This is a genomic window from Paenibacillus sp. GCM10023252, from assembly GCF_042653305.1.
Taxonomy (GTDB): Bacteria; Bacillota; Bacilli; order Paenibacillales; family Paenibacillaceae; genus Pristimantibacillus.
Window position 1 is genome coordinate 57,672 of the sequence record NZ_JBHSHW010000003.1, and the last position, 57,671, is coordinate 115,342.

The following is a 57,671-nucleotide window of genomic DNA, read 5'->3' on the forward strand; positions in this document are numbered from 1 at the left end:
GAAGTGCTGGCTGCGCTTGGCGAGCTAGGCATTCCATCACAGCTGAAGGACTACCATATCAAGATTAGGGTGGATCAGACAGATATCCCTGCTTCGAGAGCGGGAGAGGGCTACAGCTTGGAGCTCGTGCTAGTCGACAAGCAAGGTAGTGAGCAGTCGCTCTCAGAGTTCCCCGCAGCGGTTGTTGTGTCACTCCCTTATGGAGCGGCCGGGGTCAATGAGAATCTGCTGGGCGTGTACGTACTGAATGAAAAAACAAAAGGTTGGGAGTATGTTGGCGGGAAAGTCCATGCAAGTCGTAACCTCGTTGAGGTGGAATTAACTCATTTCAGTACCTACGCAGTCATGGAGTGGAACAAGACCTTCGTTGATGTGAGAGCTGACCACTGGGTTACTCCAGCGTTGAAGATACTTGCAGCTAGACATATCGTGACCGGCAAGACGGATACGCAATATGATCCTGACGGGAAAACCACTCGAGCTGAATTCGTCATGTTAATCAGCCGTCTGCTTGGCTTAAAGGCTTCGGGCGAAGATACCTTGTTCGCAGACGTAAAGACTGGTAATGTCTATGCATCCGCTATTCAAGCGGCTTACGAGGCAGGCATTGTTGCCGGACGCAGCACAAGTGCATTTGCTCCGAACGAGACCATTACCCGAGAGGAAATGGCTGTCATGATGATACGGGCTTATGCATACGCAACTGGCGAGATGGTCCAAGACAGCCCGGCATTCGTAGATAACGATAACGTCTCTGATTGGGCGAAGTCGGGCGTTGGAGCGGCTTCCTTGCTTGGCATTATGAAGGGTAAGGGCGATAACACGTTCGATCCACAAGCCGATACGAGCAGAGCGGAAACCGCGATGGCCATCTACAACCTGATAACGGTATTGGATAGCAAATCGTAATATCAGGATCATAGATAGAGTCGTCTACTAAAAAGTGGTACAGTCCTTCAAAAACTGTGAAGAGGCTGTACCTTTTTTATTTTTTCAATAGAGTAATCACGTCACAGGAATAGATTATCATTGCTATGGAACATAGATATTGATGCAAGTGTCTTATAGAATTACAATATAGTACATAAGTGAAAGCGCATACACTTGAGAGTGGGTGAGGCTGGCTCAAATTAAAAAGCCAAGACAGCTGTAAGACATTATTCGACGAGTAATTCAAAACAACATTCTGAAAGGGTAGTGATCGTGTAATGGTAAAAGGGATGAAAGGGATAGCAATGCTCTGCTTAAGCATAATGATCATGAGCATTCTGTCTATGTATGTTCCGCAAGGCAAGACGTATGCGGCAGGCAATACTTATTATGTAGATAATATCGGAGGAGTGGATACTCTCGCTGGTACGAGCGAGCAGACCGCTTGGAAAACATTGACGAAGGTCAATGCGACGACGTTCCAGCCAGGGGATACCATCTTATTCAAGTCTGGCGGCTCGTGGTCGGGCAAGCTTCATCCCAAAGGCTCTGGAGCTGCAGGAAGCCCGATCGTAATCGATAAGTATGGCACAGGCAATAAGCCCATTATTAATGGGGGAGGGCTTATAGGTACAGGTGCCGTCTACCTATACAACCAACAATACTGGGAGATTAACAATCTCGAGATCACGAACACTGGAGCTACACAAGGGCAGAAGATGGGCGTATCCATTGAAGCACAGGATGCCGGTAATCTCAGCCATATCTACTTGAGAAATCTGACGATTCATGACGTTAACGGCCTGAATACGGATAAGCAGAACGGCGGTATCTGGGTCCATGTGTTCGGAACAGCCGTTCAGACGAAGATCGATGATGTACGGATTGAGAATAATACCGTCTACAACACGGATCGTGCGGGTATTGTAGTCACTTCAGATTGGTGGTGCAATCCAAGCTTAGTAACTTGTAATGCACCAAGACCTGCTTATTACCCATCAAGCGGAGTGGTGGTAAGGAATAACCTGGTCTATGATGTCGGCGGAGACGGGATCAGTATTCGTGATACGACAGCCCCTCTAATCGAACATAATGTCGTGTACAATGCGAATGCTCGTTCCAATGACTTCAACAACGGAATCTGGAGCTACAATGCAACGAATGCCTTGATTCAATATAATGAAGCTTACCTGACTAGAACGACTAAGGATGGCTACGGATTAGGTGTAGATTATCTGCAGGATGGCGCCATTCTACAGTATAACTATACGCATGATAATGAAGGCGGTGCGGTCGGCATCTACGCAGATGGGACGTGGGCTCCTCAGTCCAACCGCAACTTCAAGATACGGAACAACATTAGCCAGAATGATGGAACGGCGACGTTCGGCTTCTATGGTCCTTCGACCAATGGTGAGATCTACAACAACACCGTCTATATCAAGGGCGATTCCAATCCATCGCTATACAAGTTCAACAACTGGGGCGGCTATGCGGCGAACATGTCGTCCAAGAACAATATCTTCTACAATCTAGGCAATGGCAGCTACTCATGGGGCCAGAGCAGTAATATTACGTTCGATCATAATGTATTCTATGGCAATCATCCAGCTAACGAGCCTGCGGATTCGAATAAGATAACGAGTGATCCACTGCTTGTGAACCCTGGAAGCGGCGGGACAGGCATGAATACGGTCGATGGATACAAGCTGCTGACCGGCTCGCCGGCATTAGCTGCTGGAGCCGTCATTCCGAATAATGGGGGCAAGGACTACTGGGGCAATGCCGTATCAGCTACAGCTGCGCCTAACATCGGAGCTTATAACGGAGCAGCCACTTCACTGTCAGGTGTAGATCTGCAGGTTACGGCACTTAAGGTGCAGGAAGCAAGCTTCGTTGTAGGAGATCCGATTCACTTCCAGCTGACGGTTCGTAATAACGGGACAACCGCAACGGGCAGCCAGACGATTACGAATGAGTTCAAGGTGGATGGACAAGTGGTGAAGAGCGAGTCCTCCCCGATTAACTTAGCTCCAGGGGAGTCTGTCACGTTCACATCGACAGCTTGGAATGCAACGAAGGCAGGCTTCTTATTGAAGGGCACAACAGATCTAACCAATTCAATCACTGAAGCTTATGAGAACAACAATGGGATATCCCAATATGTTAATCTCATCGTGGGTAAGGACCTAGTACCGACATCCATTACCGTACAAGAGTCCAGCTGGGGCATCGGCTCCACGATACACTTCGTTATGAATGTGAAGAACCAGGGGAATGTTGCTGTCACGAATGAATGGTTCGGTGCCAGATTCTATGTAGACGGTGCTACCGTTGATGCCGATTGGGCTGGCACACCGGATACCTTCACCCTTAATCCTGGTGAGACGATTACGTTAATCTCTCGCAAAGGCTGGGTCGTTGACCGCAATAACTTCTCTCTTCGTGGTGTTGCAGATACGTGGGGCGCAGTTACAGAAGTGAATGAATCCAATAATGAGAGCACAGTGTCCCTGACGGCTCCAGGCGGATTCACCCCTTCGCATGACCTGGTCATCACCAAGCTGGAAGTAGCAGAGAGAGACTTCAAGGAAGGCGAAGAGATTCACTTCGTAGCTACGGTCAAAAACGAGGGTACCACTCAAACACCTACACAATGGCTGGGTACGAACTTCAAAATTAATGGTACACGAGTAGATTGGGCAGGCAGCACAACACAGATGGCCGCCGGTGAGACGAGAACCTTCACCTCACAGGGCTGGGTTGCGAATTCTCAGCAGCTGACGGTAACGGCGTTCGTGGATAATCAGAACTTAATTAGCGAGACCAACGAGACGAACAATGAGCGCACGGAGACTCTGAACTCTGTCTCGAACCTGATTGTTAATCCTGGCTTCGAAGATACGGCAAGCACGGCTTGGACAGTCTGGGGAGGAGGAAGCCTCTCTGCTACAGGCGGGTACTCAGGACCGCGTGCAGGCAAGACAGGATGGCTCGGTGGAGTGAGCCAATATGTAACGGGATTAATTGCCGGCGAGGAATACGAATTAACGGTTCGAGCCAAAACATCGGCTGGCCATAGTGTGACCGTAGGCGCTAAGGACTTCGGCGGAACGACAGTTAAGCAAGTCGTCACGGATACGAATTATACACTCGTAACCCTCCGCTTCACCCCTGTTAATGGATGGACTGGTGCGAATATCTACATGTACGCCGACACAACCGCAGTAAGCTATATTGATGACGTACAATTAGTGCGTATACCGAGCAATCCGAACCTGGTTGTCAATGCTAACTTCGAGAATGGAAGTACAGGCTGGACAGGCTATGGCAGCTATCAGGTTGTCGCATCGAACGCACTTGGCGGTACGAATTCCTGCAAGGTGTCTTGGACCGGCGCATGCGAGCAGACCGTAACCGGACTGAAGCCTAATACGACTTATACGCTCACTGCATGGGGTAAGGTTACATCAGGCGGTGCCGGAACGATTGGTGTGAATAACTATGGCGGCACGTTGGTCAAGTCGACCTTCTCGACCAATGAATACACCAAGCAGACGCTCAACTTCACAACTGGAGCAAGCAACACAACGGCTCTAATCTATCTGTACAACAATGCAGGTACCACATACGGAGATGATTTCTACGTTCTAGAGGCCGATGTGAATTAGTAAGGACAAGGAATGAGTTAGAGATTGAGCAGACAAGTGCTGCTCAATCTCTTTTTTTTCCAAAATTGTGCTTCGCGTATATGAAATCGTTGCTTAGGAATATATTAAAAATGTAAGCGCTATCTGTAATATAGTGGCAATCCGAGCGCATTCGGTTCGGATATACTCATATCGAGGAGGAATGAATGTTGAGAAAAATGTTTGGGCTTGTTGTATTGGCGGCAGTGATGATCTTGGTCTTAAGCTTCCCCTACTCCCATGCACCTGCTGCTTACGCTGCAGGAACGATCTACTACGTGGATTCGGTTAACGGCAATGACGGCTTCAGCGGGACCTCACAGACTGCGGCATGGAAGACGCTGAGCAAGGTGAACGCAACGACGTTCCAGCCAGGAGATCAGATTCTATTCAAGGCTGGCGGCATGTGGACAGGGAAGCTAAGTCCCAAGGGCTCTGGCGTCAGTGGAAGTCCGATCGTGATTAACCAATACGGAAGCGGGAACAAACCCATTATTAACGGAGGAGGATTAATTAATACAGGGGCAGTACACTTGTACAATCAACAATACTGGGAGATCTACAATCTGGAGATAACGAATAAGGGTACGCTAGCCGGCCAGAAGATGGGCGTATCTATCGAAGCGAAGGATATAGGCACACTGAATCATATCTACCTGAAGAATCTGGTTATTCACGATGTGAATGGACTCCAAACCGATAAGCAAAACGGCGGAATATGGGTGCATACCTTCGGCAATCAGGTTCAGAGCAAATTCAATGATATTCAAATTATGAATAATACCGTCTACAATACGGATCGCGCAGGAATCGTAGTGACCTCTGATTGGTGGTGTAATCCCGATGTTGTCACTTGCGGTGCTACGCGTCCGGCGTATTACCCTTCAACCAATGTAGTGGTCAGCCACAACTACGTATACAGCCTGGGCGGTGATGGAATAAGCATTCGGGATACCACTTCCCCGCTTGTCGAGTACAATGTAGTTCATGACGCTAATGCTCGCTCCGGAACCCACAACAACGCCATCTGGACGTACAATGCAACGAATGCCATCGTTCAATACAACGAAGCTTATCTGACTAGAACAACCAAGGACGGTCATGGATTCGGTCTGGATTATCTACAGACTGGTGCCGTCTTCCAGTACAATTACAGCCACGATAATGAAGGAGGATTCGCCGCAGTCTATTCGGACGGAAGCTGGGCGCCTCAATCGAACAAGAACTCTGTCATACGATACAATATTAGTCAGAATGATAAGACACGAATCTTCTCCTGGTACGGCCCGACGACAGATACGCTGGTATACAATAATACTGTCTATAACTCTAATAAGCGGGTTAAGGTGCTGGATCTTATTAATTGGTCGGGTTATGCCAAGAATATTACGCTCAGTAATAACATTATCTATAACACCGGGAGCATGTCCTACGCCATATCGAATGGTACGAATCTGAACTTCAAGAACAATAACTTCTTCGGTGTGACGCCTCCAAGTGGAAGCAACGTTACCATTACAGGAACCACTACGGTAGATCCTAAGCTGGTGAGCCCTGGAACCGGTGCGATTGGCAGAACGACCGTAGACGGCTATAAGCTCCAGCCGACTTCACCGCTTATTCATGCAGGTGTGGTCATTGCGAATAATGGCGGGCAGGATTATTGGGGAACGCCAGTATCCTCTACGAACAATCCGAATATAGGTGCATTTAACGGGTATAATCCATAGGACGGATAAGACTTCTTTTCTCTAATAAGGAGCTGTAGCTGCGGAAGCCTCGCAGCTGCAGTTTCTTTTTTATATCCATCGCCGATTTTTCGAATATGTTTTCGTTGGCAGGGGACATATATCAGCAGCTGGGATACAGATATAATGATAACAAAAAGAGAGATTAGGAGAGAATACCATGCAAACGGAGTTGACAGCAGAGAAATATAAAAAAACGCGCAGTCCTTCCAAGAAAGGATTCCTTAAATCCTTCATCGCACAATGGGATTTGCAGCTTATGGTCATACCGGGCGTTTTGATGGTTGTACTTTTCAGCTACGTTCCGATGTGGGGAGTCCTGATGTCCTTCCAGAACTACAATCTGTTCAACGGCTTCCTAGACAGCGAATGGGTAGGGATGAAGCACTTCGATATGTTCATTAATTCCCCGGACTTCTATCGTGTGATGAAGAATACGCTCTCGATCAGCCTGCTGAAGCTATTCTTCGGCTTCCCGGCACCGATCATTCTTGCCCTCATCCTGAATGAACTGAAGGGCTTCCGGTTCAAGAGATTCGTTCAGACCGTCTCTTACTTGCCCTACTTCATGTCGTGGGTTGTTGTATCCAGCTTCGTCATTTCCATGCTGTCCGTAGACAACGGAAGTATCAATATTTTCTTACTGAAGCTTGGAGTTATTAATGAGCCAATTAACTGGCTCTCCTCGTCCGAATACTTCTGGGGCATATTGGTCACCACCGGAGTGTGGAAGGAAGTAGGGTTCGGAGCCATTGTGTATCTCGCAGCTATAGCGGGAATTGATCCTCATCTGTATGAGGCATCCTCGATGGATGGAGCAGGCCGAATTAGACAGATATTCAGCATTACGATCCCTTCCATCATACCGATCATTGTCATATTCTTAATCTTGAATATCGGCGGAATATTGAACGCGGGCTTCGATGATATATTGAACCTGACGAATAATGGAGCCAATACCTTGCTAAGACCTGTATCGGATGTTATCGATACTTATGTGTATCGAACCGGGATACTCGGACAGCGTTACTCGTATGCAACAGCTGTTGGATTATTCAAGGCAGTAATCAGTGTTGTGCTGCTAGTGCTTGCAAATTTCTTAGCTCGCCGTATGGGTCGAGCAAGCTTATGGTAGGAGGTGCCTTAACTTGAGAATAGCTGACAGAGTTTCTGATACAATCATTGTTGTCCTCCTGCTGGGCCTATCCTTCGTCACCCTGTATCCGTTCTGGAACAGTCTCGTTATCTCGTTCAATGTAGGTGACGATACAGCGCTTGGAGGCATTACCTTCTGGCCAAGAGCCTTCACCTTAGAGAATTATCAAGTGGTATTCAAGGATGAGCGACTAGTACAGGCATTCATGATCTCTGTCCTGCGAACCGTTGTAGGGACCTTATTGTCAATCTTGTTCACAGCCATGTTCGCTTACGGCTTGACCAAGAGAACCTTAATTGGCCGTAAGTTCTTCATGATCATGTGTATCGTCACGATGTTCTTCAGCGGCGGCTTGATTCCAACCTTTATCCTGATTAAGAGCTTGAACCTCATTGACTCGTTCTGGGTGCTCGTTGTTCCTGGCATCATCGTAGTCTGGAACCTGATTATATTCCGTACCTTCTTCCAGGAGCTCCCTGACGGACTGGAGGAATCGGCTAAGATTGACGGCTGCAACTATATTCGGACCTTCTTCTCTATTATTGTGCCGATCTCAGGTCCTGTCATTGCAACCTTATCACTCTTCACTGCAGTCGGCTTGTGGAATGATTGGTTCACGGCTTCCATCTATATTAACAATCCCCAGCTGATGCCGATTCAGACCCTACTGAATCAGATTATCAACTCCAATGCGATGTCTGAGCAATTGTCATCTGCAGGGGGAGATGCCAGTGAATTCGTCCGCCAGCTGAAGGGGGTCTCTACCAAGTCGCTTGTCATGGCGACGATGATGGTAACAACCTTGCCAATCATTATGGTCTATCCATTCCTGCAGCGCTTCTTCGTCAAGGGTGTGTTGATTGGTTCTCTGAAGGAGTAGTCTTGGTGTCAACGAGGGCCATGCCCTTGTTCCACATATATATTGAAACATTGAGAGGGGTAAAAAAAAGATGAAAAGGTCTATTCAATGGTCTAAATTCCTATCCGTCGCGCTTCTATCTGTAACTCTTGTAGCGGCAGGCTGCAGCAGCAACTCCGGAAACAATGAGAATACGGGCACCAAGGCAACCAATGACCCAGGTAAAAACGAGGGTAACGCTGAATCAACTGCACTTGCAGATATTAAAGGCTTGAACTTCTCCTGGTACATTCACTACGATTGGGCAGTTCCAGAGCCGTGGGGGCAGGATCCAACGTCCAAGTGGATTCAGGAGCAGAAGGGCGTGAATGTAGAGTACATTCAATCCGGCGGAGCTGCAGGGCAGAAGTTCAACACAATGATCGTATCGAACGAACTTCCAGATGTACTCACGCTTGATCGCAGTGCAGACTTGGAGAAGCTGGTTCAGGCTGGACAATTGGTGCCAATCAGCAAGTATGTGGATAAATATCCGAACCTGAAGAAGTGGGCTGGAGAAAAAACACTGGGCATGCTGAAATCCTCTGACGGCGAGCTCTATGGCTTCCCGAACTGGTATGGCGGACAGAATGGCAATACGGCTTGGGCTGTGAACAAGGAAATCTACAAAGCTCTAGGCTCACCTAAGCTGGAGACGTATGAGGATCTGGAAGCTTACCTTCAAAAAGTAAAAGAAGCTTATCCGAACGTTGTTCCACTAGAGACTGGTGAACTGACAGGCGGAGGAATCCTACAGGCAGGTAACCTGATCTATTCCGGATACGGCGAAGGTAAAACGACGCTGTTCCTTGAAAACTTGAAAGCATTCCCTGAAAACAATCAGCTTCAATCGGTCTTCAAGGATCCTGCTCTGCTCGATTCCGTCAAAGAACTGAACAAGCTGTTCAATGCCAAATTGATTACACAGGATGCGTTCACTCAAAAGAGCGATCAGGTTCAAGAAAAGCTTAAAACAGGCCGTGTAGCTGTCATTGGTCTCAATAACATCTATCAGGTTGAGGAAGGTCATGCCTTATTAAGCCAAGCTAACATTGAGCATGGTTATGAAGTGATTCCTCCTCTTCATGCTGCGGGTCTGGATGGTTCCAAGATTACACCAGCAAACTTCTCCACAATTGGCTGGAATGTAAGTGTTATCACGAAGAAGGCAGCCGATCCTGAGAAAATCTTCGCTTACATGGATTGGGCAACCTCTGAGGAAGGTCAGCAGCTGTTCCAATACGGACCTAAGGGCTTGCTATGGGACGAAGCAGATGCGGACGGAGTACCGGTACCTAATGAGAAGTCCAAGACAATGGAACAAGCTGAAAAAGATAAGCTGAAGATCGGTACCGGCAACTACTTTGCCAACTCGGTCCTTCGTCAGAACATGATTAATCTGTATCAAGAGCGTTATGTTGGCAAAAAACCAGGTCAATTCGACGGTGTCCTAGCGAACAAAATCCTGAAGCCAAGCTCTTACGATACGACTGAGTTCGAAGGTATTCAGCCTATGCCGGATACGGACCTCGGTATTATCTATGGTCAAGTGAAAGATATTATGAAAGAAGCTTATGCCCGTGCAGTATTTGCTAAAAACGCTGACGAAGCAACTAAAATTATTAACAAAGCACAAAGTGATGCTGAAGCAGCAGGCTATGATCAAGTACTGAAGTACATGACAGACAAATGGCAAGCAAACATCAAAAAAATTAACGGTTAATTCGCTGTATTAATGGTAAAATGGGAGGGTATACATTGTATATCCTCCATTTTATTATTGAACTACGATAGGGTGATGAATCATGCATAATGTGTTAATCGTAGACGATCAGCAGCTTGAACTAACAGGATTACGCACCTTCATCCCTTGGGATAAGCTTAACTTGCAGCTAGTGGCTGAAGCCAATGACGGGTTCACGGCGCTCGATTATATTCAGGAGCTCCCTCTCGATATTGTCATAACCGATATTAAGATGCCGATTATGACAGGCTTAGAGCTGGCTAGAAGAACGAAGCTGATTAAGCCGTCTATTATATTCATATTTATTAGCGGTTACGAGGACTTCGAATATGCCAAGAAGGCGATTCAATTCAGCGTGGAAGGCTATATTCTGAAGCCAATTGATTATAGTGAACTGATCGAAGCACTTGGTAACGCTGTCAAACGTATTGAGCGGGAGAGAGACTTCACTCAGTTGAAGGACCAATGGGGCGCCTCTCAGCACATTGTCAAGAACAATGCCGTGAAGCAGCTGCTGGAGGGCGATTCCGATTCGGAGTATCTCTATGAAGTGAAGCGTCGCTTCCAGACCCATGAGGCCGTAAGCTTCCGAGCGGCTGTACTCGAATTAGATGATGTCGATCGCAGATCGAATTCACTTGAACCGGATAAGCATCAGGAGTTAATGAAGAGCACTATGTCCTATCTGACATCGTATGTTCAGAATAAGCATTATTTGTATGCAGCTCTGGAGAACAAGCGCCTCGGCCTATTGATTCCGGAAGCATCTAGTCAGAAGACTATGCTGTGGCTGGAGCAGCTCATTCAAGATGCCCGTCAGCACTCCGATTTTACCATCACCATCGGACTTGGCAACCCTGTTATGGAATTGGAAACGGTTAAAAAGTCATATGAGGAAGCGTGTCAGGCGTTAGGACAGAAAATGTTCAATGGAAAAGGAAGAGTACTGCCTTTTGCATCCTCTCAATACAATATGGAATCCTCTGGACAAATATTGAGCTCAGCAGACGAGCTGCTGTCTAAGCTATTTTACGCGATACAGAACTATCAGCTGGTGGACATTTATGATCTTCTGGAGCAGCTGGGTACTCTTATCCTGAAGCTGGAGAGCCGCAATTCCGTCTATCATTTTACAATATATGTATTTGGTAAGGTGAACGACTTCCTTAACGAGAAGAATGAGAACATCTATGATCTGCTGCAGTGGGACTTCCATCACCTGAATGTCATCTATCAATTCGAGACGGTGCAGGACCTTCGCGACTGGCTCCGCAAGAAGATGTTCCAGATATCGGAGCTGCTTCATAACAAGCTGGAGAAGCGGAACAAGAAGCTCATCGAGAAGGTAGAGCAGTACATCCTCGATCACTTGGAGGATGGGATTACCCTGAAGGATTTAGCGAAGCAATTCTTGTATTCGCCCAATCACTTGGGACAGATGTTCAAGGAAGAGACCTCGATGCATTTCTCAGATTATATATTGAATCTGAGGCTGGATCGAGTGAAGCAGCTATTGGATGACCCTACGATGAAGATCTATGAAGCAGCGGATAGATTGGGCTTTAAGAATATGACTCATTTCTATCGATTATTCAAGAAGAGATTTGGTATATCGCCTGGGGACTATCGGAAGAAGGGGTAGCTATGAGCTTTCGCAACAAATTATTAATCGCCTTCTCTTCGCTTGTATTCATTACGATTATCGCAGTTGGCAACTTCTCCTATCGCGTATCTATGGATAGCTTGACTAAGCAAACCGAAGAAAACACGAGACTTGTCATCCAGCAGCTTCGGAGCAATCTTGAATTCAGGATTGCCGACATCCAGCGGGTGTCTGACTTCCTGTTCTGGGATGCCCGAACACAGAAGCTGCTGAATAGGCAGCAGACTCCGCTTACAGCTTGGGAAGAGTATACGAATTACTTGCAGCCTAAGCTTGAATCGGCTCTTCAGCTGTCGACGCATACGGTGCATGTTACCTTATATATTAATAATGAGACCTTGCCCGAGATCTATACCAGAGAGAGGCAGTCGGATCGAAGCCGTAAGGAATACAGCATCTATCATAGCTCAAGATTGAAGGATCGGCCATGGGACCAAGATAGGCTGCTGGCACAAGATCAGTCAGAATGGGGACAGTTCTTCCAAGATGAGGACAACGGTATGATCTCCGTGGTGCGCCGGCTCGAGGATATCTCTAGATTCCCCTTGCAGAACCTCGGTATCCTGCGTATTCAAGTGCCCATTCAACAATTATTCGATACGGATAATATAGAGAAGCCGGGCAATGACACGGTGCTCCTCATTCAGGACCAGTTCGGTCATGCGGTCTTCAAGAGCGAACCCTCTGGTAAGGAGCCGATCTCTCTAGCAGCACTTAAGAATAACCGTAATTACTTGAAGGTTGAAGAAGAGATTCCGGTTATGCAAGGGAAGATGGTGCTGTATGTTCCGATGCATGAGATGCAGGCAGAAGCGGAGAAGCTCAAGGTCGCTACGCTAGTTGCTTGCCTCATTAGCATGGTTATACTCGTCCTTATAGGAGCATTCATCTCGCAATACTTCTCCCGAAGGGTAACCAAGATCGTGAGTGCGATGGAGAGCTTCCACCAAGGCAACTACCTCAAGCGCATTCAGGTGAAGGATCGAGATGAATTCGCCCAGATCTCTAATTCCTTCAATCAGATGGCCTCTACGATTAATCATCTGATTGAAGAGGTGTATGAGACCAAGCTTAGAAGCACTTCGGCAGAATTGTCAGCGCTACAGGCCCAGATTAATCCGCACTTCCTCTATAACACACTGTCTGCCATCAGTACATTAGGCAAGCTGGGGCAAGCGGAGCGGATGCATCAGATGATCATTAAGCTCAGCCAATTCTACCGATTGACGCTGAACAATGGCAAGTCACTGATCACCATCGAGAAGGAACTAGAGCAGGTTCAGCTCTATATTGATATTCAGAGGATCAAGTATGAAGACAAGTTCACGGTCAGCTATGATGTAGATTCGATCCTGCTGCCCATGCAGTCTGTTAAGTTAATTCTTCAGCCATTCATTGAGAATGCATTAGAGCATGCCTGGTACAAGAACAATCGCTTGAATATGCGAATTACAGGCAGGCTGGAGAATGGAATCATTGAGCTGAAGGTCATCGACGATGGAATAGGAATGGATAAGATGACCACAGCGCAATTATCTAGACTGGGAGAAGAGGCACTAGGCTATGGCATCCGTAACGTTGATGAACGAATTAAGCTTCAATATGGTTCCAAGTACGGGGTGCATGTCCATAGTTACTTAGGCATGGGGACGACCATTCTAATTCAGTTCCCTGCCGAAGCAGAACAATGAGAGGCCAAGCTGCTGCGAGCATCTTAATCTGGCTAGGCCGTACCTCTGGGCAATAAGTGGCCTTCGACGGTATAGGAATTCACCGGTAACTTAAGCAGCAGCTGCTTCATCATATCCATGGCCAAGGTGCCTAGCCTCTCGCGAGGATAGTGGATGACCGTTAGCTTGGGTTCGGTATGCTCTGTCATGAGAATATCTTCCGAGCCCATGATGGCTAGCTGCCCAGGGACGGTAACGTTATTCGTCTTGCACACTTCTAGAACAGCTGCCGCCATGAGATCATTCGAGCAGATGATCGCACTCATGGGCAGATTGGAACCGCTTCTCTGAACATAATCCTGGAAGACGACGGTTGCGGATTCCACTCGGCCTCCTCCATCAAGGATGAGCTGCTCAGGCAAGACGAGGCCCTCTAATTGGGCGGCCTCCTGGAAGGCTTGCAGACGATGAAGATGATAACCTCCGGATGCGGTATCTGTCATATAAGCGATACGAGTATGGCCTTGGTTCTTCAGGTGGATGATGGCTTCTCGGTACTGCTTCACCCAATCGAGATCAATGTACGGTATGCCCCATTCCTGCAGCTTCAGAGATTGAGTGACAGACATGACTGGTACCTCGAGCGCCTCAAGACGCTTGTACGTCTCGTACTCCAGCTGTTGACCTAATAGAATGATGCCATCGACTCTGCCTCGCAGGGCGGAGATTAATGGCTGTTCAATGTCTTGTGTATACGTCTGAAAAAAAACAAGATACCCTTCCTGACGGGCAGCCGTCTCCAGGCGGAGCAATATGCCTGCTTCGAAGGGGTTGCCAAGGTAATTCACGAACACCGCCAATTGCTGCGTCCTTCGGGTCTTCAAGCTGCGTGCCAGCAAGTTGGGCTCGTACTTCAGCTCCTGCATCGCTGCAAGAACACGCTCTCGTGTCTCTTCCTTGACGTTGGTCTTGCCGTTCAGCACATAGGATACGACTGCTACGGACACACCAGCAAGCTGTGCTACGTCCTTGCGACTTGCCATAATATTGTATGCCTCCCTCTTACATTCTACTCGTGTAAATCATACAGAAAATGCGCTTGGCAAGCAATGCCTCACATGCTACAATGAGTTCAAATCAAATAATTTACTCGAGTAAATATTCATACACCTATTCAGGAGGCCTAATTACATGAAATCCATTCAACAATCCTACGATGTCGTCGTCTGCGGCGGCGGACTTGCCGGGTTCTGTGCTGCGGTTGCATCTGCTCGGAGCGGAGCAAGCACATGTCTCATTCAGGACAGACCGGTATTCGGAGGCAACAGCTCCTCGGAAGTCCGCGTAACCCCGCATGGAGCGGCTAACTTCCATGCATACGGGAGAGAGACGGGCATTATCTCAGAGCTGCTCATTGAAGAGCGTGCAGTCAATCACGAGAAGATTCGTGAGAACGGCTGGACCAACAGCGTATGGGATATGGTCATGTATGATATGGCGGTCAGAACGGATAACCTGACGTTCCACCTGAATACTTCCGTCACCAGCGTGCAGATGGACGGAGATCAGATTCGTTCTGTGCGGGCGGTCGTTGCGAACGCAGAGACGGAGCTTGAGATTCAAGGTAACATCTTCATAGACAGCACAGGGGATGGATTGGTTGCCGATATGGCTGGCTGTGAATGGCGCTGGGGCTCCGAGGGTCAGGAAGAGTTCGGAGAGCCTCATGCTCCGCTTCAAGCGAGCTCGAATACGATGGGCAACTCGATCCACTTCCGAGCTAAGGATATGGGACGTCCGGTTCCCTTCAAGGCACCTTCCTGGGCAGTTAAGCATGAGGATCCGGATTACTTCTACAAGCAAGGACGTACCTTCTACGACACAGAATCAGGCTTCTGGTGGATCGAGATTGGAATTCCTTGGAACACGATCTATGACAATGAGACGATTCGGCATGAGCTGACTAGACATACCCTTGGCATATGGGACTGGATGAAGAACCACGACCCTGAGCTGCGGGAGCAGACGGCGAACTTAGCTCTGGATTGGATTGGTCAAGTTCCAGGGAAGCGGGAGAGCAGACGAATTATAGGCCGCTACTTCATGACAGAGCATGATATTCAGAATAAGACCGTATTCCCAGATGAGATTGCCTATGGCGGCTGGTTCGTCGATCTTCACACGCCAGGAGGCCTGCTTGCCGAGACGGCAGAGCCTGCAAGTGCGGAAGGCTACAGCGAGACTAGCGCTTATGCGCAGAAGAGCTATTGCGGTCCATATGGCATTCCATTCCGCATCATGCTCGCCAAGGACGTCAGCAATCTGATGATGGCTGGCCGTAACGTCAGTGTGACCCATGCTGCGCTGGGAACCGTTCGAGTCATGTCCACGACAGCTCTGATGGGGCAAGCGGCGGGGACAGGCGCAGCTTATGCCGTCAAGCGGCAGCTTGAGCTGGAAGAGCTGGCAGGTCCTGAGCTGGTTGATATTCAGCAGCAGCTGCTTAGGGACGGGTGCTTCCTGCCTAACTACAAGAATGAAGATCAGGGTGACCTGGCTAGATCAGCATCGGTTGAGGTAAGCTCATCCGCTCTGGCCTATGGTGCTTCGCCGGAGAGCCGCGATCATACGAACGGCTTCCGCAGCGAGGAGGCTCAGCTCCAGAGAAGACAGCAGGCAGAGCCGCTCACTCATATGCGCGGACAATACCTTGCAATAGAGCATGGCCGAATCGATACAATCTCTGTCTGCCTGACCAACATATCTGGAGCTCCTCAGACTATCCAGGCAAGTATTGTTCCTGTTGATCATATCTGGGATTACCGGGTGGAGACGGGTGATGTCTATGCAGCAGCAGAGCTCATCGTACCTGCTGGAACCAGGCAGTGGGTAGAGTGGCAAGTGAATTGGCATCAGGAATCAGCTAAGCCTAGGTATGTCAGGCTTCAGCTGGCGGCTAATCCATCCGTAGAGTGGCACTCTGCTGGAACCGTCATTCCAGGTCATGTGTCAGCCTTCGACATGGGCGGCGGCAAGATGCGCCGGTACCTATCCGATGGCGGTACGCTTAGCTATCGAATTACACCTGCTCAGCCATGCTTCGGAGGAGAGAACGTCATCAGCGGCGTTGCCCGCCCGCATCAATACACGAATCAATGGCTGTCGGATCCGACCGATCCCGTTTCGCCATTCATTCAACTGCGCTGGGAGACTCAGCAGACCATTCAGGAAGTGCAGGTTGTTTTCCCAGGCCACTTATTCCAGGAGTATCACAAGTACGCACCGTTCTACCGTGATCCGCAGTGCCCGAAGGACTATATCATTGAAGCCCGCATAGAGGATGAATGGACGACACTCGTTCGTGTGGAAGACAATTATCAACGGCTAGTTAGACATACCCTGGAGCAGCCGGTTCAGACGGATCGCATACGGATCGTGATCCTGGCTACGAACGGGGATGCTTCTGCAGGGGTGTATGAGATACGATGTTATTAGAAGCTGGATATTGGAGGATATATAGATGCTAGAGGTAGACAAGAGCTTTAGAACAGATGAATTTCTCCTTGGCGTATGCTACTATCCCGAGCATTGGGAACGGTCGATGTGGGATGAAGATTTTCGCAGAATGAAGGAGATGGGCTTCAATGTGGTCCGTATGGCGGAGACAGCCTGGAATATCATAGAGCCTGAAGAGGGCGTGTATTCGTTCGAATTATTCGATGAAGCGATAGCGCTCTGTGAGAAGTACGGCCTGAAGGTCATCATGAGCACGCCGACCTATGCGCCTCCTGCGTGGTTAACGACGAAGTATCCCGAGGTGCTGCGCCGCACCTTCGACGGGGTGGTCATGCAGCATGGTTCAAGAAGGCATTATAACTACACTTCAGAGATCTACCATACGCTGTCTCGCAGAATCGTGCTGGAGCTGGCTCAGCATTATAAGAATCACTCCAGTGTCATCGGGTGGCAGATTGACAATGAGTTCAATTGCCATATGGATGTAAGCTTCGCTGATTCCGATCATGATGCCTTCCGGAGCTGGTGCAAGACCAAGTACGAGACGTTAGATGCGCTTAATCAGGCTTGGGGTACGGCATTCTGGGCACAGACCTATACCGACTGGGAGCAGGTATTCCTCCCGCGGCCGACACCGACCTTCCATAATCCGGGACACTTGCTGGACTTCTATCTCTTCACGTCCGATGTGACCGTCGCCTATGGCAAGATGCAATATGATATTCTCAAGGAGCATGTACCGCATCACTTCATTACTCACAATGGCTTGTTCCAGAATATAGACAATTACGATCTAACGGAGCAGGCAGTTGACTTCATGTCTTATGATTCCTATCCTGCCTTCCAGCTGAATCGTAAGGATCTGCCCCTGCACTTCCGTGATCGGATGCATGGCCGGAATCTAAGCAGAGTGCGGGGGCTGTCCTCCAAGTTCATGATCCTGGAGCAGCAGGCTGGGCCAGGCGGACAGTCGGGTAATGCTCTGAATCAATTCGGCTTCGGGGATTACTTGCAGCCAACGCCTAGACCGGGTCAGATGCGTCTATGGGCTTGGCAATCCATCGCACATGGTGCCGACAGCGTGCTGTTCTTCCGATGGAGAACCTGTACGGTTGGTGCAGAGTCGCTATGGCATGGTCTCAATCATTATGGGAACCAGCCGCATAGAAGGCTTGAAGAAGCGGCGAAGCTTGCGGATGAGATTGCGGTGGCTGGCAAGCTGCTGCTCCAGAGCACATGTGCTCCGACTGCGGCGATCCTGTATGACTATGTGAATGATAGCAATAGCAAGATCGAAGGTTATATTGGCTCAGAGGAATGGAAGAGCGAAGAGGGCATCTATCATTCCTTGAATGAACGGCATATCGTGACGGACATGGTGTCCATGCAGCGCAGCCGCAAGGTGGAAGAGCTGCTGAAGTATAAGGTGTTGTTCTATCCGAACGCACAGCTGCTGGAACCAGAAGATGTTGATTATCTAACCTCGTACGTAGAGCAAGGAGGAATCTTGGTTCTGGGTCCGAGGAGCGGTTATAAGGATCGTTCGAACCGCTGCTATATGCTGCCCTTTCCCGGCGTAGTGAAGGACTTGTGCGGGGTAGAAGTCATTGACTTCACCATGGTTAAGGGACGCGAAGATGCGTATATGCAGTTCATTGGATCAGGAGAGGTCGTGCTGGCCCCTGTCTTCAATGAGATTCTGAAGGTGGACTCACAGCAAGCGGAGGTGCTTGCACGCTACACGACAGATTATTACAAGGACAGTCCAGCTGTTGTTAGCCACAAGGTGGGGAAGGGTCAGGTCATCTATTGCGGAGCGTTCTTCAACAAGGAGAATACCGATCAGCTGTTAGATCATCTGCAGCTCACAGATCCAACAGAGGCCTGGGTTCAAGCTCCGGCTGTAGTAGAAGTGATGACCAGAAGTCATCCTGATGGGGAGCTTGTCATCTTCCTGAATTATACGTCCAGCTCGCAAGACATCGTATTCAAGGAGCCTGTACAAGACAGGCTGACTTCAGAGACGCTGGAAGGCAAGATTGAGCTGGAGCCTTACGGAGTAATGGTTGTTCAGCGAGTTTAATCCCATACATGAATCTCACGCAAGGATGGCTTCTGATTGAATCAGGAGTCATCCTTTTGCATTTGTTTTCAGAGACGTACATGGGTATGCTAGAGGCTATACCGCTCGAGGAGTTGACACCAGATTGAAGAAGCTGAACCGCGTATACGTCATGCAGCTGGCGACCATTTTTATCGGATTTATTATTTTTGGTTTCTCTGAAAATATCAAAGGACCCGCCATTCCGCGAATCCAGTTTGATTTTCAACTAAATGAATCTCAACTAGGTACCTTGCTGGCGCTGAATGCGCTGGGCTACTTGCTAGCCTGTTCGTTCACCGCTTGGCTAACGAGGATATGGGGAATTAAGATAGTCAGCATTGCCGCCTTCGGCACGATGGTTGTCTCAGGTGTACTCATCTATGTATCCCGAAGCTATCCCGTCTTCTCCTCCTCTTACTTCCTCATGTACATTGGGAACGGGATGCTGGAGATTGCGCTCGCCATTCTTGGTGCAAGGATCTTCGTCAAGAATACGGGCATGATGATGAACCTGACTCACGGCTTCTACGGGCTCAGTTCAACCGTTGCCCCGCTTATCTCAACCGGGCTGATGTCGGTCACCTTGTATGGTCATACGCTCGATTGGCGCGGCATGTATCTCATTATGCTATCGCTGGCTGTCGTGCCCATTTTGTTTGCTCTGCGCAGTTCTTTTCCAGGAGACAGCCTTGCGCACGAAGATCGTATCCCCTTGACAAGGCTCATGCGCGACCCTGCCTTATGGTATCTGGTCCTTATTCTCACCTTCGGTGTCGTGTCAGAGCTTGCAGTGGGCGGCTGGCTGGTCAACTTCCTGGAGAAGGCCTACGAGTGGGACACCGTGACGGCATCAGGCATGCTGTCTGCCTTCTTCCTCTGCTTCGCCCTGGCTAGGCTGATCCTAGGACCGCTCACCGATCGAATGGGATTCACCCTGTCGCTGCTCATCTTCTCCGCCTTCTCCGCCATGTGCACATTCGCGGCGATTGCTCTGGGAGAGGACTATGCGTATCTATTCGCTGGAGCGGGTATTGGGATCGCCATGATCTATCCGACCGTCATGGCCTTACTTGCGAAGAAGTATCCGAACGGAGCAGATACAGCCATCACCTTCACCGTTACGCTCATGGGGGTGGGCAGTGTGATTGGCAACTATCTAATCGGCGGAGTCATTGAGGTGACGAAGAATCTGTATGGGGAGGGCACCCAGCTCGGGCTCACTCGCGGGCTTCAGGCCGGGTATGGGTTCATCGGACTATGCGCGGCGCTCAGCGCCATCTTCAGCTGGATCTTGCTGCGATACTTGAGGAAGCGCGGGGAGGTTCTGTGAGTTCTCAATTACCGTTCATGCATTCGGAATATCCAGTATCTGCAGAGCTAACTTAACGTTAGGCTGGTCTTGGTTCTCCGTTAGATAGAGGGCATAAGCGGTCATTACCGGGAAGGGGACTTCACAACGAAGCACATAGAGTCGATGTGTATCTAAGTGTTCTTGTACAATCGACCTCGGAAGGAAGCCGAATCCTGTCCCTTGCAATAGAATAGTGAGCAGAATGGAGGAATGATCCGTCTCCAGTGCAGGAACATAGGCTGCTCCGACAATCGTGCTGAACCATTCGGAGAACGGCCCTCCCCACTGCAAGTGATAATAGTCACCGGAGATGAAGTCGGCCTTCTTCATAATCTCTGCTCTTCTCTGCGTAGATACGAGAATAATCTCGTCCTGGAACAGGAGCTTCCTCGATAGATTAGGGCGATCTAGAGCATCGTAGCGAATGGCAACCTGAACCACTCCATCAAGCAGCAGATCTCTAATCATGTAGCTTGAGTCGATATAGCTGAGGAACTTAATAGCTGTCTTCGGGTGGGTCTGCCGGAACGCAACCATTCGTTGCAAGTAACGATAATGCCAGACGGAGCCAGGACCGCTCATGACAATGTAATGCTCGATTCCCTCTGATAGGGTGACCTTGCTCTCTTCATACAAGAGCAGCATCCTCTCCGCATAGGGCAGGAACTGGTTACCCTCTGGCGTAAGGCTCACCCTCTTGTTATCACGGAGGAAGAGAGTCTTGCCGAGGGACTGCTCAAGCGCTCTGATTCGTGCAGTAACAGCGGATTGAGAGATGTGCAAGTGCTCTGCGGCCCTTGTGAAGTTGCGGATTCTACATATGGACAAGAAGGCTTCTAACTGTGATAGATCCATTAGGACAACTCCTATCATTCGATATATGAATCATAGCCATTCCTTATATTCGTTATACAGATTATACTTCTAACCTTATGATGAATACAGATCTGAGATTAGGAGGGTATGAGATGTTGAATGAATGGCCTATTGAACAAGTACTATCAATTAACGCATATGAAGAAGAGTTGTCCGAGCTACTCGTCCAGGTTGTAGAGGGCGGAGCTTCAATCGGGTTCTTACCCCCTATGAAGCGCTCGGAAGCTGCCTTGTATTGGGATACCGTCATCAGCCCGGATGTCCTCTTATTCGTTGCACTTGACCAGGATCGTATCGTTGGAAGTGTTCAGCTGCAGCTTAGTAACAAGCAGAATGGCAGTCACCGTGCAGAGATCGCGAAGCTCATGACTCTTCCAAGCTGGAGACGGAGAGGGATTGGACGGGCGCTTATGCAGAAGGCTGAGGAACGAGCGCTCAGCGAGGGAAGATCCCTGTTAGTTCTGGACACAAGAGAAGGGGACCCTTCCAATGACTTGTATGCTTCCCTTGGTTATATCGAGGCGGGGCGAATTCCAGGCTACGCGGAGTCGGCTGACGGCAGGTTAGATGCAACGGTATTCTACTATAAGCAATTGTAGGAATGGACAACCCCCGGCCATCGTATGGTCGGGGGTTGTATTAAGCTCTGCTATGTTCACGTATAATGGCAGCAAGCTGCTCCAAGGTATAATGATGATTAACCATATCGACGGTGAGGTTCTCGGCTGCCTTTTGATTCATTGTGAACGAGCACTTATTATAGTGCAGGAAGATAACGAGCGCTGTGAAGGCGGTTTGTATGCTAGCATTGTGCAAAGGGTGATTCTGCCCGAGTGATTCAAAGAGAGCGGCAGCCTTGTCATACAAGGTAGGGTAGGCATCCTCGCCAAAAACAGAAGATTGAGGACGCCAGAGAGGGTAGTTATAGACGAACTTGGCAACATGTGGTCAGCTTTTCCTGAATGAAAGATGGGTGGGGAAAATGTTTGATATTAAATTGTTTAAAGAGAAGAATGGTCATTTGTCTGTTGGGGTGCTTCTATCATTTCTAGAAGTGGAGATAAAAGAATATTACGTTAAGGAAATTGAAGTATTTTTATTAACTTGTGAAATTGGTAAGGAGATAGAATTAACAGATCATATAATGAAGAAAATAGCCATAAAAGATATTTTGGTTTACAACGAAACATTAGAGCAATTTGCACGCAATCCAGGTGACTACAGGTTCGAGATCACAATTAATCAATTGCATTTCTTAATTAGGCAAAAGATGTTACATGGCATGAATCGAGTAAGGTCAATACTAAGTTGTTAATCTAAACCATGGGAGTTCTCGAGCAATTGGAAGGCATTTTTGTCTTACGGGCTACCCGAGTAGCCCGTGGGACACTTTAAGATTAATCGGTAAGCGGGAAGTGCTTCGTGCAAACAGTAGATGGTGCTACGCATGGTAAGGATACCCTATTCAAAGGGCTCGGATACAGCAAGAAAGACTCATCAAAAATGACGAAAATTCAAAGGATTGAAATAGTAGTTGAATTAAAGGGGCAAGGCTCAGGCGCTGGGAAAGCATACAAAATCATCTCTGGCTGGATGTTGCGCTGGGAGGGAACATTGACTTTAAGCATACCTTTTTCAGGTTTTACAGGAAGGTGAATGAGAGATGAAACAATTTGATAAGGTAAAACTGGTTTCGGAATCATTTAATAATTATGGTGTGAATATTGGTTCAATTGGATATATTCTTGATATTTTCCCAGATGGAAACTTAGATGTAGAATTTTCTGATAGTGAGTCAGGCGAGACCATTGCTATTATTATTCTTTCACCAGTTCATGTAGAGATTTTATAATTGTACTTAACCCACATTTGAGTTGAGTTAAGTAATGAAAGTAATAAGGAGTAATAATCTAACCACATGCGAGTGTAACAACTCCATGTGGTTGTTCTTTTCTATTCGGTGCTTTAAAGGTGCTAAATTTAATAATTCACAGCAGCTTATCTCAGTTGTCGAAGTAATTCCAAACCAATTCCCCGTATATCTGATTGCAAATTAACGAGCTGACTAATACACCAAAGAAGGCTTTGGAAAAGGTTTTTACGTTACTCAAGAGAAATAGTTGCCATTGGGAAGGTTAAACGATACCTTGAAAACTATAGGCTTATTGCAGAGTTAGAAGGAGATGTCTAGTGGATAACCACGCAGAGCCTGACGGACAAGATTTCTTACAAAGGTCCCCTGGCTGACACGGCTTCGTCTGACGCTACAGAGATGGACACAACCACTTTCCTCAACAGCTTTGTCATTGCTGACGCTGCAGCAACTGTAGACATCACAAGCGCGCTCGTAAAGAAAACTCAATCCACTACGCAATTTACTGCTTTAGACGCAAGACACGGTTTTATTATCTGTAATATGTACCTGGACTGTTGAATCCTGTCTTACCAGATGGGACAGCTTAGTGATGAAAAGCTCAATTAATACACTTTTCATTTGGGCTACAATATCATTATATTAGAAAGCGAGGGAGAAACTTGTCACAAAAGCTTGTACTGGAGGAAAGCCGGTTTACAGACCTTATTCGAATAGATGAACAATATGATAGATTAAAAATCTGCAACCAGTCTGACAAAAAAGTAGATGCTGGGGTTTTGACGAATTATCTAAAACAAATTGAAGGTATCAATCGAATCGAAACACTTACTATAAACTATAATTCTTCATTAGATGATCTTTATGTTCTCAAGGCATTTACGAATCTGAGGAGTTTGTTTGTTCATGGAGCCCAGATCAAAACATTTAACGGTATACAGTGGTATAAAGGTAAATATATTCAAATACAAACTCATCGCAATCGACGAAGGGATATATCCCAGATATCTCAAACAAGAGTAGAAAATGTGGATCTCTTTGTGGAACGTATGGAGGATTTCTCAGCTATTGCAGGATGCGAGTATCTCAAACAAATAGATATCTTTCATTCGTTAGAGCCCAATTTCAGAGAATGGAAAAACATGCCCGCTGAAACAGTTTCGTTCAAAAGTTGCAAGTTTAAAGAGTTGGGAAACCTATCACTTGTACCAAATATCAATGACCTCAGTGTACTAGGATGTCGCAATCTTGAACAATTTACTGGAGATAACAGTAACATTAAAAGACTGGTTGTAGACAGTTGTAAAAAATTAAATTTGAGTACGCTAAAAACTTTTGCAGAAATTGAGATTTTGATTGTAAATAGCTGTACCAAGGAATTAAATCTAACAGAAATAAGTCGACTGAAATACATCAAAGTAGTTAAGTTTATTTTATGTAATGTAGAGGTCGAATTAATAAACTTGAAGAATTATTTTCCGAAAATAGAGTCATTGCATATTTCCGGGATGAAGAAAGAGTATGGTATGCAATTGAAGCAATTGAACCCTGATGTTAAAATTACAAGCAGTTCTTTTGAACTTTAATAAAGCGGAGGCTTAGTACAATCTCGTACAAACCAAGTGCTAAGTATGAAATAAGCGTAAAATTCGGATTAGCCTGAAGGTTATAGTCAATACTCTGATTGGCTGTCTCCTAAAATAGGAGCTGAAATAATTGCAGCGACAATGGGTAATTTCTATGGCTATACCCCTGCTGACGCTGCTCAGGATTTAAAAAGAGCAACGGGGAATGTTCTTTTATACTATGGGTCAGGAATACAAGTAATTACTAACTATGAGTATTTAAGGCCTGCAAATTAACATTTTGGAATAGGTGAATTATGAAGCGTATAGTAAAAGGAATATTAATTATAGTACTTGTAACATTAGCAGTTGGAACAACTTCTGTAATATATTGGTCAAAACACACTGAACTAGAAATGACTAAGCAGTACGGTACTATAGTTGTTGAAAGAACTGAGCTAGTCGACTATAAAGTATTCTTAAATCCAGTTGGGAACTTTACAGCACTAAATCAAATTAATTCTATCACTCGAAGAAAAATTGCAGAATATATGAAGGAAAACAACTATAAATTGGTAGAGGGCACGCATATGTTTAATATCACAATAGATAATTTTGAAATATATATTTCTAAAGATTTTAAGTTTGAACGAATCGATGACCCCAAATAGTTTCCTTATGCCACATGCGAGTGCTAAACTCCATGTGGTTTTTTTCGGTATACAGTATACGGTCGTTTCGTTAGATTTTCCGTGACTCTCTGACTTGTGGGTGTATCAGGTACAGAATGAACATCACACAGTGCTACGATCGAGAATATCCTGGCTGCGATCGACAACATCGTGAACGGCGAAGTAAACTTGCCGTCAGGCGACAAAACGAAGCTGTTCTAACGTATTCGCGAAACGGGCAAAGGATAAACGATTATCGGCACGAATTATACGTATAACTCCCGCAATCAGCTCGCCCACCGCATTAGAACAAAAAAAGCTCTATGCTCCTAAATAAGACGAGGTGTATACATACAATGAAGAGATTACAATGCCTTGTTGTAGTTATTTTACTGTAGAAAGTGAAGACGAGGTTATTGTTGATATTTGTGAAGTATGTTTTTGGCAGTATGATGTTGCAGCTCATAATAAGCCCGAAAGAAACATGGGAGCAAATTATATTTCATTAAATCAAGCAAGAGAAAACTATAAAAAATTTGAGGTATGTAAGATTGAATTTAAAGCTAATGTTAGAAAACCATTGGAAGCTGAATTACCGGAAAATAATAAGGATTAGACTATGTAGATTAAAAAAGGGCAATTAACGTGATAGCAGCGGGGTGATGAATATGTTTCGTCTGTCATTCAGATTTGTTTATGATGATCTTGAACTAATTAAAACTATGACTGAGAAACAGTTTGATCAATATTTTGGAGATATATCAGGTCAAATTGAACTGCATTGTGGGGGAGAAACTGTTGGTTTTTATCATGAAGAGGTTCCTTTCGGAAATGAGCTAATATTGTTGTGGTTCAAAAGACTTAATGAGGTTGTGTTTTTATTAAAAACTCATAATTACATTGCTATGAATGTGATAGAAAACAATAACTGGATTGAATTCATTAAAGAAGATGATAGTCTCAGACTAAATTTTGTGGAAGGTCCTGATCTATCTAAAATTAATGGTTTTATCACGAATACGCCAATTAATAGCTCGGAAAAAAGGGAATGGGGAGAAGTGAAAATCAGTTACGATGGCTTCTTGAAAGAAATTAATCAGAAAACGAATGAACTTTTAGAAATGATAAAACAGATCAATATAAAATTGCTAGAGGCCGATATTGTAACAAGGATATTAAATATGAAAAACCATATATAATACTGGCTGAGAAGCCATGGAGGAGTTATAAATTGAAATTCAAAATAGGTCGCGAACAACATTTACTCGTTATGGTTAGATATTGGAGGTCAACCCGTGTACATAAACTACAGCGACGTTAAAGAGGCTACCTTATTAAGCGAGATTAATAAATAGTAGTTCCTTACATAGTAACCCCAATACCTATCCAATCTGGGAGGACCGCAGTATTGATAAGGAGGCACTTCATGGAGCTTCAAGCCTATCAGAAAGCCGTAGCAATTATTGAGCAGCATCCAGATTTAAGTGACTATGAAGGAGTTTCAGATGAAATTATTTTAAAAGCAGAAACTGTGCTCGGGTTAGCATTTCCTTTAACTTATCGAAACTATCTGCTTAAATTTGGTGCATTAAGTTTTGGTTTTATTGATATCTACGGTATAGTCAGCGATGACTTTATTAATTCGGGAATACCCGATGCAGTGTGGTATACGCTCAAGCTGCGAGAAGAAGACGAGTTGAGTCTTCCTCGACATTTGGTTGCAATCTACCATACCGGCGGTGGAGAGATTTTCTGTTTAAATACTTCGACAACAGACGGGCAAGTTGTTTCCTTTGCTATAGGATATGATTTGGAGAATCAGACTTATAAAGTTATTTCAGATAGCTTTGGGGAATTCCTTCTTGAGAAAGTGAAGTTTGTTATAAACGAATTGAAATAACTTCATAGGATAAGAAAATTGTAGGATGGATCAATGAGCTAAATAACAATAAGGAGGATGAGGATATGTCCTCGCTTAAATGTCCTAATTGCTCAAGTGATATTGGAAGTTTACGGATAAAAATACCAACAGTTTTTTTCAGGTTAAATAAAATTCGTTGTAGGAAATGTGAGCATAAGACTGAAATTGATATTGATAGGTCTGGAGTGTTTATTACCATAATCATAATATCAAATGGATTATGTTATGTAATATCAGATAGTTTCTTTGATAACTATGTGTTTTTAAAAATTGCTCAACTCATTCTAATTTTATTAATCACAGTTGTTTCTATTATTTTTATTCCGAAAATTCGCATAGTTCATTAGGGGGGTGATACGGATGAACAAAGACATGCTGTTAGAGATCTTAGCAGACCCATCGGCATCAGATGCAGAAAAAGATGATGCAGTTATGGCTTTGGGGAACAGCTTTCCAGACAATGATACGGTAGATATTTTAATACGAGTGTCTAATGAGAGCAACTGTGAAGAGATGATTGCTGCAAGCTGTGGCGAGTCTATCGGTCAGATATGGATAGCAACGCAACAGATAAGTTATGAGAAGCTATCTATTCTAAAGGGAGTTGCTTTAGCAGAGGCTCTCTCTTTAATAAAAGCACAACGCCCTGATTGGTACTTAGAATATAGAAGCAGGGGAGCATCTGAGTATAAACAGTAAATACATCAATAAAGACATTATTGTTGGCCAGGGGTTATACGATCTTACATTCGATTCAACATTGGAAGAAGTAATTTCGAGAATTGATTTTAGCTATACACGGGAAAAAGTGTTTTGTTACGTTATTCGAAGTGACTTTATAAAGATGTTTTTTGAAAAAAGTAGTCATAAGTTAATTCTGATCGGACTATATCATTCGTATTCTGGGAAGGTACACGGAGTAATAGGAATCGGGACTCCTCTTGAGAATCTAAAGGAGTTGTATGGTAAAAAGTTAGGTTATGAACCTATGGAAGACGAGTACTTTGTAAAGCGGAAAGGAATAAGCTTTAGGATAAAATATCCTGAACTAGTGGTTGAAGAAATTTATATTGAAAAGAGTAATGTATAAGACCACAGGTGGGTTTAAAACTCTCACGTGGTCTTCCTTCCATTCGTGGCTCACAATATCCGGTGAATCTGCTCCAATGGCGCTCATGATTCAATAGGGGGGTGTATTTATTGTTTCTGAATATAAAGAAGATTGTTCTCCCTCTTGTTGTAAATCTTAACTTTACGTACATCGGGAAAAGGGATTCTGTATCTTGGATATTATCTAGAACACATACAGGAGGAGCGATACAGTATCTTTGTTTTGAGAAAATCGCTAGTTCTCCAAGTTGTTTAAGAATGGTTTTGTCTACAACTGTGACAAAAGAGGTGTGTTATCACTATCAGCTGGATTCGACTATAGACCCATTCGGAATCTCGTATGAAGATCAATCATCATTAAATAGGGCACTTAAACAATTAACTCATTTATTCTTAAGTAAAGGATTAGAATGGCTTGCATTGATGAGTTCACCTGATGTCCTGCTAGAACGTAACCACTATGAACAATTTTGGATTGCTGTACAAGCCGGATGGTTAGACGAAAATGAATTCCCGGTAAGCAGAAGTCTGATAGATGATATAAAAAAAATTGAAGAAAGAGTTGTTTATTATAGCCGTGAAGCTAAGGGCGTTGTTGATTATAATCGAATACAAGAATATGCGATTATATTTTCATTTGTCGTGAAACATTATTTTGGAGGGAAATGGGAGTTGGAAAAGAACTTTAGCTTGCCCCTTCTCGTTGAAATAGGACAACTGAAAGAATTAAAAATTAACCCCTTAGCAATGGTGGCGAAGCTCTGGTCTAAACCAGCATATCCTCCATATTCATTAATAACGTGGGTAGAACGTGCTAAAAAGCAATTAAAGAAATAATAATGTTTGAATGCTAACCGAACCAATCGGGGAATAAGTAAACTTGTTTTACGAGAAAGGAATAATTGAATGAAATGAATATAAACAAAAAAATTATGTCGTTATGGATAGCCTTCATTTCATTGAGTGTATTGTTAGTGATTTATAATTTTATTCCAGCAACCATCATGTGGTACGACTCTATTTGGCAGTATAAAGCTAAAGATTTTGATACCTATAAAAGCGATTTTCAAATTGTAGCGGACTTGGCTTATCGTGAGTATAACAAAGGTCAAATGAAGAGCTCCTATATAAATGTTGAAGAGAATCCTGATGGAACAGTCAATCTAAATTATGAAAATATCAACACTGAAGATTTTGTTGATATAACAATGAGCTCAAAAGAGAAAAATTCTCTGGAGAAAATTGTGGCAAATGCTTTTCGTGATGGTGATTTGGCTTATTTATCCTTAATTAGAACTTATGAAAACCAAGTAGAATTTGAAATTGAAAATGGTCATTATTCGTTGATATACAGAAGGGATAAACAAAAACCCAAATTTTTGAACAAGCTTTCGTATTCAAAAGGGCATTTTAAGTTAAAGAAGATATCTGACCACTGGTATCATGCTAGGTTCGTAGAAGATTAAAGAGGAGAGCTAATTAATCGGAGGTAATGCCATGATTAATCAAAAATATCAAAATGCAGTGAATAGGATTAAGCAACATCCCGAGTTGAGTGACTTCAATGGAGGTGTTCCGGAAGAGATCGTTGTTAAAGCAGAGAAGCTGCTGGGTTTAAAATTCCCCGAAAGCTATCGGGATTTCTTGCTTCAATTCGGGGTTGGTAACTTTGGGTTTATTGAGATATATGGAATAATTAATGATGACTTTTACAATTCAGGTGTGCCAGATGCAGTGTGGTATACATTACAAGAAAGAGAAGAGGTTAATTTCCCCCTAAATTTAATAGTTATACACGATACCAGCGGCGGGGAATTGTTCTGTCTGGATACTTCTCAACCTAACGCACCGGTAGTCACGTATCACATTGGATATGATATAGAGGTTCAAACTTATGAAGTCATTGCTAATGATTTTGGAGAGTTTTTACTTGAAAGAGTTGAGTTTGTCTTAAACTCACCTGATTAATCCGACGATAACTAAAAAGGCTCCCAACCCATAAGGGCCTAAGGGAGCCTACCTAATCGAACGAAAACTTCTACCCCTGAAGCTGCTCCACTCGCTGAATCACTTGGCTCCGCATCGCGGCATCGACGGGGCGTCCGTGGGCCAGCTCCAGCGCCCACAGGACGGCGCCGGTGGCAGGCGGAACCTGCAGCATCAGGTAGCTGCAGGTAAGTCCACTCCCTGCCAGCAGCTCCCCGACATACGCCTGGTAGCGATCCACTAGAGCAGGGCTCTCCACCTTCACCCAGACGGAGCCGGCGAGGACGATGTCCACATCGCCGCTGAAGTCGAGGCTGCGGATGCAGCCGGCGGTCGACAGCGCCAGCTGCTTGGCGGAGTGATCAATCACCGCGAGGGCGGCTTCATCGCCTTCGTCCGCGGCAGCGAACAAGAGCTGAATGAGCGGCGTGTAAGGCAGCGTGCCCGAGAGTATGCCTTCCCACGCACGCTCCAGGAACAGCTCCTTGCTCGGGATCTGCAGCAGCTCCATCACCTTCGAGGACATCGATGTCTGCGGACCCATCCGGTAATAAGCGTCGTAGACGGTGCGAATCACCTTCCGCGCCAGATAGAACCCGCCGGCCTCGTCACCGGCCAGTTCACTGCCGACACCGCCGACCTGCAGACGCTGCCCGCTCGGCGAGATCCCTCCCGTGACGGTGCCTGAGCCGTTAATCGAGCAGATGCCGTACCCCTTCGCGAGGCCAGCCTTCACGCCGAGGAAGGAGTCATTGTCCACGGCATAGTTCATGAAGCCGATCCGCTCTACAATCCGAGACAGCTCTACCTTCTGCGAAGGAATGTCTGCCCCGGCAAGTCCGAATGCGCCTGCTGCAACATCCTCCAGCGACAGCCCATGACGTCCGAGCAGCTCCCGAATATTGTCCCCCATGATTCGCTCCGTGCTCACATAGCCGTCTGCGAACCGCTCATGGCTGCAGGTGCCCGTGTTCATATGATCAACGAAGCTGCCGTCTACATCGAAGAGGAAGTAGTCTGTCTTACTATTGCCGCCGTCAACGCCGATAATATAGCGACGACTCATGCACGTGGAGCTTCTTCCTTGAAGAATTGTGGCAGATAGTCCTTGTGAGCTTCCTTCAGCTCATGGAAGGCACCGTAAGCCGCATCATAATCGCCAACGAGCGGATTCATCAGCAGGGCGCGCATCGCCGCATCGTCACTGCCGGATACGGCGGCGGCTACGGTCTCGCGCTCGTAGGCCTTGACCATACGCATATAATCGATGATATGACGATTATCGAAGCCCTCCATCTTCACAGGCTTCGCGCCGTCACGGCCGATAACGGCACAGATCTCAATCGCGTCCGAGTCCTCCATGAAGTCCAGAGCGCCGTTGTTCAGGACGTTGACGACATGAATCTCCTGCTTATCATTGTAGATCGCGTCGACCAGACTAATCGCAACCTCCGAGTAGTTCGCTCCGCCGCGGGTGGAGAGGAGCTCCGGCTTCGTATGCAGCTCAGCATCGGAGTAGATCTGCAGCAGGTCCTCTTCAATCTGGATGCACTTCTCACCACGCGACAGCTCGCTGTCCCTTACAATCTGCAGCTTCTTCTCCTTGAAGTAGTAATACTCCAGGTAGGACGAAGGAATAGCGCCGACCATCTGAATCAGCTCCTTGCTGAAGCCGCTGGACGGAATGTTCTTCATCGTCTCGCTGTTCAGGCCCATATCTAGCGCAGTGCGAAGGTAGTCCTTGCCGTCTTCCTCTATAGAAGTAATCCAGCTGAGATGGTTCAATCCGACATAGCTGATGCTCGGCTGATCCAGCTCCAGCGATTCACGAATACTCTTGAACATATTATAGGGAACGTTGCACAGACCCATCATCTTCACACCGGTATGGTTAAGGATCGCTTCGGTAATAATACCGGCCGGATTGGAGAAGTTAATGAGCCAAGCATTGGGACAGAGCACCTGCATCCGCTCGGCCACGTGAAGCATAACCGGAATCGTGCGCATCGCCTTGAAAAAACCGCCGATCCCGCAAGTCTCCTGCCCGATCAGGTCATACTTCAGCGGAATCTTCTCATCGAGGACGCGCGCAGGCAGCTTGCCTACCCGAATCTGGCCGAGCACGAAGTCCGCGCCAGCAAGAGCAACATCCAGCTCGTCGGTCCGAATGACCCTGCAGGCCATGTCTTCCGCCGCAATCATCCGCTCACACAGCTCGCCGACGATACGAAGCTTCCTCTCGTCGATATCCATCAGGACGAGCTCGCCAATCGGCAGGACGTCCTTGCGCTTGATGATGCCTTCGATGAGTTCAGGTGTGTAAGTGCTTCCAGCACCAATAATGGCAATCTTGATGGCTTCCTTAGACATGGATTTCACCCTCTGTTTCGTTGAGATATACAGCTCAGCTTATGATGGGTCGATTATAGCATGAGGCCGCTCTTGACGACAATAAAAAATAGATTTAAAATTTCAATATGAACGAATGTTTTGAAATAATATTTCTCTCTAAAAGGTTTTCAGTAAGAGGCAGCTAAGGTTCTACTTCTTGTATTTTATAAGGATTAACCTTAAGATAGAGTTGAATTGACTTGGAAAATCTAGGGCGAGCAGGGGACAACCATGGCGATAAACGATAATATATTAATTAAAATTCGGGATATCAAGGACAGCTTGACGCCTGTTGAGAAGCTGGTAGCCGAATTCATATTGGAGAACACAGAGGAAGTGCCGCATCTCTCGATCAAGAGTCTGGCTCAGATGAGCAAGACGAGTGATGCCTCCGTGCTCCGGTTCTGCAAGACGCTGGGCTACAATGGCTATCGAAGCTTCATCGTCAGCATCTCGGCCTCGCTAGGCTCGAGGGAAGAAGAGCTGAAGGATCCTTATACCGATATTCAGCCGGGAGATGATCTGTCGATCATTATCTCCAACATCTCGCGCAATAATATGAAGTCTATTGAAGATACGCTCAGTGTCATTAATCGGGACGAGATTGCCCGTGCAGTCAAGGTACTGCGCGAGAGCACTCGGATCGTCTTCTTCGGTGTAGGAGCTTCGGGGCTCGTCTGCATGGACGCGGAGCAGAAGTTCTCCCGAATTAACAAGATGTGCCACACGTATACGGACAGCCATAGTCAGCTGACCGCCGCGACCTTGCTTGGCAAGGGGGATGTCGCCTTCTTCGTGTCGAATTCCGGCGATACGGTAGAGATCCTCGATACGCTGGAGCTGGTGAAGAAGAATGGATGCACCACGATCGCGATTACGAAGTATAACAAGAGTGAGCTCGCGGACAAGACCGATATTCTGCTTAGCATCTCTACGCCGGAGCTGACGATACGCAGCGGAGCGATGGGCTCGCGCATTGCGATGCTTACGGTCGTGGATATGCTCTTCGCAGGCGTGGCCAGCGCTGAATATCAGCATGTGAAGAAGTACCTGACGAAGACGCATAACATTCTGGCGGGCAAGCATCGGAGATAAGCTCACATGACAGCTCTACGGACAAGCCCAGGAGCGGACTAGGACTGACGGTCAAGGCATTAGCCCAGCAGCAGCGGGGGTTAGTGCCTTTTTATATTGCTTTGTCAAAAATAAAAAATCAGTTATAAATTTTAGGTTAAAATTTTATTTCAGAATCTATTGACGAATGACCGTGGTGGCGGGTAAGATACTAGTAAGAAAACAGATGTGTGTCAGCTAACATGACATTACAAAATTAGGGTAGGAGAATGGCTATGAACGAATATCTTGCGGGGTTAACGACGGAGGGAATAAACCATGACACTCGGATGATTGATGAATGCACAACGGAGGAAATGCTCCGACTGCTGAATCAAGAGGATGCCAAGGTGCCTGCTGCTGTAGCTGCTGAGATTCCGCAGATTATGAAAGCGGTTGATATCCTGCATCTCAAGCTGAAGAATGGCGGGCGAATGTTCTACATCGGAGCAGGTACTTCGGGAAGGTTAGGCGTGCTCGACGCTTCGGAATGTCCTCCGACGTTCGGTACAGATCCGGCTCTAGTGCAAGGCCATATTGCTGGAGGGGACATCGCACTGAGGGTAGCTGTGGAAGGCTACGAAGACAATGCAGAGGAGGGGATTGCACTCATCAATCGAATCGGCGTTACAGAGGGAGATGCCGTCATTGGGATCTCAGCGAGCGGAAGCGCAAGCTTCGTCATCGCGGGACTTAAGAGAGCCGCTGAGCTTGGCGCTGCAACGATTGGTGTGGTCAATAACAAGCAGTCTAAGCTTGCTGGCGTATGCGACATCTGCATCTCGCCGGTCGTCGGACCGGAAGCGATTACAGGCTCCACGAGATTGAAGGCCGGAACCGCGCAGAAGCTCGTGCTCAACATGCTGACGACCTGCACGATGGTGAAGCTGGGCAAGACCTACAACAACCTGATGGTTGATCTGAAGGCTAGCAATCTGAAGCTGAATGACCGGTCGATTCGCATTATCCAGTCGGCAACGGGCGTGGACTACGACAAGGCTGAGGCTTACCTGAAGCAGGCTTCCATGAGCTGCAAGCTGGCTATCATGATGATTAAGTCCGGTCTGGACGCGAAGGCGGCCGAAGAGGCGCTGGTGCGAAGCGAAGGCAAGCTGAAGGATGCAATCAGGAGCTGTACCAAGGCTGTGTAACTGATTATGTAAGCATATGGACATTCTATAGTTATATCCCCTAAGGAGGATTATATTAATGAAAAAATTACGTGTACTAGCATCGGTAATGGCACTAAGCTTGTCCTTGACAACACTTGCGGCTTGTGGCAACAACACTAATAATAATTCCGATACGAACAGCGGTAACACGAATGGCGGCGCGAAGACCGAGGCGAAGGATACGATTACCGCGCTGCTGCCGCCGGTATCCCCGACGTACCAAGAGAACTTCGAGCAGATGGCGAAGGACTTCAATGCACTCTACCCGAACTTGACGCTGAAGATTGAACCAGCCAGCTGGGAAGACATGACGCAGAAGCTGGACACGCAAGTGAATGCCGGCAGCCCTCCTGATATTGCCTTCATTCCCTCTGAAGGAATCTCCAAGTACGTGGAGCAAGGGATGGTCATGGACATTAAGGATGCCGCTACTCCTGAGATGATTGGCGACTTCGAGCCAGCTCCTCTAGAATATATGAAGAGCGGCGAAGGCATCTACGGCTTCCCTGCTTATATGGAAGCACATGCACTAGGCGGCAACAAGCAGTTCCTAGAGGAAGCAGGCATTGATTACAAGAACGTACAGCAGAACGGCTGGACGTACGATCAATTCCGTGAAGCGATTAAGAAGGGTGTCGTGAAGAGCGGGGACAAGACGAGCCGCTATGGCTTCGTGTTCGCAACTGCAGGCGTTGCTTCCAAGGATTATCTGAGCATCCTGGTGAAGAATGCAGGGATGCCGAATGCCTTCACTACGGATCTGAAGTATGCATACACAAGCAAGAACTTCCTGGAGGTGCTGAAGTCCGTACGCCAGCTGATCGACGACGGCTCGATGCCGAAGGAGCTTAGCTCGGTGGATGCAGGCAAGCGCTGGAACATGTTCCTAACCGGCCAGACGATGATTACAGGCAAGGGACTTGCTACCTTCGAGAATTCCGCGAACAAGAACAACGCGAAGATCGATGCGAAGGATGGCAGTGCAGTAGAAGGCAGTATCAAGGCGGACTATATCGTCCTTCCGGTTCCTTCCTTCTTAGGAGAGAAGGCCGTAACGACAGTTGCAGTAGATGGGTATGTGACGTTCCGCGGGAAGAAGGAGCCGACTGCCGAGCACAAGGCTAATGTGGTTAAGGCAGCTTACTTCCTTGCAAGCGGCAAGGTAGCTGCTACAACAAGCAATGATCTATTCGTCGCTCATATTACGAAGTCAGGCAAGGAAGCAGCAGCAAGCATGACTGTTAACCGCAACCCGGACAACATCGCGGCTGTTGAAGCACTCCTGAAGAATGCTTCACCTGCTCGTCCTGATATCCCAACAGACCTTGGCGCGAAGGCGATCAAGCTGCAGGATGAGGTTATCGTGCCGAAGCTGCAAGCATTGCTAGCTGGTGAGATTACACCAGAAGAGATGTATGAAGCTGTGAAGAAGGGTGCAATTGATAAGTTCGGCAAGGACGGCGTTGTAACCGAATAAGGGATGATAGGTTCGGGCAGCTGCTTGCCACTGGTCCAGGCGGCTGCCCGAATCTAATTCCTGTGCTAACCATTGAAGTAGTGAGAGAGGTGTTGCCTTGTGATGCAGACCAAGACCATGAAGAGAAGGAAGGTAAGAGGAGATGCGGGCTGGGGATATCTGTTCATCGCCGTGTCCTTGGTCATCTTCGCGATGTTCACGGCTTATCCCGTAGCTAGTGCCTTCATTATCTCCTTCCAAGAATATAAGCCGCTCGGCTCTACCTATGTTGGATTAGATAACTATGTGGAATCCTTCCAAGATGATCTGTTCTGGAAGTCAATTGGCAATACGATTGTATACACCGTCCTAACGGTACCGGTTGCTCTATTCCTCTCCTTCGCTGTGGCGATTCTCATCCTGCCGCTGCAGAAGTGGATGCAGACGACGTTCAAGGCCATCTATTACCTGCCGGCGGTAGCGTCTGGCGTTGCCTTGTCTGTTGTATGGCTATGGATATTCGATCCGATGTCCTCGGGTATTCTTAATAAGCTGATCGGTCTTGTCGGTCTCAGCAATGAGAACTGGCTCGGCTCCAGCAGCACGGCCATGTTCTCATTGGTACTCATGTCTTGGCTGTCCAGCCATGGGACCAGTATTATTATCTATCTCGCAGCGCTGCTAGGCATTGATACCAGCTATTATGAAGCGGCAGATCTGGATGGCGCGAACTTCCTGCAGAAGCTATGGCATATCGTCATTCCATGCCTGAAGCCAACTACGTTATTCCTACTTGTCACCGGGGTCATTGGATCCTTCCAAGTGTTCCAGAATGCGTTCCTCATGACAGGCGGAGGGCCGGATAATGCGACGACGATGGTGGGACTGCTTATTTTCGACAATGCGTTCAAGTACTTCGAATTCGGCAAGGCTGCTGCACAGTCTCTCATATTGGCGCTTCTCATTGCCGGGGTAGCTCTACTGCAGTTCAAATTACTAGGCCGAGAAGTGGAATATTAGAGAGAGGGGGATCTGCCCATGTCGCTGTACAAAAATTACTCGGAGACGAAGCCAAGCGTGGCCAAGACGGCTCGAAATACTGTCATTATGGTCTTGCTGCTCGTGTTCGCCTTAGCTACGCTCTTCCCCATCTACTTCATGATTATCTCATCCTTCGGGGATCCGGTCGAAGCAGGGGCGATGAGCTACTCCTTGTTCCCAACCAAGTTCTCCCTGGACTCGTATAAGTTCTTCTTCAATTACAGTGAATATTCGCTCCGGTGGCTCTGGAATTCCCTAATCGTAGCGGGCTGCGTCATGGTGTCGAATGTCGTATTCGCCAGTATGGCGGGCTATGCCTTCTCGAAGATTGACTTCAAGGGCCGGACGTTCCTGTTCACCCTGCTGCTGGTCGCTATGATGATTCCTTATCAAGTGACTCAGGTTCCGCTCTACATTCTAATCGTGAACATCTTCCAGATTCAGAATACGTATTCGGCCTTGATCCTTCCCAGCCTGGTGACGGTGTACAACATCTTCCTGGCGAAGCAGTTCATCTCGTCGATTCCGAAGGAGATCCTGGAGAGCGCGAAGATGGAAGGCTGCAATCAGTTCCAGATCTACTGGAGAGTCATTCTGCCCTTGTCGAAGACCGTGCTCGCCGTCATGGCGATCCTCACGTTCATGGAGAACTGGAATACATTCTTCTGGCCGTTCCTCGTCACGAACACGATGGATATGCAGACCATTCAGGTGGGCCTGAAGAACTTCCGATTCGCGAATACGACGTACTTCGCACCGATGATGGCCGGCGCTACGATCTCTGCCTTGCCGATGTTCATCCTATTCTTCAGCCTGCAGAAGTACTTCCTGGAGGGCGTGACCGTTGGCGCCGTGAAGGGTTAATATGGAAGGCCGCTATGTAGTAGGACTCATGTCCGGCACCTCGGTCGATGGCATTGACGCAGCGGTTGTTCAGATTCACGGAGAGGCGGGCGGGCGCCCGTCTGTTCGACTGGCGGCGTTCGCGAATACGCCATATCCTGCGGGCGTTCGGGAAGAGATCTTCCGGCTCTTCGACCCTCGGGAGGCGACGGTGGACCGCGTGGGGCGCATGAACGTCTGTCTCGGAGAGCTCTATGCAGAGGCAGCCCTGGCGGTAGTGGCGAAGGCTGGTCTGAAGCCTGAGGATATCTCCGTCATCGGCTCTCACGGCCAGACGATCTACCACGCTCCCGAGCTGGTACAGATGGAGGGGTATGGTGTTCGATACACCGTGCAGATTGGAGAAGGCGCTGTCATCGCGATGCGAACAAGCATTCCTTGTGTATCAGACTTCCGCGTGGCGGATATGGCGGCGGGCGGTCAAGGCGCGCCGCTTGTTCCTTATTCGGAGTATGTCCTGTATAGGGAAGAGGAGCGGACGCTGCTGCTGCAGAATATCGGCGGTATCGGCAATATGACGGTGCTGCCTGCTGGCTGCGCGCCGGAGGATGTCTATGCCTTCGATACGGGACCAGGCAATATGATTATTGACGGGGTAGTATCACGCCTGTTCGGCGGTGAGCTCACGATGGATGTCGGGGGAGCGATTGCGAAGCGGGGCAAGGTGGATGAGGAGCTGCTGGATAGGCTGAAGCAGGAAGCCTACTATCGCCTGCCGCTGCCGAAGTCGACAGGAAGAGAGCGGTTCGGCGCTTCGTATGTAGAGGAGCTGCTTCGGTATCAGCAGGACCACGGGCTGTCTAGTGAAGATCTGGTGGCTACAGTGACGAAGCTGACGGCTTGGTCGATCGGCGCGGGCTATCGGCAGTTCGTGCGGGAGAGCCATCCCGCAGACGTCATGCTAGTCGGCGGCGGCGGAAGCTACAATCCGGTGTTGATCGGCTACTTGAAGGAGGAGCTGGAGCCGATGGGCGTACAGGTGCTCCTTCAGGAGGATATCGGCTTATCCAGCGATGCCAAGGAAGCGATCGCGTTCGCCTTGCTCGCTGACTATACGATGGCGCGGATGCCAAGCAATCTGCCAAGCGTCACTGGGGCGAGGCGTGGTGTGGTCTTGGGGAAGATCTCTTATTAGGAGAAGGGCCAAGCGGCACGCCCTGACCACCGGTTGGTGTACAGGTCGCAAGGAGGTAAGGAGGCTGGCTCACGGTATGATTCGGAATGGAATTGACAGGCTGGAAGATGTAGGCGGTCGACTGCTGGGCGGCAGGCGAGTAGGGTTAATTACGTCGCCTACCGGACTTGCGAGCGACTTCACCTCTACCATTGAACTTCTGCATAAGCACTATCATCTAGCTGCCCTGTTCTCCCCCGAGCATGGGGTGCGGGGCGATCAAGAGGCTGGCGCGCTGGTGGAATCCTATACGGATTCCTTAACCGGTGTGCCGGTCTACAGCTTGTACCGCAAGGACTCCAAGCGGCTGACGGCCGAGATGCTGGACCAGGTCGATGTGGTCGTCTACGACATTAGCGATGTCGGGGTGAGATATTATACGTTCATCTATACGATGCTGTATGCGCTGGAGGATTGTGCTGGAGCGGGCAAGCCGTTCGTCGTGCTCGACCGGATGAATCCGCTGGGCGGAGCAGCTGTAGAGGGCAATGTGCTTAAGCCAGGCTATCTCTCGTTCGTAGGCGGATATCCGCTAGCCGTTCGATATGGCCTGACCGCGGGAGAGCTCGCCATGATGGCAAGCAGCGAGATGGGCTGGAATGCGGAGCTGCATGTGGTACCGTGCGAGGGTTGGGAGCGCGGGATGCTGAGCCCGGATACCGGGAGGTTGTGGGTTCCCCCTTCACTAGGCATGCCTCGGTTCGAGAGCGCGCTGCTGTATAGCGGTACTTGTCTGTTCGAAGGGACGAATGTGTCGGAGGGGCGCGGCACCGCCATGCCCTTCGAGATGATTGGCGCACCCTTCATCGTGGATCCGCACCGGCTAGCCGAGGAGATGAACCGGAAGCAGCTGCCGGGGGTGCGATTCCGGCCGGTCTATTACAAGCCGACGGCCTCCAAGCATGGCGGGTTGCTCTGCGGCGGTGTGCAGCTGCATGTGACGGACGCTCATGCCTTGCTGCCGCTCGAGACGGGCCTCGAGCTGCTCTATACGATTAAGAACAGCTATGAGGAGTTCGCGTTCCTGCCTCCGATTAAGGAGGGCGGAAGACCGTTCATCGATCTGCTTGGCGGGGACAGTCTGTATCGGGATGACCGCGTGAAGCTTCCGGACTTGCTGGAGCAATTCCGTGAGGAGAGTGCGGCCTTCGCTCTTAGGAAGCAAGCTTACCATCTATATAAGTAAGGGAGTGTGTACCTTGAAGTCTCTATCCTTAAGAGAGAAGATCGGCCAGCTAATTGTGACTGGATTCTCCGCGCCTCATCTCACCGAAGATCTGAAGCGGTTGATTGAGGAGTACAAGATCGGGAATATCATTCTGTTCTCTCACAATGTAGAGAATAAGCATCAGCTGCGCGGCTTATGTGAGGATCTTCAGCAGATGATTACGGCACAGACCGGCCATCCTGCCTTCATCTCGATTGATCAAGAAGGCGGCCGTGTAACGAGACTGCCGGAGGATGCGACGCATATTCCGGGAGCTATGGCTATAGCAGCAACGGGCAAGCCTGAGTATGCTTATACGGCCGGATTGATAACGGCGGAAGAGCTCAGAGCGCTCGGCATTAACTTCAATCTAGCCCCAGTGCTCGATATTAATAACAACAAGCACAATCCCGTCATTAATGTTCGTTCGTATGGCGATACCGCTGAGGCGGTACAGCTGTATGGGCTTCAGATGCTGAAGGGGCTGACGGATGGGGGCGTGCTGGGTTGTGTGAAGCATTTTCCAGGACATGGGGATACGTCGGTTGACTCTCATCTCGGCCTTCCTGTCATCGAGAAGACGCTGGAGCAGCTGCTGGAGCTGGAGTTGAAGCCGTTCGTGGCCGCTATCGAGAGCGGAGCGGAGAGTATCATGAGCTCTCATATCCTCTTCCCGCTCATTGAGGAGGAGAGGGTGCCGGCTACGATGTCCAGGACGATTATGACCGAAGTGCTGCGCGGGCAGCTTGGCTATACGGGACTCATTGTGTCGGATTGTCTGGAGATGGATGCGATTAAGAAGTACTACGGTACGGCAAGAGGCGCGTTAGGCGCGATTCAGGCGGGAGTGAACCTCGTGTTCGTCAGTCACACCCCTGAGCTGGTCGCCCAGACGGTGGAGCTTATTGAGCAGGCCATTGCCTCCGGGGAGCTCGCCGAGTCGGTACTGGATGAAGCGGTGGAGAGGGTACTCTCTTATAAAAGCAAGTACGGTGCCAACGGTTACGGATCACTGATGACGGTAGGCAGTGAGGCCCATCGCGCTGCGGCTGCGGCGATGAGCAGGGAAGGAATATGCCTCGTTCGAGGTGAGCTGACGCCTGTGCTGCGGGGGAGCGGGGATACGCTGTTCATGGGAAGCTACTCCTATCGGGCAGACCTCGCGTCCAGTCAGGTGAAGGGGAGCTTGTCATTCCCGGCCGCTATGGCGGATGCCTTCGGAGCGGAATATGCGATAGTTAGCATTAATCCGGACCAAGCCGAAGTGGGGCTGAAGCTGCAGGAAGCCGCCGCTGGTTATAGGCATATTATCGTTGGGCTGTACAATGCGCGTGAGAACGAGGGACAGCTGGCGCTGGTACGGGGGCTTGTTGCGGCGGGACATCATGTGACAGCGGTCGCGCTTGGCAAGCCCTATGACCTGGAAGAGCTGGACGGTGTCGCTTGCGGGCTGGCTGCATTCGAGTACTCATCGCAGTCGATCCAGTCGCTGATTACGATACTCAGCGGTAAGGCTCAGCCGACAGGCAAGCTTAGCTTGACGGGTGTGGCTGGTTGGGCTGGTGCTGCTACGTAGTGGTCTGCTTGTTAATCTGCCGGGCGTACCATGTCGCTAATAAGTGCGGCGAGTAGCAATATTTTCAACGGTACTGTGGTGCTGGGAAGGCATTGGGTGTAGGATTGTGTAGAGTAAGGAATTAGGTAGTCTCCGCACAGTCGTGCTGGTGCTGTGGAGTTAGGAAGGAGCGTTGTGTGGCATGAGATATGCAGCAGGACTTGATGGCGGCGGCACGAAGACCGCGGTGACGGTTATCGGTGCAGGCGGTGAGGTGGCAGATGTATTCACCTCGGGCGGCATTAACTATAACGGTCAGGATGAAGAGAGTATTCGCGTCAGTCTGGAGCAGATGCTTGGACGAATCAGCGATGCCTGCGGCGGCTTGCACCAATGTGCTTCGATCTGTGTCGGTGCTGCTGGTGTGAGTAATCCGGTGGTAGCAGAACGATTAACAGCCATCATTCGTGCCAGCGGCTATGGAGGGCCATTATACATTACAGGAGATCATGAGACCGCCTTGTACGGTACGTTAGGCAGCCCAGTCGGCCTACTATTAATTGCGGGGACGGGCTCGATCTGTTATGGCCGGAGCGAATCGGGTCTTACCCATCGCGCAGGGGGCTGCGGTCACCTCATTGATGATGAGGGGAGCGGATACAGCATTGGACGCGAGCTTATCCGAGCTGTCGTCAAGGCGAATGACGGGCGTGCTCCTAAAACCGCTATCACTGAGCTTCTCTACGGAAGTCTTGGGCTTTCCTCAGTGCGCGAGCTCATCGGATATGTTCATGACAAGTCGAGGAGCAAGAGGGACATCGCATCACTAGCCCCGCTGTTGACAGCTGCTTGTGCAGCAGGTGACGAAGCAGCCTGGACGATTGTTAATCAGAGTGCTTCCGCCTTGCTGGAGCTGGTGGAACCCGTGGCTGAGCAGCTGTCCATGCAGGAAGGCAAGCTTGTCCTTGCTGGAAGTGTGCTGCTAAGGAACAAGGACATTCGCAGCGCCTTCGAGCAGAGACTGGGGCAGAGCTATCCTCGCATGAGCTGTGTTCAAGCACCAGACCATGCAGCCTCCATGGGAGCGGCACAGATTGCCTGGATGCGAGTGAGCGGATAGGGCAGAGAAGGAGACTTGTAGGCAGGTTGGCTGCCGGCGAGGTCCCGAGTGCCGAATAAGGTGCAAAAATGCACCACGTTGAGCGTCAGCGAGGTCCCGAGTACCGGATAAGGTGCAAAAATGCACCACGTTGAGCGTCAGCGAGGTCCCGAGTGCCGGATAAGGTGCAAAAATGCACCACGTTGAGCGCCGGCGAGGTCCCGCGTGCCGGATAAGGTGCAAAAATGCACCACGATGAGCGCCGGCGAGGTCCCGAGTGCCGAATAAGGTGCAAAAATGCACCACGTTGAGCGTCAGCGAGGTCCCGAGTACCGGATAAGGTGCAAAAATGCACCACGTTGAGCGTCAGCGAGGTCCCGAGTGCCGGATAAGGTGCAAAATGCACCAAGATCGGCCGCTAGCGGCGCGGCAGCACCTAACCGCCAGCAGGCGCGTTCAATCCCCCGATGACTTGCTCGACCTTCATCAGATGGTTCATCATCCGCGCTACCGCGAGCTCTGCGTCCTGCGCTGCAATAGCCGCGAGGATCTCTTGGTGCTCCAGGAGCAGCTGCTCCGCTGATGCCCGCTCGGCGAAGAACCATAGCTGCCGAGACTCTCGCATACTCTCCTTCAGACGGTCGGTCAGCGACTCCATCATGGATAGGAACAGCGTGTTGTGAGCAGCTCTGGCGATAGCCAGGTGGAATTGCAGATCCGCTTCCTCACTGGCCGTCTCGTCTCCTAGTGCCTCGTCCATCCTCTGCAACGTATGCTTCAGCTCAGCCAGATCCTCTTCCGTCCTGCGCGCCGCAGCGAGTGCGGCGCAGCCCGCCTCTATGAACTTGCGGACCTCAAGCACCTCCTGCAGCAGCTTCGCCGACTGGAAGAGGTCGCCCGTATCCTCGGCTGCAGGAGGCAGCACCGTACTGACGAATGTCCCGCCCCCATGTCGAATGGTGACCCAGCCCATCGCCTTCAGCGCGCTCAGCGCTTCCCGCACCGTGGACCTCCCTACAGCGAAGCTTGCGGCCAAGTCAACGACCGTAGGCAGCTTCGTGCCGGGAGCATACACACCCGCAGCAATCTGCTGCTTGATCTGCTGCAGGACGATCTCAGAACCCTTAGGAGTCTTAATCTGTTGAAAAGCCATCGAATGGCAACCTCCGTATCGCAAAAAAGTATACTTCCATCTAATCATAAGCTAAGCTATAATAAAAGTCATCAGATGACATGATGAGTCTGATCCTTACAAGATGAATTACGTTCTTACTATACGAATTACATTCTTGCTATATGAAAAACATCCTTACTATAAGAATTACATCCTTACTATTAAACGGAGGGTTTACTACCATGCTAAGTCTCCAGGTGAAGCAGCAGCTGCAAGAGGCCGTAGGCGCTTCCTACTATAAAGACGATCAAGAGACGCTCGTCACACATTCCTATGACGGTACGCCGATGCTGCAGTCACTCCCGGACGGAGTGATCTACCCTGGCAATACAGCAGAGGTTGCCGCAGTCATGCGCATCCTGCATCAGCATCGCATTCCGCTCGTCAGCCGCGGTTCCGGAACGAATCTATGCGGGGGCACAGTACCGGTACAAGGCGGAATCGTCATGGTCATGCATCGCATGAACGCCATCCTCGAAGTGGATGTGCAGAATCTGACCGCTACCGTTCAGCCGGGCCTCATTACGAAGCAATTCATTGAGCACATTGAAGCGCTCGGATTGTTCTACCCTCCCGATCCGAGCAGCATGTCCATCTCGACCATAGGCGGCAATATTGCAGAATGCTCCGGCGGTCTGCGCGGCTTGAAGTACGGAACGACTAAGGATTATGTGCTCGGGCTGGAGTGTGTGCTTGCGTCTGGTGAGATTCTGCGTACGGGCGGCAAGCTAATGAAGGATGTGGCAGGCTATGATCTGACCAAGCTGCTCGTCGGATCCGAAGGCACCCTCGCCATCATTACCGAAGCGACCTTGAAGCTGGTACCGCCTCCTAGGTATAAGAAGACGATGCTGGCCATGTTCAAGGACATGTACGGCGCATCCAGGACCGTCTCTCAGATTATTGAGAATCGGATTATTCCAGCGACGCTTGAGATTATGGACAATCCGACGATTAGAGTCGTGGATGACTATGCGAAGCTGGGACTGCCGCTGGACATGGCCGCTATTCTGCTCATCGAGCAGGACGGTGAGCATGAGACGGTGGAGCGTGATATGCAGAGCATCGAGGCGATATGCCGTGCGGAACAGGCGGACCAGATCAGTATCGCTTCCACCCCAGAGGAAGCACTGAAGCTACTGACCGCCAGGAGGAGCGCATTCACGGCACTCGCTAGACTGCGACCGACAACCATTCTGGAGGATGCGACGGTGCCTCGCTCCAAGATTGCCGACATGGTGCTGGAGATTAACCGCATCGCACAGAAGTACGACGTGCAGATCTGCACATTCGGTCATGCCGGAGACGGCAATCTTCATCCGACCGCAACGACCGACGCCAGGGACAGCGAGGAGATACATCGGGTCGAGGAGGCTTTTGCGGAGATTTTCGAAGCGGCTATTGCTCTGGGGGGGACGATTACGGGCGAGCATGGCGTGGGACTGGTCAAGGCTCCATATCTCGAGTGGAAGATTGGCCCTACAGGGATTGCAATCATGCGGAATCTGAAGGATGCCTTCGACCCCAACCACCTCCTCAATCCTGGCAAAATATTCGCAAAACAATCCAGACGCAGGGTGGTGCTCCATCGTGGCTAAGGCAACTGCAGAAGGATTAAGACAGACGCTTCAGATCAAGCTCGACTATGACCAACTGACGAACTGCATGCGCTGCGGCTTCTGCCTGCCGGCCTGCCCGACGTTCAAGGTCAGAGGAGTAGAGGCTGAATCTCCTCGTGGACGGATCGCACTCATGAAGGCAGCGGTCGACGGGCTGATGGAGCCGGATGAGAGGTTCGAGGACCAGATGAGCCATTGCCTGGGCTGCCGGGCTTGTGAACCGGCCTGTCCTGCCGATGTGAAGTACGGGCAGCTCATCGAGCAAGCTCGGGAGGCCATTGAAGAGCATACGACCCAGCATCGAAGCTGGGTGAAGGCCGTCCGCAAGGTCGTGTTCAAGGGACTATTCCCGCATCAGAATCGGATGAAGCTGCTGGGCAAGGGGCTGAGGCTCTACGAGCAGTCCGGACTGCAGTCGGTTGTTCGCAAGACGGGAGCGCTGAAGCTGCTGCCCCCTCATCTCTCCGAGATGGAACAGATCTTGCCATCCACATCCGGCCAAGGGGTAGCCGAAAGGCTCGGTACACGTATACCCGCCAAGGGTGAGAAGATCGGAACGGTAGGCATGTTCCGAGGCTGCTTAATGGACGTCATGTTCACAGAGACGAATGAGAAGACGGTTAAGCTGCTGTCTGCGGCTGGCTTCGATGTGATCATACCTGAAGCACAGAATTGCTGCGGGGCGCTGCATGCCCACAGCGGGGAGATGGCTCAGGCGAAGGAGTTGGCGAAGAACAATATTCGTGTATTCCAGGAAGCTGGTGTGGACTACATTATCTCTAATGCCGGAGGCTGTGGAGCCATCCTGGTGGAATATGACCATCTGCTCCATGACGATCCGCAGTGGCAGGAACAATCGGCATGGTTCGCCTCCCGGGTGAAGGATATCAGCAGTGTGCTAGTGGAGAGACTTGATCAGAGCAGCCTGCTGAGCCTGGGAGACAAGGCGCTGAGCGGGGGTGCTGCAGCAGCAACGGAGCAGCGGGCTACTGCACCGACTGCTGCGCCGAATTCGGAGCCGAAGCATGATCAGCTGGATAAGCTGCAGCCTGTCCGTGTCACGTACCAAGATTCCTGCCACCTTCGCAATGTGATGAAGGGCGGCAGCGCTCCACGGAAGCTGCTTGCTTCCTTGCCGCAGGTGGATTACGTAGAGATGGCTGATGCCGGCTCCTGCTGCGGCTCAGCAGGAATCTATAATATTACGCAGCCGGAGATGGCGGGGGAGCTTCTAGACCGCAAGATGCAGCACGCGAACGCGACGAAGGCGCATGTCATTGTGACGAGTAATCCCGGCTGCCTGCTGCAGATGAAGCTAGGGATTGACAAGCACTCGGATAGCGATAAGGTGCAGGCTGTTCATATCGTTGACTTTTTATATGAGCGAATGGGGCTTAAGTAGTTGACCTAATATTTTTATCATAGTATGATATTGGTAATTAATGGTGGTGAAGCACACCCCTGATGAGCAGCGTACTTAGGTACGCCGTTTGTCAGGGGTTTTTGCGTCTACTGCTATCCTAAGGAGGAGTTACGAAGATGAGACAAGCCTTGCTCTATGAGACACCGGAACAATTCGCCCACATGATGATGAAGCACCTGGAGGATGGGCTCGGTATGCAGGTGAAGCAGAAGGATGGGGAGGGTGAGCCGCTGCTGCTGGAGGTTATTGCTGTAAGCGGAGGTACGAATGGCGCTCATGCTGGTCCTGCTCCAGGAGATGGGATGGTCGTCAGTCTTCATAGCACGTACCAGACATATTGCCATGCTGGTGATCTTAATCTAGCCATCAACTACTTGAACGGAATCATTAGTACCGTCATGTACACAAGCAATCATGAGGAAGTGATGCGAATTGATTCCGCCTACCTCTTCCCGGACATTAGGGAGACGGAGTACGTAACGGAAGCCGGCAAGGACATGGAGTTCGTTACAGAGGAGCCTGTCCCCGGGCTGTCTGTCATCTTCCTCGAGATTAAGAGTGTGAATAACAAGATTGTGAATAACAGTATGCTTGCCTTGAACCCTAGGCTTACTGAAGAGCGAATGAAGCGATTAGCCTACAGCAACCTGCGGGGTCAAGGCTGGACGAAGCCTAGCATGCAGATTCCAAGCCCAGCCCTTCCTTCCTGCACGATTCAGGCCTATGTGAACGAGAGATTCCCGCTGTCCTGTCAGTTCCTGAATCAATCATGGCTTAAGGAACATATGTCGGAGAGCTTCCTCATTGCCTTCACGAACCGCAAGCAGACGATGGTGCTGCGCTCAGCAGAGGCTATCGAGACGGCAGAGGCTGCCGTTAGAATGGCTAAGCATTCCAAGTTCGATGAGATTGTCCGCCGAACCTACAGAGTCATGCCGCAGCCCGTATCCGAAGCGATCTACTGGGTGCATAACGGAAGGTATGTACGGCTTGATAAGGAGCAGCCAGCGAGGATGTAATTCCGGTGAACGCCGGAATGAATAGAGGGTGCCCTGGAGCCTGTGGCTTCCGGGACACCCCTTCCTGTTCTACCCCTTACGGCCATACTTCCTTGCATACTTGGCAATTCTCCTATACATGCTCTTGTCCTTCAAGTCCTTCAGCGGATAGAAGTTAGGGCGTGTATTCACTTCTAGGATCCATAGCCGTCCCTTCTGGTCGAGAGCAACGTCAAGCCCGAGCTCACGGAATCCCCCGAGCTGTCTGTCGAAGTGCTTGCCTACGGATAACCCAAGCTGCTTAAGCTCCTTCTCCAAGCTCAGAGTCGAGGCTTCACTATAGCCAGCACCTCTCATCGTGGTGCGGAACATGCCGATTTTACCGCCTTGGTGATAATTCGTGGCGACACGTCTAGACCTTCCAATTTTCATAAAAATCCCCGTACTCACCCACTTCCCGTCGCTCCCCTTCTGCACCATCACCCGAATATCGAACTTCCGCTTGCCGATCTTCTCGAGCTGAATTCCCCTCTGGAGCAGATAGGGCCGGCTGCTGGACAAGCTCTTCAGCTTGTCGTGCAGGGCATCTATGCTGGGGTACACCTGCTTCTTCGCATCCTTCTGGTACCGATATCCTTCTGATCGCTTCTGAATACGTACGATGTGGCTCCCGCCCGTTCCGCCTGTCGGCTTGAAGAAGACGGAAGGATACCTCTCTGTCATAGCTCGTAATTGGTCATAGGAATATGGAGCAGTCTCCGGAACATACTTCCTCAGCTTGGCGCTCTTAAGCAGCCACTTGGTCTTCATCCACTTGCTCTTAATTGATATACTCGAGCTCCCCACCGTGCAACCCTCCCTCTTCCATGCATACGTGAGGGGGTAGGTGCTTGTCACCGCGCTTGCCTACAGCATAGGACCATTTCCTCGCACAAAAAATAGAAGGAACCTCATCAGACATCAGTCCGTCCTGAGGTTCCTTCTACTTGCCGCTGCCATAGTCAACAATCGGCTTAATGACCTGTGAGATTAATCTAACCTTCTCAGCAGAGCAGCCTTCCAGCATGAGCATGATCTCATTCCTGAGATAGTCATCGGAGGAGCTGTCGGCTCCGTTCAATATATACTCTGTCGATTCCTCAAGCACTTGGCACAGATCAGACAGTCTATCCAAGCTGATGGGAGTCTTCCCGCGTTCAATCTTGCTAATATAGGCATTCGAGACATCCAGCTCTTCCGCGAGCTTCTCTTGGGTTAGTCCCTTGTTCTCTCTTGCCGTCTTAATGCGATTGCCAATCACGCCATAATCGAAGCTCACGTTCATCACCCACTCCAAATATAGCAAGCAGATATGTACAATTACATATATAATAAGGTCAATTGAACTTATAGGTTAATCGTAGACGAGACTTGTATGAGGAGGGATAGGCTATTGAATATGGCAGAGGTGATCAAGGCTCTTCGTGCTGCTGCCTTGAGCAATCAAGAGGTTATTCTGTACCTAGCTGATGATAGCAGCGCCAGAGGCAGGGTGGCGGAAGTGACGCCTGCACTAATGGTGAAGCTCCTTCATCTGAATAAGGAAGGTCTCGCTGTAGGAGCGGACTATTATCAGGTGGGGGATGTCGTGTTGGTGACTACTGGCGCCTAATGATTAGGTGACGGTAGTCACATTCACTACAAGTGGGAATTACTCGTTGACAGATAGTAGTTCCTCCTATAGAGTTGTTGTATACAACATACTAGAAGGCGACGGAGTATTTGAATTCAAGGAGGTCAGTGAAGATATGGCAGTACTTCTTAGACCGCATGGAATCATTCCCGCTATGCTAACGCCATTCAATGCACAGGATCAAGTAGATGAGGACGCGCTGCGGCAGTCTGTGAATCGGTTCATTCAGGCAGGCGTTCACGGCCTGTTCTGCCTCGGAACGAACGGGGAATTCTTCTCCTTGACCATGGAAGAGAAGCTGCGAATTGTAACCGTTATCGTCGAAGAGGCGGCAGGCAGGGTGCCTGTCTATGCGGGGGCTGGCGCCATTACTACGAGAGAGTCCGTTCAGCTCGCTGAAGGCATGGAAGCTGCTGGAGCAGACGCGTTATCGGTCATTACTCCATACTTCACTCCAGTGAGCCAACTGGAACTCACGGTTCACTACAAGGCAATAGCTTCAGCAACCTCATTGCCGATTATGCTCTACCATATACCGGCTCGTACAGGGGTAACCTTGGAAGGCTCTACGGTAGAGAAGCTGGCTTCGGTGCCGAATATTGTCGGAGTCAAGGATTCCAGCGGCAGCTTCGACAATATCCTTCAGCTCATTGACCGAACTGATGGGGGAGACTTCTCGGTCCTTGCCGGAACGGATTCGCTTATTCTATGGACGCTGCTGGCCGGAGGGACAGGGGCAGTAGCTGGTACGGCTAATATCGCACCTAGACTGGCGGTCTCCATCTATGAGAGGTGGAGGAACGGTGACCTAGAGGGAGCTAAGCAGTCCCAAGCTCGCCTGCTGCCTATTCGCCGAGCAGCGGGTCTGGGTACGATCCCGGCTCCATTCAAGGAAGCGCTTAACCTGCTCGGCATCTCCTCAGGTCTGGCACGGAAGCCGGCAGGGCCGCTCTCCGAACAGGCCAGAGAGGAGCTTCGCTCTATCTTGGCACTGTACAACGCGGAAGAGCTTGCGCTGGGCTAGAAGCCAAAAAAAACTCACCACCCAAAAAACGGATGGTGAGTTTTTTTTTTGCAAACCCTGCAATCAAGCCTTCCCGCTTAGCAGATACTTCTCGGTCAGGATGGAGAGCAGCTGGATGCCAACTTCGTTGTGGCCACCTTCGGGGATGATGAGGTCGGCGTACTTCTTCGACGGTTCGATGAACGCATCATGCATTGGCTTGACGGTCTTCAAGTATTGGTCGTGGATAGACTGGATCGTCCGGCCGCGCTCCTCAATGTCCCGCAGCACGCGTCGGAGAATGCGGACGTCCGGGTCGGTATCGACGAACACCTTAATGTCGAGCAGCTCTCGTACCTGCTCTTCGTAGAGCACATGCAGTCCTTCGACAATAACGATGTTGTTAGGGATAAGCTCGACGCGCTCCTCCTTGGAGCGGGCATGGACGGTGAAGTCGTAGACCGGAGCATAGGCGGTGCGGCCAGCTCGCAGCTCCTTCAAGTGCTCAATCAGCAGATCGTTGTCGAAGGCGAGCGGGTGATCGTAGTTCATCGCCTCGCGTTCTGCGAAGCTGACGGTCGGGTGGTCCTTATAATAATTGTCCTGGGAGATGAAGGTCACCTTCCCGGGAACAAGACGATCAATGACGGAGCGGGCGACGGTGGACTTGCCTGAGCCAGTGCCGCCTGCAATTCCAATAATGAGCATGGCGATGGTTACATCCTCTCTAAGTTGGTACCTGTGCAATTCTCGTATTGTAGCACAATGCTTCTTCTTTTTATACCCCGCGCTCATCGGTCCTGCCTGCCTCTATTCTCGCCGCTTATGCTCCGCCAGATACTCCTCGATCTGCTCCATCGTCCACTTGGCCCCTTCGAAGAGCGTTCCGGCTTCCGCCTCGGCGAGCAAGTCCATGAGCCACCGCTTCTCCGTCTCTCCATAGCGGATGAAGCCGTCAATCATTAGGAGCGGACCGCGCGGGAGATAAGGCTTCTTGAGCTCGTACACCTGCTTCAACCGCTCCACCCTCCCTTCACATATGGTGAGCTGCTCCCTGATGAGATCGGCAATCTTGCTTCCCTCCCCGTATCGAACGAACGGAAGCGCTTGGAAGAGGGGCTGCTGCGGGTAGGAGCTCTGACTGAGCTGGCGGTGCAGCAGATCGTGGAACGAGGCTCTGCCGCTCTCCGTGATGCGATAGATGGTCTTGTCAGGACGATTGTCTCCTGCCGCCGGAATAACCTCTGCCGCCTCAATAAGACCCTCCTCGCGGAGCTGGTCCACCGCATAGTAGAGGGAGCCATCCCGCAGCTTGAAGCTCTCGTTCCAATTCCGCTCCTTGATCATCTGCCGAATCTCATAAGGGTGCCGGTCGCATTCCATCAGGAGGCCCAGCACCATCAGCTTCATCGACATCAGCCCTTGCCCTCCCCGTAGACGGGCTTGCCAGATGCGGGAGGGGTGGGCGCCTTCGCTTCAGCCAGCCGCGCTCTGCCCATCAGGAACACGAAGATTATCGCCAAGATTGGAAGCAACGTCGCCCATTGGAAAATCACTATAATCGAGTCCGCCAGCTTACCCAGCAGCTGACTAATGAGGTCAGGCGTCAGTCCCAGCTTCGCTTGTACGGCTGGATCGAGCAGCGCCTGCCCGCCCTTAATCTCCTCGGCCATCTCAGGACGAATGCCGGGGATCTCCTTGACGCCCGCCTGGAAGCCGTGCTTCTGCAGGGCGCCGAATACGGTGACGCCAAGCGCCGAGCCGATTGTCCGGAAAAAGGTAATTAGTGACGAAGCTGTCCCCTTGTACTGGGGAGGAACTTCGCTGAGTGTGGATATATTAAGCAGAGAGAAGGACACGCCCATGCCGAGGCCGACGATAACCATGAAGACGGCAATTATCATACGGCTGGTGGACGTATCCATGACGAAGCCGAGTAGGGCGGAGCCGATGAGCAGCGTCACGGCCGAGACGAGCATGATGTCGCGGAAGCGGAACTTGCTGACGATTCTCCCGCCAACCTGACTGCTAAGCACCACGCCGAGCATCATAGGCGTCAGCACGGAGCTCGTCTCCGTAGCAGTCTTGTGGAATACCCCTTGGATATAGATCGGAATATAAGTGGCAGCAGCGATCATCACACCGCCGTACAGCATGGCAATCATCATATTGCTCGTCACGACCCGCTGCTTGAACAAGCTCAGCTGAATAATGGGATTCTTCACCTTCGTCTCCACTAGCAGGAAGAGGCCGAGAGTGATTGCAGAGCCGATGAACAAGGAGATCGTCTTCGCGGAATCCCATGCCCAGCCGTCCGAACCGCCAAGCTCAAGGCCGAACATGAGGCACAGGATGGCTGTCGTGAGCAGAGCAGCCCCTCCCCAGTCGATGCTCTGCTTGCGGCTGTTCCTCGTCTCCCGATAAGCCACGGTTATGAAGATAACGGCCAGGATGCCGATCGGTACGTTAATGTAGAAGATCCATCGCCAGCTAATCTGGTCGGTAATCAGACCGCCAAGCAGCGGCCCGAAGACGGAGGATATGCCGAACACCGCTCCGAACAGTCCCATCATCTTGCCGCGCTTCTCCGCAGGGAACAGGTCGAAGATAATCGTGAATACGATCGGCATGATCGCGCCGCCGCCGATACCCTGCAGAGCCCGGTATACAATGAGTTGATCCATATTCTGAGCCGTGCCGCATAGGATGGAGCCGAGCATGAACAGGAGCAGTCCCGTTAGGAAAAATCGCTTGCGACCGTACATGTCGGACAGCTTCCCGAATATAGGGGTAGCTACTACCATCGCAATCATATAGGCAGAGTATACCCATACGAACTTATCTAATCCGCCCAGCTTCTCAATAATACTGGTCATGGCTGTCGATACAATCGTCTGGTCCAGCGCCGCCATGAATAAGCCGAGCAGCAGACCAGCAATAACGAGCTTCACTTTGCTGTTTTGTGTATCCATCTGGCTAATCACCTCTTTCCAACGTTTAGAGTACTAGCATACTCAAATTTGATTATAATTAGACATTATACTCAAGTTTGAGTATTAATCAAGCTTCACTTGTCAGAGCCAGCTGAGTGTGCTAATATAGCGAAGTGACTTAGTGACCGTTTTTAGTATTTGGTCATTTTATAATAAAGAAAGTGAGGTGTTCCTATGGCGATAGACAGGAAGCAGCTCATTATCGAAGCAGCGGAGAAGTCCTTCTCACTCTTCGGCTACAAGGCAACGACGATGGAGCAGGTAGCGAAGATTGCCGGTGTCGGCAAGGGGACGATCTACACCTTCTTCACGAATAAGGAAGAGCTGTTCGATGAGATTATGCGCGGTCTGGTTGGGAAGATGAAGCATATTGTCGAGGAAGATTACGACGATGCGAGGCCCTTCTTCGACAATCTGGACGTGCTGCTGAACAAGATCCTCGACTTCCGCAGTACGCATGAGCTTGCGGCGAAGCTGTCTCATGAGGTTAGAGACATCGGTACGCCGATGGCCCAGGAAGGTCTGCGTCAGCTGGAGCGTGCTACGCTTGGCTACATTCAGCGCAAGGTGCAGCGGGCCATCGACAAGGGCGAGATCAAGCCTTGCGATCCGGAAGTGACGGCCTTCGTGCTGTTGAAGCTGTACTTCGCCTTGGCGACGGACTGGGACAAGACGCATCAATCGATGGATAAGGCCCGGATCGCGGGGCTGTTCCGGATGTACTTAGAGCAAGGCATTGGAGTGTAGGGAGAAGACGTCAATTGGGTTGGCGTTTTTTTTCAACTATAGAGTGACTGAATGAGGAATCCGGTCATAACATCATTATTGTAGAAAGAAGGAATATGAGAGATGAGAGGGTTAAGTCAGTTCGGCAGGGAGCTGTCGGCGATTGCGCGCAACAAGAAGGTGCTCATTCCGGTCATCGCCGTACTGGTCATTCCGGTGCTGTACAGTGCGATGTTCCTTGGGGCATTCTGGGATCCGTATGAGAAGCTGAGCGATCTGCCGGTGGCGGTCGTGAATCTGGATGAAGGGGCTGACTTCGACGGGAAGTCGCTGCAGGTCGGGAAGGAACTCAGCGAGACGCTCGCGGAGAAGAAGGACTTCAAGTGGGCGTTCGTGACGAAGGAGGAAGCGCAGGAAGGCCTGCATCACAATGACTACTATATGGCCATAGAGATTCCCGCAGACTTCTCGGAGAAGGTGACGACGCTGACGAAGGAAGAGCCGACGCCGGCAGAGATTACGTTCCTGCCGAATGAAGGCTACAACTTCCTGGCGGCTCAGATCGGGAAGACGGCGATCGACCGGATTAAGACGGAAGTGTCGAAGAACGTCACGGAAGCTTATACGGAGACGGTTTTCGGTCAAGTAGCAACCCTTGCGGATGGGCTGGGGAAGGCCAGTGAAGGAGCTGGCAAGATCGCTGACGGCACAACGAAGGCGAAGGACGGCGCACAGCTGCTAGAGGAGAACCTGTCTAAGCTGGCGCAAGGCACGGTGAAGCTGCAGGATGGGGTAGCGAAGCTGCAATCCGGCGGGGATAAGCTGGTCGCGGGCAGCACCGAGCTTAGCGCGGGCACAGCGAAGCTGTCCTCTGGCCTCGGACAGTTGTCGGATGCGCACAACCAGCTGCTGTTCGGTGTGAAGCAGCTAGGGACGGGCGCTTCCGACCTGCAAGCTGGTGCGGTTAAGCTGTCTGGTGGACTAGAGCAGCTGGCTGCTGGTGCGGATAAGCTGGAAGCGGGAGCGAAGAGCGCAGAGCAAGGGGCAGACAGCCTGGTTAATGGGCTGAAGACTTCTTCAGCTGGCGCGGACAAGCTGGAAGCAGCGGCGGCTCAGCTGGCGCAAGGATTAGAGCAGCTGGCGAAGGACCCTGCTCTAGCAGAGGATGAGAATGTGAAGAAGCTCGTTGCGGCGAGCAAGCAGCTGGCTGCCGGAGCGGAGAGTGCCGCGGCGGGTCAAGAGAAGCTGGCAGCCGGAGCGGCGCAGCTGCAGCAAGGGCAAGGCAGCTTGGCCGCAGGGGCGGAGACGCTGAGCGGCAAGCTTGCTGAGGCGCAGGCTGGCGGCGAGCAGCTGGCCGGCGGCGCTGGGAAGCTGGCAGCGGGCGGCGAGCAAGTCGCCGCTGGCATGGAGCAGTTCGGCGCGAAGCTGGCCGAAGCGGGAGCAGGAAGCTCCAAGCTGGCAGCTGGAGCTGAGCAATTGGCAGGCGGAAGCAAGCAGCTGGGTGCGGGTCTTGGCGGGTTGTCCGACGGCGTGAATACTCTGTCCGAAGGCTCCTTCAAGCTTGATAACGGGGCTCGGCAAGTGGCCGACGGGCTGCTGCAATTAAGCGACGGCACGGGCGAGCTTGCAGGCAAGCTGGATGATGCGGCAGGGAAGACCGCTGGGATTAAGGGCGACGATCAGTTGTATGATATGTTCGCTTCCCCTGTCTCCGTCTCGGAGGACAAGGTGACGGAAGTGCCGAACTACGGAACGGGCTTCGCTCCGTACTTCATCTCGCTTGGACTATTCGTAGGGGCATTGATGCTATCCATCGTGCTGGCGCTTAAGGAGCCGGCAGGTGTTCCGGCTAACGGCTGGAGCTGGTTCGTCGGCAAGGCAATGACGATGGTGGTCGTCGGTGTCATCCAATCCTTGATCGCAGACGCGGTGCTGCTGTACGGATTAGGACTAGAGGTGAAGAGTGTGCCGCTCTTCCTGCTCTTCAGCATACTGACGAGCATTACCTTCATGGCGCTTATTCAGTTCCTGGTAACAGCTCTTCAGCATCCGGGCCGCTTCGTGGCCATCGTCTTGCTGATCTTCCAGCTGACGAGCAGCGCGGGTACGTTCCCTGCTGAGCTGATTCCAGGTTGGCTGCAGAAGGCAGGCTACTGGCTGCCGATGACGTATTCGGTATCCGGGTTCAAGGCGGTTATCTCCAGCGGAGACTTCTCCGACATGTGGCATAACGCGGGCATTCTTGGACTGTTCACCGTCCTGTTCGCACTCATGACGCTTGTGTACTTGGTCATCTCGCATCGCCGTGAGTATGGCGGCGGCGATCACAGCAAGCTGGCGGGCGCAGACCCATCGGCGGTATGAAGATTTTAATGAGTTGAGACTGAGTGAGAGAGCTTGTCCTGGCGCTTTGCGCGGGGGCTGGCTCTCTTTTCTTTTCTGATGAGCAAGGGCGGTGCTAGGATATTAGGGATGGATGTA

The 57,671-nt window shown here is 49.9% G+C and carries 50 protein-coding genes and 1 pseudogene (1 of these 51 only partly in view); 40 read left to right on the forward strand and 11 right to left on the reverse strand.

Features of this window, described 5'->3' with window-relative positions:
* The 8 genes from ACFO9Q_RS02900 to ACFO9Q_RS02935 form a co-directional block, all read left to right on the forward strand.
* Nucleotides 1–909, forward strand: the 3' portion of a protein-coding gene (locus ACFO9Q_RS02900) for an S-layer homology domain-containing protein (RefSeq protein WP_379178494.1). The gene continues 2,799 nt to the left of window position 1, outside the view; only the last 909 of its 3,708 coding nucleotides appear in the window; its start codon lies beyond the left edge, outside the window; its stop codon occupies nt 907–909.
* 350 nt (nt 910–1,259) lie between these two features.
* Entirely contained in the window at nt 1,260–4,601 is a 3,342-nt protein-coding gene (locus tag ACFO9Q_RS02905; protein WP_379178496.1) for a CARDB domain-containing protein, read from the forward strand.
* 185 nt (nt 4,602–4,786) lie between these two features.
* Nucleotides 4,787–6,349, forward strand: a complete 1,563-nt coding sequence (locus ACFO9Q_RS02910) for a right-handed parallel beta-helix repeat-containing protein (RefSeq protein ID WP_379178498.1) — start codon at nt 4,787–4,789, stop codon at nt 6,347–6,349.
* 178 nt (nt 6,350–6,527) lie between these two features.
* Nucleotides 6,528–7,502 carry an ABC transporter permease gene (locus ACFO9Q_RS02915; protein ID WP_379178500.1) on the forward strand — a complete coding sequence of 325 codons (975 nt, stop codon included), beginning with the start codon at nt 6,528–6,530 and terminating at the stop codon, nt 7,500–7,502.
* A gap of 13 nt (nt 7,503–7,515) precedes the next feature.
* A complete protein-coding gene (locus ACFO9Q_RS02920) occupies nt 7,516–8,403 on the forward strand; it encodes a carbohydrate ABC transporter permease (RefSeq protein WP_379178502.1) in 888 nt (295 codons plus the stop codon).
* A 70-nt stretch (nt 8,404–8,473) separates the two neighbouring features.
* Entirely contained in the window at nt 8,474–10,144 is a 1,671-nt protein-coding gene (locus tag ACFO9Q_RS02925) for an extracellular solute-binding protein (RefSeq protein ID WP_379178504.1), read from the forward strand.
* Nucleotides 10,145–10,226: 82 nt separating this feature from the next.
* Nucleotides 10,227–11,807 (forward strand): helix-turn-helix domain-containing protein, encoded by a 1,581-nt coding sequence (locus tag ACFO9Q_RS02930; RefSeq protein ID WP_379178506.1) that lies wholly within the window; start codon nt 10,227–10,229, stop codon nt 11,805–11,807.
* Nucleotides 11,808–11,809: 2 nt separating this feature from the next.
* Nucleotides 11,810–13,519 carry a sensor histidine kinase gene (locus ACFO9Q_RS02935; RefSeq protein ID WP_379178508.1) on the forward strand — a complete coding sequence of 570 codons (1,710 nt, stop codon included), beginning with the start codon at nt 11,810–11,812 and terminating at the stop codon, nt 13,517–13,519.
* Between the two features lie 32 nt (nt 13,520–13,551).
* Here ACFO9Q_RS02935 and ACFO9Q_RS02940 read toward each other — a convergent pair whose 3' ends face one another.
* On the reverse strand, nt 13,552–14,541 hold the full coding sequence (locus tag ACFO9Q_RS02940; protein WP_379178510.1) for a LacI family DNA-binding transcriptional regulator: 990 nt from the start codon (nt 14,539–14,541) through the stop codon (nt 13,552–13,554).
* Between the two features lie 148 nt (nt 14,542–14,689).
* On the opposite strand from ACFO9Q_RS02940, the gene ACFO9Q_RS02945 reads away from it, so the two are divergent.
* From ACFO9Q_RS02945 to ACFO9Q_RS02955, 3 genes are all read left to right on the forward strand, one after another.
* Nucleotides 14,690–16,993, forward strand: a complete 2,304-nt coding sequence (locus ACFO9Q_RS02945) for an FAD-dependent oxidoreductase (protein WP_379178512.1) — start codon at nt 14,690–14,692, stop codon at nt 16,991–16,993.
* Nucleotides 16,994–17,018: 25 nt separating this feature from the next.
* A complete protein-coding gene (locus ACFO9Q_RS02950; RefSeq protein ID WP_379178514.1) occupies nt 17,019–19,097 on the forward strand; it encodes a beta-galactosidase in 2,079 nt (692 codons plus the stop codon).
* A 151-nt stretch (nt 19,098–19,248) separates the two neighbouring features.
* Nucleotides 19,249–20,448 carry an MFS transporter gene (locus ACFO9Q_RS02955; protein WP_379179152.1) on the forward strand — a complete coding sequence of 400 codons (1,200 nt, stop codon included), beginning with the start codon at nt 19,249–19,251 and terminating at the stop codon, nt 20,446–20,448.
* 15 nt (nt 20,449–20,463) lie between these two features.
* Here ACFO9Q_RS02955 and ACFO9Q_RS02960 read toward each other — a convergent pair whose 3' ends face one another.
* The gene (locus ACFO9Q_RS02960; RefSeq protein WP_379178516.1) at nt 20,464–21,324 is read right to left on the reverse strand and encodes a LysR family transcriptional regulator; all 861 of its coding nucleotides are present in this window, start codon (nt 21,322–21,324) and stop codon (nt 20,464–20,466) included.
* A gap of 113 nt (nt 21,325–21,437) precedes the next feature.
* On the opposite strand from ACFO9Q_RS02960, the gene ACFO9Q_RS02965 reads away from it, so the two are divergent.
* Nucleotides 21,438–21,944 carry a GNAT family N-acetyltransferase gene (locus ACFO9Q_RS02965; protein WP_379178518.1) on the forward strand — a complete coding sequence of 169 codons (507 nt, stop codon included), beginning with the start codon at nt 21,438–21,440 and terminating at the stop codon, nt 21,942–21,944.
* Nucleotides 21,945–22,122: 178 nt separating this feature from the next.
* Here the strand turns inward: ACFO9Q_RS02965 and ACFO9Q_RS02970 are convergent.
* Nucleotides 22,123–22,260 (reverse strand): annotated as a pseudogene (locus ACFO9Q_RS02970) (type II toxin-antitoxin system death-on-curing family toxin); the annotation flags it as partial.
* Nucleotides 22,261–22,279: 19 nt separating this feature from the next.
* On the opposite strand from ACFO9Q_RS02970, the gene ACFO9Q_RS02975 reads away from it, so the two are divergent.
* The 12 genes from ACFO9Q_RS02975 to ACFO9Q_RS03030 all read left to right on the forward strand — a co-directional run bounded on the left by ACFO9Q_RS02975 (nt 22,280) and on the right by ACFO9Q_RS03030 (nt 30,453).
* A complete protein-coding gene (locus ACFO9Q_RS02975) occupies nt 22,280–22,660 on the forward strand; it encodes a hypothetical protein (protein WP_379178520.1) in 381 nt (126 codons plus the stop codon).
* Nucleotides 22,661–22,767: 107 nt separating this feature from the next.
* The gene (locus tag ACFO9Q_RS02980; RefSeq protein WP_379178522.1) at nt 22,768–23,001 is read left to right on the forward strand and encodes a hypothetical protein; all 234 of its coding nucleotides are present in this window, start codon (nt 22,768–22,770) and stop codon (nt 22,999–23,001) included.
* 7 nt (nt 23,002–23,008) lie between these two features.
* Nucleotides 23,009–23,197, forward strand: a complete 189-nt coding sequence (locus tag ACFO9Q_RS02985; RefSeq protein ID WP_379178524.1) for a DUF4926 domain-containing protein — start codon at nt 23,009–23,011, stop codon at nt 23,195–23,197.
* 683 nt (nt 23,198–23,880) lie between these two features.
* The gene (locus ACFO9Q_RS02990; protein ID WP_379178526.1) at nt 23,881–24,804 is read left to right on the forward strand and encodes a hypothetical protein; all 924 of its coding nucleotides are present in this window, start codon (nt 23,881–23,883) and stop codon (nt 24,802–24,804) included.
* A gap of 296 nt (nt 24,805–25,100) precedes the next feature.
* Nucleotides 25,101–25,454, forward strand: coding sequence for a hypothetical protein (locus tag ACFO9Q_RS02995; protein WP_379178528.1), 354 nt, complete (start codon nt 25,101–25,103; stop codon nt 25,452–25,454).
* A 370-nt stretch (nt 25,455–25,824) separates the two neighbouring features.
* A complete protein-coding gene (locus tag ACFO9Q_RS03000; RefSeq protein WP_379178530.1) occupies nt 25,825–26,070 on the forward strand; it encodes a CPCC family cysteine-rich protein in 246 nt (81 codons plus the stop codon).
* Between the two features lie 52 nt (nt 26,071–26,122).
* Nucleotides 26,123–26,653: a hypothetical protein gene (locus ACFO9Q_RS03005; protein ID WP_379178532.1), complete on the forward strand. Its 531-nt coding sequence runs from the start codon at nt 26,123–26,125 to the stop codon at nt 26,651–26,653.
* Between the two features lie 227 nt (nt 26,654–26,880).
* Nucleotides 26,881–27,354, forward strand: a complete 474-nt coding sequence (locus ACFO9Q_RS03010; RefSeq protein ID WP_379178534.1) for an SMI1/KNR4 family protein — start codon at nt 26,881–26,883, stop codon at nt 27,352–27,354.
* Nucleotides 27,355–27,735: 381 nt separating this feature from the next.
* A complete protein-coding gene (locus ACFO9Q_RS03015) occupies nt 27,736–28,074 on the forward strand; it encodes a hypothetical protein (RefSeq protein ID WP_379178536.1) in 339 nt (112 codons plus the stop codon).
* Between the two features lie 501 nt (nt 28,075–28,575).
* Nucleotides 28,576–29,322 (forward strand): hypothetical protein, encoded by a 747-nt coding sequence (locus tag ACFO9Q_RS03020; protein ID WP_379178538.1) that lies wholly within the window; start codon nt 28,576–28,578, stop codon nt 29,320–29,322.
* Between the two features lie 74 nt (nt 29,323–29,396).
* A complete protein-coding gene (locus ACFO9Q_RS03025; RefSeq protein WP_379178540.1) occupies nt 29,397–29,951 on the forward strand; it encodes a hypothetical protein in 555 nt (184 codons plus the stop codon).
* A 31-nt stretch (nt 29,952–29,982) separates the two neighbouring features.
* A complete protein-coding gene (locus tag ACFO9Q_RS03030) occupies nt 29,983–30,453 on the forward strand; it encodes an SMI1/KNR4 family protein (protein ID WP_379178542.1) in 471 nt (156 codons plus the stop codon).
* Between the two features lie 70 nt (nt 30,454–30,523).
* Here the strand turns inward: ACFO9Q_RS03030 and ACFO9Q_RS03035 are convergent, their stop codons facing one another.
* Nucleotides 30,524–31,537, reverse strand: coding sequence for a BadF/BadG/BcrA/BcrD ATPase family protein (locus ACFO9Q_RS03035; RefSeq protein ID WP_379178544.1), 1,014 nt, complete (start codon nt 31,535–31,537; stop codon nt 30,524–30,526).
* Nucleotides 31,534–32,841, reverse strand: coding sequence for a 6-phospho-beta-glucosidase (locus ACFO9Q_RS03040; RefSeq protein WP_379178546.1), 1,308 nt, complete (start codon nt 32,839–32,841; stop codon nt 31,534–31,536). The genes ACFO9Q_RS03035 and ACFO9Q_RS03040 overlap by 4 nt, the downstream gene beginning before the upstream one ends.
* A gap of 252 nt (nt 32,842–33,093) precedes the next feature.
* Between ACFO9Q_RS03040 and ACFO9Q_RS03045 the strand changes: the two genes are divergently transcribed.
* From ACFO9Q_RS03045 to ACFO9Q_RS03085, 9 genes are all read left to right on the forward strand, one after another.
* Nucleotides 33,094–33,957, forward strand: a complete 864-nt coding sequence (locus ACFO9Q_RS03045) for a MurR/RpiR family transcriptional regulator (protein ID WP_379178548.1) — start codon at nt 33,094–33,096, stop codon at nt 33,955–33,957.
* A 254-nt stretch (nt 33,958–34,211) separates the two neighbouring features.
* Nucleotides 34,212–35,126 carry an N-acetylmuramic acid 6-phosphate etherase gene (gene murQ / locus ACFO9Q_RS03050; RefSeq protein ID WP_379178551.1) on the forward strand — a complete coding sequence of 305 codons (915 nt, stop codon included), beginning with the start codon at nt 34,212–34,214 and terminating at the stop codon, nt 35,124–35,126.
* Nucleotides 35,127–35,184: 58 nt separating this feature from the next.
* Nucleotides 35,185–36,624, forward strand: a complete 1,440-nt coding sequence (locus tag ACFO9Q_RS03055; protein WP_379178553.1) for an ABC transporter substrate-binding protein — start codon at nt 35,185–35,187, stop codon at nt 36,622–36,624.
* Nucleotides 36,625–36,726: 102 nt separating this feature from the next.
* A complete protein-coding gene (locus ACFO9Q_RS03060; RefSeq protein WP_379179154.1) occupies nt 36,727–37,623 on the forward strand; it encodes a carbohydrate ABC transporter permease in 897 nt (298 codons plus the stop codon).
* 18 nt (nt 37,624–37,641) lie between these two features.
* On the forward strand, nt 37,642–38,508 hold the full coding sequence (locus ACFO9Q_RS03065; protein ID WP_379178556.1) for a carbohydrate ABC transporter permease: 867 nt from the start codon (nt 37,642–37,644) through the stop codon (nt 38,506–38,508).
* 1 nt (nt 38,509) lies between these two features.
* Nucleotides 38,510–39,682: an anhydro-N-acetylmuramic acid kinase gene (locus tag ACFO9Q_RS03070; RefSeq protein WP_379178558.1), complete on the forward strand. Its 1,173-nt coding sequence runs from the start codon at nt 38,510–38,512 to the stop codon at nt 39,680–39,682.
* 76 nt (nt 39,683–39,758) lie between these two features.
* Complete coding sequence (locus ACFO9Q_RS03075; protein ID WP_379178560.1) at nt 39,759–40,907, forward strand: exo-beta-N-acetylmuramidase NamZ domain-containing protein; 1,149 nt, start codon at nt 39,759–39,761, stop codon at nt 40,905–40,907.
* Nucleotides 40,908–40,911: 4 nt separating this feature from the next.
* Nucleotides 40,912–42,504, forward strand: a complete 1,593-nt coding sequence (gene nagZ / locus ACFO9Q_RS03080) for a beta-N-acetylhexosaminidase (protein ID WP_379179156.1) — start codon at nt 40,912–40,914, stop codon at nt 42,502–42,504.
* Between the two features lie 181 nt (nt 42,505–42,685).
* Nucleotides 42,686–43,603 carry an N-acetylglucosamine kinase gene (locus ACFO9Q_RS03085; RefSeq protein ID WP_379178562.1) on the forward strand — a complete coding sequence of 306 codons (918 nt, stop codon included), beginning with the start codon at nt 42,686–42,688 and terminating at the stop codon, nt 43,601–43,603.
* Between the two features lie 415 nt (nt 43,604–44,018).
* Here the strand turns inward: ACFO9Q_RS03085 and ACFO9Q_RS03090 are convergent, their stop codons facing one another.
* The gene (locus ACFO9Q_RS03090) at nt 44,019–44,735 is read right to left on the reverse strand and encodes a FadR/GntR family transcriptional regulator (protein ID WP_379178564.1); all 717 of its coding nucleotides are present in this window, start codon (nt 44,733–44,735) and stop codon (nt 44,019–44,021) included.
* Between the two features lie 203 nt (nt 44,736–44,938).
* On the opposite strand from ACFO9Q_RS03090, the gene ACFO9Q_RS03095 reads away from it, so the two are divergent.
* The 3 genes from ACFO9Q_RS03095 (at nt 44,939) to ACFO9Q_RS03105 (ending at nt 48,817) form a co-directional block, all read left to right on the forward strand.
* The gene (locus tag ACFO9Q_RS03095; RefSeq protein WP_379178566.1) at nt 44,939–46,354 is read left to right on the forward strand and encodes an FAD-linked oxidase C-terminal domain-containing protein; all 1,416 of its coding nucleotides are present in this window, start codon (nt 44,939–44,941) and stop codon (nt 46,352–46,354) included.
* Nucleotides 46,355–46,421: 67 nt separating this feature from the next.
* Complete coding sequence (locus ACFO9Q_RS03100; protein ID WP_379179158.1) at nt 46,422–47,777, forward strand: (Fe-S)-binding protein; 1,356 nt, start codon at nt 46,422–46,424, stop codon at nt 47,775–47,777.
* 137 nt (nt 47,778–47,914) lie between these two features.
* Nucleotides 47,915–48,817: a hypothetical protein gene (locus ACFO9Q_RS03105; RefSeq protein ID WP_379178568.1), complete on the forward strand. Its 903-nt coding sequence runs from the start codon at nt 47,915–47,917 to the stop codon at nt 48,815–48,817.
* Between the two features lie 69 nt (nt 48,818–48,886).
* On the opposite strand, the gene ACFO9Q_RS03110 is transcribed toward ACFO9Q_RS03105, so the two are convergent.
* Together ACFO9Q_RS03110 and ACFO9Q_RS03115 are read right to left on the reverse strand one after the other, a co-directional pair.
* Nucleotides 48,887–49,642, reverse strand: a complete 756-nt coding sequence (locus ACFO9Q_RS03110) for a YheC/YheD family protein (RefSeq protein ID WP_379178570.1) — start codon at nt 49,640–49,642, stop codon at nt 48,887–48,889.
* A 136-nt stretch (nt 49,643–49,778) separates the two neighbouring features.
* Nucleotides 49,779–50,114 carry a helix-turn-helix domain-containing protein gene (locus ACFO9Q_RS03115; RefSeq protein WP_379178572.1) on the reverse strand — a complete coding sequence of 112 codons (336 nt, stop codon included), beginning with the start codon at nt 50,112–50,114 and terminating at the stop codon, nt 49,779–49,781.
* Nucleotides 50,115–50,228: 114 nt separating this feature from the next.
* Here ACFO9Q_RS03115 and ACFO9Q_RS03120 point away from each other — a divergent pair, with 114 nt between their 5' ends.
* Together ACFO9Q_RS03120 and dapA are read left to right on the forward strand one after the other, a co-directional pair.
* Nucleotides 50,229–50,447: a hypothetical protein gene (locus tag ACFO9Q_RS03120; protein WP_379178574.1), complete on the forward strand. Its 219-nt coding sequence runs from the start codon at nt 50,229–50,231 to the stop codon at nt 50,445–50,447.
* Nucleotides 50,448–50,583: 136 nt separating this feature from the next.
* Complete coding sequence (dapA, locus tag ACFO9Q_RS03125; protein WP_379178576.1) at nt 50,584–51,492, forward strand: 4-hydroxy-tetrahydrodipicolinate synthase; 909 nt, start codon at nt 50,584–50,586, stop codon at nt 51,490–51,492.
* A gap of 63 nt (nt 51,493–51,555) precedes the next feature.
* Here the strand turns inward: dapA and udk are convergent, their stop codons facing one another.
* The 3 genes from udk to ACFO9Q_RS03140 all read right to left on the reverse strand — a co-directional run bounded on the left by udk (nt 51,556) and on the right by ACFO9Q_RS03140 (nt 54,443).
* Nucleotides 51,556–52,179: a uridine kinase gene (gene udk, locus ACFO9Q_RS03130; protein ID WP_379178578.1), complete on the reverse strand. Its 624-nt coding sequence runs from the start codon at nt 52,177–52,179 to the stop codon at nt 51,556–51,558.
* A gap of 102 nt (nt 52,180–52,281) precedes the next feature.
* Nucleotides 52,282–52,887 (reverse strand): PadR family transcriptional regulator, encoded by a 606-nt coding sequence (locus ACFO9Q_RS03135; RefSeq protein ID WP_379178580.1) that lies wholly within the window; start codon nt 52,885–52,887, stop codon nt 52,282–52,284.
* Nucleotides 52,887–54,443 carry an MDR family MFS transporter gene (locus ACFO9Q_RS03140; RefSeq protein WP_379178582.1) on the reverse strand — a complete coding sequence of 519 codons (1,557 nt, stop codon included), beginning with the start codon at nt 54,441–54,443 and terminating at the stop codon, nt 52,887–52,889. The genes ACFO9Q_RS03135 and ACFO9Q_RS03140 overlap by 1 nt, the downstream gene beginning before the upstream one ends.
* A gap of 195 nt (nt 54,444–54,638) precedes the next feature.
* Here ACFO9Q_RS03140 and ACFO9Q_RS03145 point away from each other — a divergent pair, with 195 nt between their 5' ends.
* Together ACFO9Q_RS03145 and ACFO9Q_RS03150 are read left to right on the forward strand one after the other, a co-directional pair.
* Nucleotides 54,639–55,211: a TetR/AcrR family transcriptional regulator gene (locus ACFO9Q_RS03145; RefSeq protein WP_379178584.1), complete on the forward strand. Its 573-nt coding sequence runs from the start codon at nt 54,639–54,641 to the stop codon at nt 55,209–55,211.
* Nucleotides 55,212–55,313: 102 nt separating this feature from the next.
* On the forward strand, nt 55,314–57,554 hold the full coding sequence (locus ACFO9Q_RS03150) for a YhgE/Pip domain-containing protein (RefSeq protein ID WP_379178586.1): 2,241 nt from the start codon (nt 55,314–55,316) through the stop codon (nt 57,552–57,554).
* The last annotated feature ends 117 nt before the right edge of the window (nt 57,555–57,671 follow it).

Excerpts from the sequence above, each read along its gene's own strand:
- ACFO9Q_RS02905 (WP_379178496.1), top strand. The coding sequence starts at position 1,260 with ATGAGCATTCTGTCTATGTATGTTCCGCAAGGCAAGACGTATGCGGCA.
- ACFO9Q_RS03095 (WP_379178566.1), top strand. The coding sequence starts at position 44,939 with ATGCTAAGTCTCCAGGTGAAGCAGCAGCTGCAAGAGGCCGTAGGCGCT.
- ACFO9Q_RS03135 (WP_379178580.1), bottom strand. The coding sequence starts at position 52,887 with ATGTCGATGAAGCTGATGGTGCTGGGCCTCCTGATGGAATGCGACCGG.
- ACFO9Q_RS03055 (WP_379178553.1), top strand. The coding sequence starts at position 35,185 with ATGAAAAAATTACGTGTACTAGCATCGGTAATGGCACTAAGCTTGTCC.
- ACFO9Q_RS03140 (WP_379178582.1), bottom strand. The coding sequence starts at position 54,443 with ATGGATACACAAAACAGCAAAGTGAAGCTCGTTATTGCTGGTCTGCTG.
- ACFO9Q_RS02945 (WP_379178512.1), top strand. The coding sequence starts at position 14,690 with ATGAAATCCATTCAACAATCCTACGATGTCGTCGTCTGCGGCGGCGGA.
- ACFO9Q_RS03105 (WP_379178568.1), top strand. The coding sequence starts at position 47,915 with ATGAGACAAGCCTTGCTCTATGAGACACCGGAACAATTCGCCCACATG.
- ACFO9Q_RS02965 (WP_379178518.1), top strand. The coding sequence starts at position 21,438 with ATGTTGAATGAATGGCCTATTGAACAAGTACTATCAATTAACGCATAT.
- ACFO9Q_RS03040 (WP_379178546.1), bottom strand. The coding sequence starts at position 32,841 with ATGTCTAAGGAAGCCATCAAGATTGCCATTATTGGTGCTGGAAGCACT.
- ACFO9Q_RS02995 (WP_379178528.1), top strand. The coding sequence starts at position 25,101 with ATGAAGCGTATAGTAAAAGGAATATTAATTATAGTACTTGTAACATTA.
- ACFO9Q_RS03090 (WP_379178564.1), bottom strand. The coding sequence starts at position 44,735 with ATGGCTTTTCAACAGATTAAGACTCCTAAGGGTTCTGAGATCGTCCTG.
- ACFO9Q_RS03010 (WP_379178534.1), top strand. The coding sequence starts at position 26,881 with ATGGAGCTTCAAGCCTATCAGAAAGCCGTAGCAATTATTGAGCAGCAT.
- ACFO9Q_RS03005 (WP_379178532.1), top strand. The coding sequence starts at position 26,123 with ATGTTTCGTCTGTCATTCAGATTTGTTTATGATGATCTTGAACTAATT.
- ACFO9Q_RS03035 (WP_379178544.1), bottom strand. The coding sequence starts at position 31,537 with ATGAGTCGTCGCTATATTATCGGCGTTGACGGCGGCAATAGTAAGACA.
- dapA (WP_379178576.1), top strand. The coding sequence starts at position 50,584 with ATGGCAGTACTTCTTAGACCGCATGGAATCATTCCCGCTATGCTAACG.
- ACFO9Q_RS02960 (WP_379178516.1), bottom strand. The coding sequence starts at position 21,324 with ATGGATCTATCACAGTTAGAAGCCTTCTTGTCCATATGTAGAATCCGC.
- ACFO9Q_RS03085 (WP_379178562.1), top strand. The coding sequence starts at position 42,686 with ATGAGATATGCAGCAGGACTTGATGGCGGCGGCACGAAGACCGCGGTG.
- ACFO9Q_RS02925 (WP_379178504.1), top strand. The coding sequence starts at position 8,474 with ATGAAAAGGTCTATTCAATGGTCTAAATTCCTATCCGTCGCGCTTCTA.
- ACFO9Q_RS03145 (WP_379178584.1), top strand. The coding sequence starts at position 54,639 with ATGGCGATAGACAGGAAGCAGCTCATTATCGAAGCAGCGGAGAAGTCC.
- ACFO9Q_RS03075 (WP_379178560.1), top strand. The coding sequence starts at position 39,759 with ATGATTCGGAATGGAATTGACAGGCTGGAAGATGTAGGCGGTCGACTG.
- ACFO9Q_RS03000 (WP_379178530.1), top strand. The coding sequence starts at position 25,825 with ATGCCTTGTTGTAGTTATTTTACTGTAGAAAGTGAAGACGAGGTTATT.
- ACFO9Q_RS02915 (WP_379178500.1), top strand. The coding sequence starts at position 6,528 with ATGCAAACGGAGTTGACAGCAGAGAAATATAAAAAAACGCGCAGTCCT.
- ACFO9Q_RS02935 (WP_379178508.1), top strand. The coding sequence starts at position 11,810 with ATGAGCTTTCGCAACAAATTATTAATCGCCTTCTCTTCGCTTGTATTC.
- ACFO9Q_RS03065 (WP_379178556.1), top strand. The coding sequence starts at position 37,642 with ATGTCGCTGTACAAAAATTACTCGGAGACGAAGCCAAGCGTGGCCAAG.
- ACFO9Q_RS03150 (WP_379178586.1), top strand. The coding sequence starts at position 55,314 with ATGAGAGGGTTAAGTCAGTTCGGCAGGGAGCTGTCGGCGATTGCGCGC.
- udk (WP_379178578.1), bottom strand. The coding sequence starts at position 52,179 with ATGCTCATTATTGGAATTGCAGGCGGCACTGGCTCAGGCAAGTCCACC.
- ACFO9Q_RS03045 (WP_379178548.1), top strand. The coding sequence starts at position 33,094 with ATGGCGATAAACGATAATATATTAATTAAAATTCGGGATATCAAGGAC.
- ACFO9Q_RS03025 (WP_379178540.1), top strand. The coding sequence starts at position 29,397 with ATGAATATAAACAAAAAAATTATGTCGTTATGGATAGCCTTCATTTCA.
- ACFO9Q_RS03060 (WP_379179154.1), top strand. The coding sequence starts at position 36,727 with ATGCAGACCAAGACCATGAAGAGAAGGAAGGTAAGAGGAGATGCGGGC.
- ACFO9Q_RS03015 (WP_379178536.1), top strand. The coding sequence starts at position 27,736 with ATGAACAAAGACATGCTGTTAGAGATCTTAGCAGACCCATCGGCATCA.
- ACFO9Q_RS02955 (WP_379179152.1), top strand. The coding sequence starts at position 19,249 with ATGCAGCTGGCGACCATTTTTATCGGATTTATTATTTTTGGTTTCTCT.
- ACFO9Q_RS03100 (WP_379179158.1), top strand. The coding sequence starts at position 46,422 with ATGCGCTGCGGCTTCTGCCTGCCGGCCTGCCCGACGTTCAAGGTCAGA.
- ACFO9Q_RS02930 (WP_379178506.1), top strand. The coding sequence starts at position 10,227 with ATGCATAATGTGTTAATCGTAGACGATCAGCAGCTTGAACTAACAGGA.
- ACFO9Q_RS02910 (WP_379178498.1), top strand. The coding sequence starts at position 4,787 with ATGTTGAGAAAAATGTTTGGGCTTGTTGTATTGGCGGCAGTGATGATC.
- ACFO9Q_RS02985 (WP_379178524.1), top strand. The coding sequence starts at position 23,009 with ATGAAACAATTTGATAAGGTAAAACTGGTTTCGGAATCATTTAATAAT.
- ACFO9Q_RS02940 (WP_379178510.1), bottom strand. The coding sequence starts at position 14,541 with ATGGCAAGTCGCAAGGACGTAGCACAGCTTGCTGGTGTGTCCGTAGCA.
- ACFO9Q_RS03030 (WP_379178542.1), top strand. The coding sequence starts at position 29,983 with ATGATTAATCAAAAATATCAAAATGCAGTGAATAGGATTAAGCAACAT.
- murQ (WP_379178551.1), top strand. The coding sequence starts at position 34,212 with ATGAACGAATATCTTGCGGGGTTAACGACGGAGGGAATAAACCATGAC.
- ACFO9Q_RS03070 (WP_379178558.1), top strand. The coding sequence starts at position 38,510 with ATGGAAGGCCGCTATGTAGTAGGACTCATGTCCGGCACCTCGGTCGAT.
- ACFO9Q_RS02950 (WP_379178514.1), top strand. The coding sequence starts at position 17,019 with ATGCTAGAGGTAGACAAGAGCTTTAGAACAGATGAATTTCTCCTTGGC.